The sequence below is a fragment of the Natronomonas gomsonensis genome, from assembly GCF_024300825.1.
GTDB lineage: Archaea > Halobacteriota > Halobacteria > Halobacteriales > Haloarculaceae > Natronomonas > Natronomonas gomsonensis.
In genome coordinates, this window is the sequence record NZ_CP101323.1 from 57672 (window position 1) to 114132 (window position 56461).

Consider the following 56461-nt stretch of genomic DNA (forward strand, 5'->3'; position numbering starts at 1 on the left):
GAGGAAGAGGTTGTGAATCGGCCCTTGATGGAGGTAGCCGCCGCGGTAGACGCGGCCCCCTTGGACGGCCTGCAGTTCACTCGCCACGTCGTGGTCCTTCATGTACGCGAGAACGGTGTCGCGGAACTCCGTGGCGGACTTCCGCTCGTGGCCGCGGACGAGGATGACCTCGGGGTCGATTTCGAGGAGGTTCTCGTAGTCGAGTTCGCCGCGGTCGGTCGTGCTGAGGTTGTCGATGTCGGTGCCGGCGAGGGCGTCGGTGACGCCGAGGTCGTTCCACTGCTTCTTGCTCGTGCCCTTGTCATTGAGGCGGTACGGCGAGAACGTCGCGGGTTCGTTCGTCCCCTCGAAAGTGAGGAAGACGTTCGGCCGCTCGTCGGCCGGCGGCAGGCGGCTCTGAATCGACGCGATGAACTCGTCGTGGAAGGCCGCAAACGCCTCGTATCGCTCCGTCTCGTCGAAGGCCCTCGCGACTTTCTCGAAGGCCTCGTACAGCGTGTAGTACCGGTAGTCGTGCCACTCGTCGGAGCGCCGGAAGATGAGGTTCCCGAGGAACGGGGCGACGTTCGTCCGGATTTCCTCGACGTCGGCGTCGCTCCAATCGAACCAGTTGCGCAACATCCCGGGGTCGTAGAGGTGGAGGTCGCTGTCGAGTTCGTAGAACTCCTCTTTCGTTCGGACCTCGGGATTGGCCTCGATGGTCTCGCGGTCGACCGAGACGCCTGGCAGTTCGTCGTAGACGTACGTGTAGTAACGGTCGGCGCCACCGACGCCGGTCAGGCCGTCGGCCTGCCCCAACGCGACGGCCATGTCGGCGTAGCCGCCGTCGTAGGCCGCCCACTGTTCGGGGACCGATTCGAAGCTTACCTCGCCCATCGGCGCCATCTCGACGGTGTAGGCGTCGGTGTCGTCGTCCCCCTCCGATTCCTCGGCGGGTTCGGTCTCACCAATACAGCCGGCGAGCAAGCCGCCGACTGCGACGGCACTGCCGTATTTGATGGTGTCTCTGCGCGTCGGTCCCCCGCGTATCGCGTCGTCTCTGGACATGGTTTTAGGCTAGCCTAAAATATTATAACTGCTTCGATTTTTAGGTTGGCCTAAAATGTTTGAACAGCGTGTTGGAGGGGTATCTTCGTCGGTCGTCGACTTGTCGGCTCGAACGTCTCCTCGGTCACCACCGTGCCTCCCCTTCGGTCGACTCCTTCGCCTCAACCGCGTCCGCGTCGTCTTCGTCCTCGTGTCGGGCGCGAAGCGGTGTGATTCGCGGTCCGCGGTCGGTCGGCACCACCTCGGCGTCGACGCGGAACACCTCCGCGAGCAGCTCCTCGGTGACGACGGCTTCGGGCGGTCCGCGGGCCTGAATTTCGCCGTCCTTGAGGGCGACTACGCGGTCGGCGAGTCGCGCCGCCTGCTCGATGTCGTGGAGCACGACGACGACCGTGATGTCGCTGTCCGCCCGCAGCGTCTCGATTATCTCCATCACTTCCAGTTGGTGATGGAGGTCGAGGAACGTCGTCGGCTCGTCGAGCAACAACACATCGGTGTCCTGGGCGAGCACCATCGCAATCCACGCCAGCTGCTTCTGGCCGCCGCTGAGGCTGCCGACCTCCCGGTTTCGGAGGTGTTCACAGCCGGCCAACTCGATGGCCCGGTCGACCGCTTGTTGGTCTTCCTCGGTGACGTGTTCGAAGAAGCCGCGGTGGGGATACCGGCCGTGATACACGAGGTCCTCGACGGTGATGGAGTCGGGTGAGGTGCTCTCTTGGGAGAGCAAACCGAGCTTTCGGGCGAGTTCCTTCGTCCCCATCGAGTGGACATCGCGGCCGTCGACCAACACCGAGCCGTCGTCGGGGTCGAGTTGCTTCGCCAACCCCTTCAGGAGCGTGCTCTTCCCGGACCCGTTGGGGCCGACCAGCGCCGTCACCGCTCCCGGTTCGGCGACGATACTCTCGCCGTCGACGACCGGGTCCTCCATCGTGGGGTACCCCAGCACCAACCCCTCGCCGGCGAGGTCGCTCGCTCCGCCTTCGGGGGCGTTCGATGTCGGGGTGTCGTCGACAGCGTCTTCGCTTCCGTCCGAGTGTCGTAGCGAACCGACGTTGAACACCATTTCAGATTTCACCCATGTTCTGCTTCTTCCGCATCAGATACAGGAAGTACGGCCCTCCGACCAGCCCGGTGACGATGCCGACCGGTATCTGGACGGGGTTCAACGCGAGACGGGCGCCCACGTCGGCGCCGACCATCAACGCCGGGCCGACGAACAGACAGCCGACGATGACTTTCTTGTAGTCGCTGCCGACCAGATTCCGCACAACGTGGGGGACGATGAGGCCGACGAAGCCGACGATGCCCGCCACCGCGATACTGGCGGCGGCGGCCAACACGGCCACGCCCGAGAGCGCGAAGCGGACCTTCTCGATGGACATCCCCAGCGACTTGGCGGTCCGCTCGCCCAGCAACATCACGTTACACTGCCGGGCGCCGACGACGGCCAACAGGATGGCGACGACCGACCACGGCAACACCAGTCGAACCTGCGCCCAGTCGGTGCCGGTGAGCGACCCGGTCGTCCACGCGATGGCCGACTGGACGATGCCGATGTCGTCGGCGAAGAAGAACAGCGCCGTCTGGAGACTGTTGAAGACGGTGCCGACGATGACGCCAGCCAAGACGAGTCTGACCGGCGAGGTGCCGTTCTTCCAGGCGATTGCGTAGACGATGAGAAACGCCGTCGCGCCGCCGGCTGCGGCGATGAGCGGCAGGAACGCCGACAGCCCACCGAACACCACGAGCGTCAACAGAATCATCAGTCCAGCCCCGGAGGAGACGCCGAGGATGAACGGACTCGCCAGTTCGTTGCGCGTGACGGCCTGAAAGATGGCGCCCGAGACGGCGAGGTTCATCCCGACGATGATGCCGACGAGCACGCGCGGTAGCCTGATGTTCCAGACGATGAGGCTCTCGGTGCTCATCTCCGGCAGTTCGCCACCGAGCAGGAAGGCGTTCCACGCCTGTGCGTTGAACAGTACTTGTGGGTCGAAGACCGCTCCCCATGCCTGTGCGAACGTCATCGAGTAGGCGCCGAAACTCACCTGTACGAGACCGCCGAGGACAACGACAACGAGGCTTCCGGCCGCGGTAGTCAGCAGTTTCGGGTCGAACAGCCACGCGAACCGACTGCTCCGGCGGCGCTCGCTCGGTCGTCCAGATTTGACGGATTCACTGCTCATTACGGACCCCCTCTGGCTGGTCGCTGTGGTAGGCACGAATTGTCTCGTCGTCGATTGCTTCCAAGAGCGCCTTTTCACCGATTCCGTCCACGACGGCGTCGGTGTCGAGTGCCGACGCGAGCGCCTCATGACCCGATGTCCCACGCGCGTCGATTTCCGCGTCGGTCAGATACGTTTCCCGCTGGGCGTCGATGTAGGCGTCCCTGACGCGCTCGAAGCGGTCTTCGCCGGGGTCGACTGGCGCGTCGTCGCCGTAATATTCCTCGAACCACTCGACCCACTGCTCTCGGTCGGTCCACTCGCCGTCGAGACTGGTCGCCCGCCGCATCCAGTCTTTGTGGTCTGCGGCCTCGGGCCACCAACCGTCGTCGAGTCTGCTGTCGGCGACGACGCGATGGGCGACCCGCGCGCCCCGACCGGCGGCCATGATGGCCTGTTTGTCGGCGACCGTCGCGGGGGAGGCGACGTACAGCCCCTCGATTGGCGTCGTTCCGTCTGCGTCGGCGTACTCGCGGTCGAAGCGCTCGGTCGTCTCCTCGCCGTGGTCAATAGTTTCGAACATCGCTTCGTCGTCGCCGAGGCCACGCAGGTACTCGCCGTCGTATCTGGTCGCCGCGACGACCCGTCTCGCGGTTACGGACCCACTCTCCTGTGGGACGACGACCAAGCCCTCGCCATCGGGTTCGACCGACTCGACGAGGTCCGAGCGGAGGTCACACCCCGCCGCTCGGATGTGGTCGTGCATCAACTCGTAGAACGTCTCGACATCGATGCCGTCGGGGAAGCCGAGGTAGTTCTCTAGGTAGGCACACTTCCGGATGGACGACCGGCCCCGGTCGAAGACGACGGTGTCGAGTTCCTCACGGGCGAGGAAGACGGCGGCCGAACACCCAGCGGGGCCACCGCCGACGACGGCCACATCGTAGTCGACGGTCGAACTCACCGCCGACACCTCCCTCGGGTGTGTCGGTGAGACGGTCGATTCGAGTCGGTCATCTACTCCTCACCGGTGACGATGGCCGCGAGTTCCCCACGGTCGAACAACTCCCCGGAGTACGCCTCGGGGAAGTACCCCGTCGCGTAGCGTTCGAGGAGGAACAGGTGATGCAGCGGCCCGGAGTAAATCGGCCCGCCGCGGAACACCATGTCGTTTTGGACGGCCGTCAACTCCGAGGCCGTCTCGTGGTCTTTCATGAACGCGAGGACGGTGTCTTCGAACTCCGCGCGGCTCTTGTTCTCGTGGCCGCGAATCAGGATGGAGTCGGGGTCGACCTCGAGCATCGTCTCGTAGTCGATTTGGCCCCGCTCGGTCGTCGAAAGCCCCTCGATTCCCGTGTCGGCGAGTGCGTCGGTGATGCCGAGGTCGCGGAACTGCTTTTTGTTCGTCCCTTGGTCGCTCACGCGGTAGGGGTAGAAGGCCTCGGGCTCGTTTGCGGCGGCGAAGGTCAACAGTGCGTTCGGCCGGTCGTCGGCCGACGGGAGGTCGGCCTGAACGTCGGCGAGAACGTCGTCGTGGAACTGCTTGAGTTGGGTAAACCGCTCCTGCTCTTGGTAAATCTTGGCGACCTTTTCGAAGGCCTCGTACAGCGTGTAATACCGGTAGTCGTGCCACTCGTCGGTCCGGCGGAAAATCGTGTTCCCGATGAACGGCGCGACGGTGTTGCCGACCTCCTCGATGTCGCTTTCTTCGAGTTTGAACGCGCTGTTGTTGATGAGCCACTCGGGGTCGATGAGATGGAGGTCCCCGTCCAGTTCGTAGAAGAGTTCTCTGTCGATGCCGTTGTCGCTCAGTCGCGTCAGCGACTCCGCGTCGACGCTGACACCGTTGAGTTCCTCGTAGTGGGTGGTGTGGTACCGCGAAGGCAGCCCCATCGAGAGAATCGAGTCGCCGTGGCCCAACGCGACGGCCATGTCGCCGTAGTCGGGGAAGTAGTGGACGACACGCTCCGGGGCTTCCTCGAATTCGACGGACCCCACCGGCGCCATCGTCACCGAGTACTTCCCCTCGGTGTCCGCACCGGAGTAGCCGACGTTGTCGGTACACCCCGCGAGAAGTCCACCGCCGAGTGCCGCCCCGCCGTACTTGATGGTGTCTCTCCGTGTCGGTGCCGCGTCGCGCCACGAATCGTTCGCCATGTGGTTTAGGCTTCCCTAAAGAACTAAAGCAGTTTCGAATCTTAGGTGGGCCTAAAACGACGCGGGTCAGCGTGGCGCACCGCAGTCGGGACACATCGGCGGGCCGCCCTCGGGAAGTTCGAGGCCACACTGCGGACACGCCGACTCGTCGCTTCTTCGCATCGCTCCGAGTACGTCGTCCGTGCGTTCACGAACCGCTGTCAGCGAACCGATGTCCTCGTCGAAATCCTCCGACCCCGCCTCCTCGACACCGGCGAGTGCGAACCGCACACGCTCGGTCGCGAACGCCTCGTCGTCGCCATCGCCATCGGCCTCGACCATGGCAACCAGTTTCGATTCGGGTATCGCTGCCGACGTGTCGGCCCGAGCCACGAGTCCCAACGCTTCGGCCGCCCGCCCGCGGACGTACGGGGAGTCGTCGTCCAACCGCGCGGAGAGTTCCTCGACTGCGTCGGCGACAGCCTCGGGCGCCGTACAGCCGACCGCGAGTAGTGCCGTCGCGAGGTGATAGCGGATTTCCTCGCTGTCGTCACCGAGGTGGGTCGCGAGCGTCGGAACGTGGTGTCGGAGTCGACTGGGACTCGCCACCGCCACGTGGGCCAACGCCTTCGCCAGTTTTTCGCGTACCTCGGGTTCGTCGAACTCCAGTCCGACTCGGAGGTCCGCGAGTACCCCGGGCGAGACGACTTCTTCGGGCACTTCGAGCGCGAGATAGCCGAGTGCCTCCGCCGAGCGCGCACGGACGTAGTAGAACTCCTCGTCGTCGGCGAGTCGTGCGGCGAGTGCGTCGGCGCCCCCGAGTGCCGCCTCCGGCGCCGTTCGGGCCACCGCCACGAACAGTTTGACCGTCGAGAGCCGAATCGAGCGCTGTTCGTCGGTCAGAAACGGGACCAGCGCCGAAGCAATCGGCTCGAACGCCTCCGGGGCCTCCTCGGCGAACCGCTGTAGCGACCGTATCGCCTCCATTCGCGCCTCGGCGTCGGCCGCCCGCAGTTCATCGAGCGACGCGGTGGCCGCTTCTACATCGCCGCGTTCCAGCCGGTCGACTACGTCGTCGCTCGGCGCTGGGTCGGATGCGTCACCCATGTTCTTCGACCCATGGATCGCCGACCAGCCTAAAAACACCCGGCGTTCGTCACCGAGCCTCCGGGGCCGAATCGGAGGTCGCGGCTGCTGGCGACTGACTCAGGTGAGCCGCGACAGCAGCCGCGACACCAGTCCGCCCTCGGGTGGCTGCTGGTTGGCGTCGCCGTACTCGCGATAGAGGTACGCGACGATGTCGTCGCTTTCGGCCATCCCCTCGATACCGTTCGAGTTGTCGACCAACACGGGCACGCCGTACTGGCCGCTGACTTCGTACACCTCGTCGCGATTCCGCCGTCGCCCGGCGACGGAGTGGGTCTCGTACGACAAATTCAGGTCATCTAGGGCTCGGCGTACCTTCGCACAGTAGGGACACCCGTTCAAATCGTACAGCTCGATGTCGGCCATGCTTGGAGATGTCGTTTGTGACTCCTGAATCCGCCGCGATGGGGTATCGCCTTCGCACAGCCGCCCAGTAGTTTCTGCCGATGACACAGCGTTTATGCGTCGTCTTCGAGTGGCCAAACCCGATGACTGCGACTGTTCGCGGGACGGTACGGGGGATGGCGAACCGAGCGAATCCGGCGTTTGCGGTCGGCGCTGTCGCGATACCCGTTCTCGCCTTGGTGTACGTCCTCCAGTGGGGGAATCGACCACAGCACATCTACGTCCACGTCATGGCTGGCGTACTGTGGACCGGCATCGACCTGTTCATGGCGATGGTCTTGGGGCCGGTGTTGGGTGGGCTGGCCGTCGAAGAGCGGGCGAACGTCTTCCAGCGATTCACGCCCAAGATGACGTTCCTGATGCCGACGCTGGCGCTCGTCACCATCGCCGGCGGCATCACGCTCGCACTGCGGTTGGAGGTGTTCTCGAACGCCCAGCCGTGGCTCGCGCTGTTCACCGCCGCCTCGCTTTTGCCCGCGATTATTCTCATCGGCTGGCAGTTCGACGCCTTCCGGGACTGGCGGTGGCTGGCCGTCTTCGCCGTCGTCCTCGTCGGCTCCGGCGGGTATCTCGCCGCGACGCTGCCGGCGTTTGCGATGACCGAACCCTCAATCGCCGTCGCACTCGGCATCGTCACCGTCCTCAGCGTCCTCGGCTTCGGTGTCCTCATGCCCGGTGAGGTGCGGATGTATCGGGAGATGGTCTCGGAAAACCCCGACACCGACGTCATCAGCAACATCGGGATGCGCAACGCGAAACTCAGCGGGATTCAGGGGCTGTTCCAACTCGCCGTCATCGTCGTGATGGTGTGGATTCGCTGGGGTAATCTCTGAGCGACCGACAGTTTTTGTCGCTGCGGCCCAACCGGCGACCGTGAAGGTTCACGGCCACGAGGTCCGCGGCGTCGGCGTCGACAGCGAGACGCGGTGTGCCCACTACGGCACCGAGCGCGACGTCGTGGCGATGAAATTCGGCTGCTGTGAGACGTACTACCCCTGTTTCCGCTGTCACGCCGAGACGACCGACCATGACGCCGAGCCGTGGCCGCTCGAACGCCGTGACGAACCGTCCGTGCTGTGTGGCGCCTGCGGCGCCGAACTCGCCGCCCAAGAGTACATGGGCGTCGACTCCTGTCCGGAGTGTGGCACGCGGTTCAACCCGGCCTGCGCCGACCACTACCACCTCTACTTCGAGGGCGTCGAGGAGACGCCCGACCGGCGGTAGTTTTGTCACCGGCGACGCAATCGGGGGTATGGCAGACGAAGACGACCTCGCGTGGGAGACGCTGGATTCCGAAACCGACTACACCTGCCCCGGCTTCGACGTGGTGCGCGACGAAGTCCGGCTCCCGGACGGCACCGACACCGAGTTTCACTACGTCTCGGAACCGCCGTCGGTCGTCGTGTTGCCGTTCACCGACGACGGCGACGTGGTCGTCATCGAGGAGTGGCGACAGGCCGTCAAACGCAGCAACTACGGCCTGCCAGCAGGCGGCCTTGAAGACGACGACACCGACCTCCTGGCGGCGGCCCACCGCGAACTGCAGGAGGAGACTGGCTACGAGGCCGACGCCATCGAGCGGCTGGCGACGTACGAACCGGCCAACGGCCTGTTCGATTCGGTGTTTCACTACGTCGTCGCCCGCGGGTGTACCCCGACCGCCGAACAGGACCTCGACGACAACGAGTCGATTCGTGTGACGACTACGACCTTCCCGGAACTGCAAGAGCGGGCCGTCACCGGCGACCTCAGAGACGGGCGGTCGGCGCTTGCGGTGTTGCAGTACGCGGTTCGGGTCGACTAGTTCATCGCCCCCTCGTCGATATCTGGGTTCTCGCGGACGAACTCGACGAGGTTCTCGGCGTAGGATTCGAACGAGGGGCACTCGATACCCGACCCTTCGAGGTCCTCGACGGCGTTGGTACAATCGAAGCTCGCTCCCCACGTCTGATACTCCAGCCCGCCACTTTTGAGTAGGTCGCTGTCGGGCGATAACGACGCGAGGAGTCCCTTGACGATGCCCTTCGGATACGGGACGACGATGGTTCGACTCTTGCCGGCGGCGTCGCCGAAGGTCTTGATGAGTTCGGTCGTCGTCGGCGGGTCGGGGTCCGCGAGATGATACACCTTCCCCTCGGATTCCTCGATGCCGCTGAGGTAGCCGATGGCATCGACGATGTAGTCGCGGGGAACGATGTTGAATTCGGCGTTGCCGGCCCCGCGGGGCGCCGGAATCACGGCGTTGTCGCCTTGGTCGAGCAGCATCTCGACGAAGGCGTAGGGGCCGTCGTACTTCTGTGTCTCGCCGGTTTCGCTGTCGCCGACGGCGACCGCCGGCCGATAGATGGTCGTCGGAACCTCGTCCATCCGCTGTTGGACGAGCACCTCGGCCATGTGTTTTGTCGTCTCGTAGTAGTTACAGAACTGCTGGCCCTCTTGTAGCATGTCCTCGGTGAACCGCCCTTCGTAGGTGCCCGAGACGACGACGGAACTGACGTAGTGCAGGCGGTCGACGTTCCCACCTTCGGCGAAATCGAGGACGTGCCGCGTCCCCTCGATGTTGACCAGCCGGCCGGGTTCGCGGTCCATCGTTAAGTCGTAGATGGCCGCGAGGTGATACACCTCGACGCTGTCGGCCTGGAGGTCGTCGTAGGCCTCGCCCAACCCGAGGTCGGCGTCCGTGATGTCGCCCTCGACCAACTCGATGCGCCCCTCGGCGTCGTGTTCGGCCTCGATTTCTTCGGCTTTCGTTTCGGCCTGCGAGCGGTACTTCGACTGAATGAGACAGGTGACGGTCGTCTCGGCGTCGTGCCGGTCAAGCAGTCGTTCGACGAGTGCGCTCCCGAGGAACCCGGGGAAGCCAGTGAGGAATACCGTCGTCATACCCACTACACCTGCGACTGCAACCTATACCTTGTGCCGGTCAAGACGAGGTGGGTTTAACAAGGCCTCAGCGGTTCCGGTGTCCGCTTCCGCCCAACGCCCGGCCATCAAATTCGACGGTTCCGATTCGCAAAATACCGCCTCGTCACCACGGGCCAAACGCCTTCCGTCCGGCCGCCGGGTTAGGACGTATGACCGACCGTGTTTCGACGACACCGGGTGATACGCCGGTCGAAACCGTTCCCGACGACTACGCTCGCGAGAAACGCTGGCTCCGCCTCGAAACGGGACGCGATGCGGGCAAGCGACTCTTCTTCCGCGACGAGGTTCACGGCGGTGAGAGTCCCGAACACACGGTCGTTTTCGTTCACGGCAACCCCGAGAACTCCTATACGTGGCGGCGAACGATTGCCGAACTCGACCGAACGGCGGACGTGCCGTACCGACTCGTCGCCCCCGACCACGTCGGCTTCGGGCTGTCCGATACAGCGGACTACGAAATGGTGTGTCAAGACCACGCCGACAACTTGGGGGAGCTCATCGAATTCCTCGACCTCGATGACGTGACGCTCGTCGTCCACGACTGGGGCGGTCCCATCGGCATCGGCGCATTCCTCCGAGAACCGGATCGGGTTTCGAACCTCGTCGTGACCAACTCGACGGTGTTCCCGTTGCCGTTCGTCGGTCGAACGTTCGACGACTATCCGATGCCGTATCTCAACTGGTACCGGCAACCCCTTTTGGTTCCAGACTCGCTGTGGGGCTCGCTGGCTTCCTATGCGATTTTCCGGACGCCGACGGGCCCGCCCCGACTGCTCGGTGGCCAACTCCTTCACACCGCGCGGACCCAACTGGGGGACTTCCCCGAACCGGCGGAGGCCCGCCGCGTCTTCTTCGAACAGTTCGAACATCGGGGAAACGTCCGCTCCTCGAAGCGTCTCGTCCGTCAGACCCGCCACTGGGGACACGGCAACACGTTCGAGGACCCCGAGTTGGGGACGCGCAACACGCGACCGTTCTACGAGTTCATCCACGAGCGCATCGGTGAGGCCTGGGGAGAGGAGGTCGATGCCCGAATGGTCATCGGTCGCTGGGACCCGACCGCGAAACCGGCGGTCGTCGACCAGTGGGTCGACGCCTTACCGCAACTCGAAGGGAACGTCGACGCGTATCCCGACCGCGGGCACTTCATCGAGGAGCGAGAACCCGAAGCCATCGCAAGCGCTATCGCGGATGTCGGCGGACTACGGAGGTAAGCGGACCGAGAAAACGGTGCGGCCCGGGAACTCGATGTTCTGGAGGGTGTCGCCGGCTTCGGCACGGCCGAGAACACCGTCATCGATGCCGACCACGGTCCCTTCTCACCGGAGGGCTTCGCCGACGCCGAGGATGAAGGCGACGACTTCGCGCACCACGAACCCGTCGATGCGGGCCACGTGTCACCCGGTATCGGCCCGAAAGAGCGGATGTTCGGACTGCTCGTGGACTTCCTCGACCGGCGGGTCGGTGGGCTCTGAAGAGGGCCGCTGTCGCCCGTTTCGAGGGCGAAGTATCGGCTGACATTGAAATACTGGCAACGAGTAGACTACGTATGCACAAGACGGGTGATACGATTCACATCCTGCACGTCGATGACGATACCCGTCTCACGGAACTCGTTTCACGATTTCTCCAGAAGGAAGACGACCGATTCGATGTCCAAACGGCAGCCAACGCGGCGGAGGGATTGGAACGGCTCGAGGACGGGGAGTTCGATTGTATCATCTCGGACTACGACATGCCCGGACAGAACGGTATCGACTTCCTCAGGACGGTTCGCGAGGAGTACTCGAACCTCCCGTTCGTTCTGTACACGGGGAAAGGCTCCGAGGAGGTCGCAAGCGAGGCGATTCGCGCCGGGGTGACCGATTACCTCCAGAAGGACACCGGCACCGACCAGTACACGTTGCTGTCGAATCGAGTCCGAAACGCGGTCGAAAGCTACCGGGCAAACCAGCAAGCAGAGGCAGTACAACGAGTCAATACGGTCGTTCGGAACATCGACGGCGTTCTCGTCCGTGCGACGACCCGAAGCGAGGTCGACGACAACGTCTGTGAGATTCTCAGCGATGCGGAGCCGTATCAGTTCGCCTGGATAGGCGAGTACGACCCCGAATCCCGAACCGTCGTGCCACGGAGTTCCGCCGGCATCGAGGCCGATTATCTCGAAGCGGTCGAGATAACTACCGACCGGAGTCCAACGGGGCGTGGCCCCACCGGACAGGCGGTCCAAACCGGCGAGATTGCGGTGATGCAGAACATCCCCGGCGACCCCGCATACGAGCCGTGGCGGGAGGCAGCCCTCGAACGTGGATACCGGTCCAGTGCCGCCGTCCCGCTCGTCCACGAGGGAACGATGTACGGAGTTTTGAACGTCTATGCAGACCGCACGTTCGCGTTCGACGAACGCGAACGGCAGTTGCTCTCGAGCGTCGGCGGAACGATAGCCCACGCCCTCCATCGAATCGAACTCCAGCAGGAGTACACCGACCAGTATCGGACGCTCTTCGAGGAGGCCCCGGTGATGGTGGTGTTCACGAGAGCCGTCGATGGAGAGCCGATTATCGAGGACTGCAACCGGGCGTTCGCAGAACGGCTCGGATACTCCCGTGAGGAACTCCGCGGGACGCCGCTGTCCGACCACTACACCGAAACGTCGACGGGAGAACTGCTCGAGCGCGACGGCTACGAGCGCGCGTTGACCGGCGAGTTCCTCCGCGAACAACGGACGTTGGTGACTCGTGAGGGACGAGAAATACTCACCGTTCTCCGAGCGACACCCCGGCGAGACCGGGACGGCGAAATTATCGGAACGCACGCGCTGTATCTCGATATCACGGACGAACAACAGGTGCGGGAGCTCCGACGACAGAACGACCGACTGGAGGAGTTCGCCAGCGTCCTGTCCCACGACCTCCGGAACCCACTCAGCGTCGCCAAGGGGCGGTTAGAACTCGCTGCAGAGGAGTGTGATAGCGAAGACCTCGAACACGTCCGGAAGGCACACGACCGAATGGAAGCGTTAATCGAAGACCTCCTCACGCTGGCCCGGGAGGGCGCGGCCGTGACGGACCGGGAACCTGTCGAGGTATCGTCGCTGGTCGAGCGGTGTTGGTCGAACGTCGAAACCGCAGACGCTACCCTACGCACGGAAGCCGACCGGACGGTGCTGGCCGACGAGAGTCGCCTCAAGCAGGTGTTCGAGAACCTCATCCACAACGCCGTGGAACACGGCGGCGAGGATGTGACGGTGACGTTCGGCGAACTGGACGACGGTATTTACGTCGAGGACGACGGGTCTGGCATCCCGGCCGACGACCACGACGACGTCTTCGAAACCGGCTACTCGACGAGAGAGGAGGGAACCGGCTTCGGGTTGAGTATCGTCGAAGGAATCGTCGAAGCCCACGACTGGGCCATTGAGGTGACCGACGGCGCCGACGGTGGGGCACGATTCGAAATCACCGGTATCGATTTCGCAGACAGATAGTGGTCGTATTCGGTGGCGGGTCCATTGCTGGACCGTATCGCCGTCCTAAAACACTCGGATAGCGGACGCCGCGACTACCGTTCGATGTCGACCGACTCGATTTCGACGTCGTCGTGGGGCTTGTCGTTGCGGCCCGTCGGGACGTTGCCGATTTCTTTGACCACGTCCATTCCGTCGACGACTTCGCCGAAGACGGCGTGTTTGTCGTCGAGATGCGGCTGGGCGTCCAGCGTGATGAAGAACTGACTGCCGTTGGTGTTGGGACCGGAGTTGGCCATCGAGAGGATACCGGCGCCGTCGTGGCGGAGTTCGGGGTGGAACTCGTCGTCGAACTCGTAGCCGGGGCCGCCGCGGCCGGTGCCCGTGGGGTCGCCGCCCTGAATCATGAAGTCCGCGATGATGCGGTGGAAGACGGTCCCTTCATACAGGGAGTCTCCGCGAATTTCGCCGGTCTCGGGGTCTTCCCACGTGGTCGTCTCGGGGGCCGGCTCGTCGTCGGCCGCGGGGTCGTGTTCCGCGAGGTTGAGGAAGTTCTCGACGGTTCGGGGTGCGCGCTCTTCGAACAGTTCGATGGTGATGTCGCCGTGGTTGGTTCCCAGGGTGACAGTCGGGTTGTCGCTCATACCCGATTCAGGCGCGGGCGTCGCAAAAGGCTGCCGACTGCTGTCGTCGCCGACACAGCCCGCGAGGGCGCCGCTCAGCAGCGCAGTCGCCGTCCCGAGAACCGCTCGACGAGTAGTTGACATGGGACTCCTCCGATTCCGAGGAGCATAACCGCCCCGGAACCGTGTTTCCCCGTCTTCGCAACCGTTTATAGTCGTGGCTTAATACCACCAGTATGGTTCGGGACCCGCTGTCGGACACCGACGACCCAGACCTCGAAATGGTCGTCGGGACGCTCGACGACGAGGACTGTCGAAACATCGTCCGACAACTCGACGAGCCTCGGACGGCGAGTGAGCTCGTCGAGCGGTGTGACATTCCGCGGTCGACCCTGTATCGGAAACTCGACCGGCTGACGGAGTCGACGCTGCTGCGGGAGGGAACCGAAATACGGCAGGACGGCAGCCACGCCGGTCGCTACGAGGTCGACTTCACCGAGGTTATCGTCGAGTGCGACGACGCCCGGGAGTTCGACATCGAAATCGAGCGGCCGGCCAGACGCGCCGACGAACGGCTGGCCGAACTGTGGTCGGAAGTCGGCAAGGAGGTTCGATAATGGTTCACACGCAATCTACGGCCGGAATTCAACTCGCCATCGCAGTCGTAAAGACCCTCATCCTCGTCGTCGGCGGCGTCGTGACGTATCTCGCCTGGAGTGCCTACCGCCGGACCGGCGACCGGTCGCTGAAGTTCCTCTCGGTCGGATTCGCCTTCGTCGGCGTCGGCGTCCTCATCGCGGGGTTTACGTTCGAAATACTCGGGACGGACATCGGCATCGGCGTGCTCATTGAGGGCCTGTTCATCCTCACCGGCCTGAGCATCATTGCCTACTCGTTGCGCGTGCAGTGAATCTCCGGGGGATTCTCAATTCTCACGCCGGATTCCCACCTCGGAGAACCGATTCTCAATCCCCGGGAATCAATCTACCGTGCTTTACGTATAGCCTTACTACGTCGAACTGTAATGACTGACAACATTGGCGCACCCGGAACGGATTTCTCGCGCCGAGATTTCGTGAAAGCGACTGGAACTATCGGCGTGGCGGGTCTCGCGGGCTGTTCGACTGGCTATCAGGGCCCGGCGCAGCAGTCGGCAGGAACCCAAGACGGTGAGCAACTGCCGCTCGCCGGTGCGCCGCAGGTCGTCGACGTGCACGAACAGAACAATCAGGTGACGCTCCGCTCTGTCACCTCGCGTCTCGCCGCCCACCCCGGCGATTCGATGGGCGGCCCCGTCGAATTGCCCGCCGTCTGGGCGTGGCAGGCCGACGACCGAATGCCGAGCGTCCCCGGTCCCGTCATCCGGACGGTCGAGGGCGAGGACATCGAGGTGACACTGGACAACACCGACGCGATACACCCCCACACCCTCCACTTCCACGGCGTCCGGAAGACCTGGGAGAACGACGGCGTTCCGACGACGACGGGCATCACCGTCGCGCCCGGCGAGAAACACACCTATGAGATTCCCGCGAACGTGCCCGGAACGCACCTGTATCACTGCCACTACCAGACCCACCGGCACATCGACATGGGGATGTACGGCGTCTTCCGTGTCGACCCAGAGGGCTACGAGCGGGCCGATCAGGAGCTGTTCATGACGCTGAAGGACTGGGACTCCCGGCTCAACCGCCAGATAGCCGGCGAGGACGTCTCCTATAGCCCGCGTGACCGCTCCCCGGACGTGTTCACCATCAACGGCCGGTCGGCGCCACGGACGCTGCACCCCGAGGATGGCTCGCCGGTCATCGTCTCGCAGGGTGACACCGTCCGACTGCACCTCGCCAACAACGGCTACATGAGCCACCCGATTCACACGCACAACCACCGGTTCCGGCTCGTCCAGAAGGACGGCTCCGACGTGCCCGAAGCCGCCCAGTACGAACAGGACATCGTCAACGTCGCTCCCGCAGAACGGAAGACAATCGAGTTCGAGGCCGACGCAGACCCCGGCATCTACCTCATCCACTGCCACAAGGTCAGCCACGCGATGAACGGTGACAGCTACCCAGGTGGGATGGTCGGCGCTATCGTCTACGAGGAGGCGATGGACACCGACCTCTTCGCCCAGTTGATGGACTACGCCGGCTACGAAGGCTGAGCGGATTCGGAGCCACGGTGTCGTTCGACCTCGTTTGACTGGTAGTAAATTTAACACCGCTTGGCCCGGACGGTCTGTCAGTGATTACCAGTGTCTGACGGGGACGTACGCGAAGCCGCGACCGAACGCGACAGCGAAACGACCGACTTCGACGCCGTCGTCGTCGGGGCGGGCTTTTCGGGACTGTACATGTTACACCGACTCCGAGAGTTGGGGCTGTCGGTGCGAGTCTACGAGAAGGGCGACGGCGTCGGCGGGACGTGGTACTGGAACCGCTATCCCGGCGCCCGCTGTGACAGCGAGAGCCACATCTACTGTTACTCCTTCGACGAGGACCTCTACGAGGTGTGGGAGTGGTCGGAACGCTACCCCGAACAGCCCGAAATCCTCGAGTATCTCAACTTCGCCGCCGACGAACTCGACCTCCGCCGGGACATCGCCTTCGAGACGGAGGTCACCTCGGCCAGCTACGACGACGAGGCGGCGACGTGGACCGTCGAGACGGCCGACGGCGATAGCGTCGAGACGCGCTTTTTCATCAGCGCCGTCGGCTGTCTCTCCGAACTGTTCAAACCCGACTTCGACGGCCTCGATACCTTCGACGGTGAGTGGTACCACACCGCCCGGTGGCCCCACGACGGCGTCGACCTCGACGGCAAGCACGTCGGCGTCGTCGGTACGGGGTCGACGGGCATCCAGTTCATCTCCGAGAATGCCTCGCGGGCGAGTCACCTGACGGTGTTCCAGCGGACGCCGAACTACGCCGTCCCCGCGCGGAACCGACCACTGGAAGCCGACGAGTACGAGGAGATACGCGACAACTACGACGCCATCTGGGAGCGGGCGCGCAACTCGCGGTTGGGGATGCCGTTCGAACCCGACGAAAACTCCGCACGCGGCCTCTCCGAAGACGAGATACGGGACATCTTAGAGGACCGCTGGCAACAGGGCGGTTTCCGCTTTTTGCACGCCTTCGAACCCGGCCACGTGTTGTCGAACGCCGAAACAAACGAAATCATCTCGGAGTTCATCCGCGAGAAGATTCGCGAACGGGTCGACGACCCCGAAACCGCTGAGAAGCTCGTCCCGACGGACCACCCCTACGCCTCCAAGCGGCCGCCGATGGATTACAACGACTACTACGGGACGTACAACCGTGATAATGTCTCGCTGGTCGACGTGGACGCCAATCCGATAACCGAACTCACGCCAGACGGCGTCCGGACGACGGCCGACGAGTACGACATCGACGTGTTGGTCTTCGCGACGGGATTCGACGCGATGACCGGCGCCATCTTGGCGATGGATATCTACGGACGGGACGGTCGCTCACTGGAAGAGAAGTGGGCCGACGGTCCCACCACGTATCTCGGACTCGGCATCCATGACTTCCCGAACTGCTTCACCATCACCGGCCCACAGAGTCCCTCCGTGCTGACGAACATGCCGATGTCCATCGAACAGCACGTCGAGTGGATAACCGACTGCATCGCCTACATGGACCGCGAGGGCTACGACCGCATCGAAGCGACCGCCGAATCCGAACAGCAGTGGGTCTCACAGACCAACATGCTGGCCGACAACATGCTGTTCTCGGAGGCCAAGTCGTGGTATCGCGGCGAGAACGTCCCCGGCAAGCCGGGCATCTTCACGCCATTCCCGGGTGGTCTCGAAATGTATCGCGGCATCTGTGAACGGGTTGCCGAAGACGACTACGACGGCTTCGAACTCCGGCGGGCACCCGACGCCCCGACGGTCGAGCAGTAGTCGGTCGTCTCAGAACGACCGAAGCGCTTCGAGTTTCTCTGCCGCCGCGCCCGATTCGAGTGCGTCGCGGGCCGCCTCAAGGCCACCGCGGATGTCGTCGGCGTCGCCGCCCGCGTAGATGCGCAGGGCGGCGTTGACGGCGATTGCGTCGGCAAAGTTGTCCTCGCGGTCCCCCGACAGCACTTCTTCGGTAATCGTTGCGGAGTCGGCGGCCACGTCGTCGACGCCGAGGTCCTCCTCCTCGAAGTCCATGCCGTACTCCGGCGTCTCGATGTCGAAGTCGTCCATCTCTTCGCCCTCGTTCCAGACAGCGACTTTCGTCGACCCCGGTCGCACGTCGTCGTAGCCCTCCATCCCCTGGAACATGACGACGCGGTCGACGGGTACGGTTTCGCTTTCCTGGAAGGTGTCGATGATGCGCTTGGCGTAGGGCAGGTGATAGAACGACCCGAGGTGCGTCGACGCCTCGGCGGGATTCGCCAGCGTCTCGATGGTGTTGACGAAGGTGCGGACGCCCATCATGTCGCGACGCTCTTCGAGGGCGGTAATCTCGGGTGCGAAGTTCGGCTGGTAGTAGAAGCCGAAGCCGACCTCGTCGGTCATCTCGGCCGACTCCTCGGGCGTGAGGTCGGTGCGGACGCCCAACTCGTCGAGGACGTGCTTGTAGGCGTCCTGTTTCTGCGTCGGGACGCGGTCCCCGGAGTGGACGACGACGGGCGTGCCCGCGGCCGCGGCGACGAGGCCGGCGGCGACGCCGAAGATGGCGCTCCGGCCCTTGCCGTCGTAGTTCGCTCCGCAGTCGACGGGGTCACACTGCGGCGCGTACGTCTCGGTTCCCTCCGCCATCACGTCGATGTAGGCGGCCAGCTCCTCGGGCGTGTTGCGCTTCCAGCGGTTCGCCAGCCAGAAGGCACCCAGTGTCGTGTCGTCCGGTTCGAAATCGAGGATGCGACGGAACGCCTCGGCGGCCTGCTCGCGCGTCATGTCGTCGGCGGACTTGTGTCCGGAGCCGACGACTTCGGTCATCAGACGCTTGAGGGGCCACTCGCCGTATTTCTCGGTCGCTTGGGCCATACCGAAGATTGGGGCAGGGGCACAAAAACGTCCACGGTTGTCGCCTGTCACGGAACGGCCCGCCGGAACCGACGGACCCTAATCCCCGCCTGCCGTACCACCGGCAATGAGCACGTCGGCGGCCGACGACGCGGACTGGCGTTCGGACCTCGATGCGGTCGACGAAGCCCTCATCGACGGCTATCAGTCGGACTTCCCCGTTGAGCGGCGACCGTTCCGTCGCGTCGGGGCGGAACTCGGCATCGAAGAGGATGAAGCGCTCGAACGCGTGCGGCGACTCCGCGAAGCAGGCGTCTTCCGGCGCTTCGGAGCGGTGTTGAACCCGCCCGTTATCGGCGCGTCGACGCTGGCGGCGGTTCGCGCACCAGAGGAGCGCTTCGACGACATCGCCGACATCATCAACGGCTACCGGCAGGTCAACCACAACTACCGCCGCGACCACGAGTGGAACATGTGGTTCGTCGTCACGGCGGGGTCCCTCGACCGTCGCGACGAAATCCTCGAAGACATCGAGGAACGCACTGGCTGTGAGGTACTGAACCTCCCGATGTTGACGGATTTCTACATCGACCTGGAGTTCCCGGTCGTCAATTCGGACCGGTTCGCCCGGGAGTCGGTCGAACGGACCGAGGTGACGGCGACGCGAATCTCGGAGACGGCCGCGGCGGACCTCTCGGACCTCGATAAGGCGTTACTGCTGGAGATTCAGGACGGCTTCCCGCTGTCGATGACGCCCTACGAAGACGTGGCCGACGCCGTCGACGCGCCAGTCGAAGACGTTCTCGACGCCATCGAAGCGCTTCGCGCGGACGGCTGCATCAAGCGCATCGGCTGTGTCGTCAACCACGTCGTCACCGGCTTCGACGCCAACTGCATGGTCGTCTGGAACGTCCCCGACGAGGAACTCGATGCCCGCGGCGAGACCGTCGGCGAGTTGCCCTACGTGACGCTGTGTTATCACCGCCCCCGCCGGCCCGAGCAGGGGTGGCCCTACAACCTCTTTACGATGATTCACGGCCGCGACCCCGAGGCCGTCGATGCGAAAATCGACGAACTCGCCGACGAGTACCTCCCCGTCGAACACGAGCGCCTGTACTCCACCGAGACGCTGAAACAGACCGGCGCGCGCTACGACGACATCGTCACCGAGTCGTGAGCCTCGGCACCACGGCACAATCAATTTCTTGACGCCGACTCACGACGCCCGGATATGGACGTTCGGGAGTTAACCGACGAGACGGAACGCCGCGAAGCGATTCCGATTCTCCGACAGTTGTGGACCGACGAGTCGCCCGCGGACGTACTCGCATGGACCGGCGAGGACGACTACCGCTGTTTCGGCGGGTTCGTCGACGGTGAGTTAGTCGCCGTCGCGGGTGTCCTCGTTGCGGGCGTTCTCCATCACGCCCGTCACGCGTGGCTCTACGACCTCGTCGTCGACGAACCACACCGCGGCGAGGGCTACGGCACCGAGTTGCTCCGCTTCGTCGAGTCGTGGGCGGACGCGGAGGACTGTGCGTTCCTCGCGTTGGCCTCGCCCGAATCGAAGACCGACACCCACGACTACTACCAGCGCCGCGGCTACGAGCGGTGGGGGTACGTCATCGAGAAGGAACTGTAGGGGCGGTCGCGTCAGTCGTTCGCCGAGATGGCGACGACCGGGCCGATGACGGCCAACCCGATGCCGAGGAAGAGGAACGGCGTCGTCATCGTCGACGTTGGGGTGATGATGAACAGGAGTCCGAACAGCGACAGTTGAATTCCGAGGACTTTCACCGACCGATTGATGGCGAACCCGCCGACGACCGCGAGGACGAACCCGACGAGGAGTGCGTGCCCGACGTGGTACTGCCGCAGGAAGTCGTCGACCAGTTGCAGCGGCATCTCGAACATCTTTGGTGAATATCGCGGTGTTTCGTTCTTAATGGTTCCGTTACCCCTCGGCGGGACCGGTCAACTCGATGTCGCTGAGCCACAGCACCCAGACGATGATCAACACGCCCGTGTAACACACCGCCCAGACGAAGATTCCGAGGTTCCGGTAGCCGGAGTTGGTCAACACGTAGTCGGTGACCCCGGCGACGGCGACGGTCGACGCCAACAGGAAGATGCCGAGGGCCCACCCCGGAACGTCTTTGCCTTCGAGCGGGTTGTTCATGCGCGAGGTTGGGTTCCAACGGATTCGAGTGTTCCGGTTCGTGACTACAGGTCGATTTCTTTCAGCGACTGCATCCGTTCGATGAGGCCGTCCAACCCCTCGTTTATCTCGGTGGCGTACGTTTCGAACCCCTCGGCGGTAACCGCGCCATCCGGCGTCGGCTCGACGAGGCCGTCCTCCTCCAGCATCCGGAGGGAGTACCGCGCTTTGTGCTCGTCGATGCCCGTCTCCGTGGCGACGCGGGTGATACCGATCGGCTGGTGTTCGATGACGGCCTCCAACACCCGGAGGTCGCGCTCCTCCTTTCCTAGCTGTCTCGCCAGCCGTTGTATCATTGCTCGGGAGTACCAACCCCATCGGCAAAACGCTACCGTTCGGCTATCGCTTCCCGGCGGCCGCGGCGTCGAGGATGGCTTCGAGCCACGCGGCGTCTCGACACTCCGAAAACGGCGTCGGGTCGGCCGGGTCGTCGCTTCGGTCGGCGAGGCCGCGCTCGAACCACGCCACGTCGTGCCACTCGCCGTGTTTGTATCCGGCTTCGGGCAGCAACGCGGCACGCTCGAAGCCGAAGGCTTCGTGGAAGCCGACGCTTTCGGGGTTCGGCAGCGTGACGACACCGTAGGCGCTGGCAAACCCCTGTTCGCTGAGCGTCTCCAACAGTGCCTCGTACAGCGCTGACCCGACTCCCACACTGCGGGCCGACCGCTGGACGTACACCGAGAGTTCGGTCACCCACCGGTAGGCCGAGCGCTTCCGCAGGCCCCCCGCGTAGGCATAGCCGACGACCGACCCGTCGGCTTCGGCGACGAACCACGGATACGTCTCGACGGTGTCGGCGATGCGGCGCTCGATTTCCTCGGCGTCGGGAGGCACCTCCTCGAAGGTGATGGCGGTTTCCTCGACGTAGTGGCGATAAATCGACGCGATGGCGTCGGCGTCGTCGACGGCGACGACACGGAGGTCGAGTGTCGTCACAGTCGCTCCTCCTGTAACAGCAACACGACCATCGACAGCCCCGAAACGGCGAGCAGAAGGAATGCGGGGACGACGGCGTACTGGTAGTAGGCGGCCTCTTGGGCGCGCCAAATCTGGGTGACGATGGTCTCGAAGCCGGTCGGTCGGAGGATGAGCGTCACGGGCAACTCCTTCATCGTCGTGAGGAAGACGAGTGCGGCCCCCGCGACCACGCCGGGCGCGATGAGCGGGAGGGTGGTTCGTCGGAACGCACCGAACGGTGATTCACCGAGGGTGCGGGCGGCCTCGACGAGCGTCGAGTCGACCTGCAGGGTCGTCGTGCGAATCGAACCGACGGCCTGCGGCATGAACCGGATGACGTAGGCGAACACGAGGAGGGGAATCGTCTGATACAGTCCGGGGGAGTAGGGGATGTCGAGGGCGTCGTAACCTGCGCCGAAGTACACCAACGCGAGCGCGAGAACGATGCCGGGGACGGCGAATCCGAGGTACGTCACGCGCTCGAACAGGGCCGCGAGACGGGAGTCGTGTTGCGCCGCGAAGTACGCGATGGGGAGGGCGGCGAGGGCGGCGACGATGGCCGCCACGAGCGAGATGCCAACGGAATTGAACGCGTAAATCCACTCGAAGGCCAGCGACGGCCGACGGCCGGCCTCCGAGTTGACGAGCAACAGACCGAGAATCCAGATGGGAACGGCCAGGGCGATGGTGGTGACGGCGACGGGCAGAAGCGTCGCGGGCCAGCGCCAGATGCCGAGGTTGACCGTCGAATCGCCGCTGGAATCCGACCCGCCCTCGACGGAGGTTTGCGGGCGCACCCATCGCTCCAAGACGAGGACGACGAGGACGATGGCGAGCAACTGCAACGACAACAGTGCCGCGAAGTCCTGGCCGAAGGCGTTGTACTCGACGTATATCTGGCGGGTGAACACCGGCAGTCGCATGATGCCGGGCGTCCCGAAGTCCGAAACCGCATACAGCGCCGTCAGGAGGCTCCCCGCGACGACGGCCGGTCGGATGTGCGGTATCGTGACCCGACGGAACGCAGTCAGGCGGTCCTGGTTGAGCGTTCGGGCGGCGTCGATGAGCGTCGTATCGAGCGACAGAAGCGACGCCCGCGTCGTCAGATACACGTACGGGTAGGTGTACAGCGTGATGACAAGTATCGTCCCGCCGAGGCCGTACACTTCGGGAATCTGTTCGATGCCGAGCGGCGCCAGCAGGTCGCTGAACTCCCCGCGGGGGCCGAACGCCGAAACGAAGGTGAAGGCGCCGACGTAACTCGGCACGACCAGCGGCAGGGCGACGACGATGGTCCAGAAGCGCCGGAACGGCAGGTCGGTGCGGACGGTGAGATACGCCAGTGGAACGCCGATGAGCACGGACAGTCCGGTGACGCCGGCCATCAGAAGCAAACTGTTGAGAATGATTTCGGCGGTCCCCCACCGGAACAGGAGATCGGTGGCGCGTTGGGTGTCGACGGTCACCGCCTCGATGAACAGCCACGACATCGGGAACACGAGCACCACGGCGATAAACCCACAGAGAAGCGCCAACCCGAGCGGGAACTCCCCGGCGTAGCGTTCCCGAAGTCCCGCGATATCCCTCATTGTCCGACCGTTCGTGTCCCGACGTACTTGAGCGAACCCATTCCAACGGATATATTTTAGGTCAGCCTAATTCAAACCCATGGAACTGACGCGGCGCGACGCCACCATCGCGTTGGCAGCCCTCGGCTCGGGCGGCGCTGCCGCAGTCGGTCTCAGGGCCACCCGAGAGGCCGACGAGGGAGAGCGGGGTCCCGACCGACTCGACGACGATGCGGTCGTCTCGGCGATGGTCGGGCTTGCCGAGGTTCTCTATCCCTCGGCCGTCTCCGGTGTCGAGCCGTTCGTCGAGACGTTCGTGACCGACCGACTCGAACGCGAGGGCCACGGCGAAGCGCTGCGAGCGACGGTGACCGACCTAAACGAGTTGGCCGTCGCTTGGCACGACACCGCTATCGCCGAACTATCTCCGTCGGACCGCGAGGAACTGCTCCGGGAGGCCGGTGCCGATGTCGCCGACGAGGTGCCCGACGGAACGACCGCCGAACGGGTCCGGTACTTCGTCGTCAACGAACTCCTCATGGCGCTGTACACCTCCCCGACCGGTGGGGAGTTGGTCGGCATCGAGAACCCCCAGGGACATCCGGGTGGCACCGACACCTACCAGCGGGGGCCGCCGTCGTGACTCGACGCCCCGTCGCGGGAGCAGACGTGTGTGTCGTCGGCGCCGGACCGGCCGGCACCATCGTCGCCGACCGCCTCGCCGCGTCGGGCCACGAGGTGGTCGTCCTCGACGCCGGCCCGCGGTTCGACCCCGACGACCGCATTCGAAGACAGGAGCGGGCGATACGACCTGCCTTCTCCCGGCCGGACGTGTGGGACGGCGACGCCGAACGGGACGCCTACACCTCCAGTGGCGAAAAGGGGTATCCGCTGAATCACGCCCGCGTGAAGGGCGTCGGCGGGTCGACGCTGCACTGGCAGGGAATGGTGATGCGGCTCCACGAGGACGATTTCAACTCCCGTAGCGAGCGCGGCGTGGGCGTCGACTGGCCAATCGACTACGCAGACCTCCGACCGCAGTACGACGAGGCCGAACGGGAGTTGGGCGTCTCGGGGGCCTCGGACAACCCCTTCGCGCCGCCGCGGGAGGAGCCACATCCGATGGCGGCGTTCCCACCCTCCTACAGCGACAGCCTGTTCGCCGAGGCCTGTGAGGAACTCGAAATCGCGATGCACTCGGTGCCGAACGCACGCAACTCCGAGTCCCGGAACGGCCGCAGCGCGTGTGTCGGCTACGGCACCTGCCAGCCGGTGTGTCCCTCCGGTGCGAAGTACGACGCGACGGTTCACGCCGAAGCCGCCAAGCGACGGGGAGCGACGGTCATCGACCGCGCGCCCGTCCAGCGGCTCGAACACGGCCCCGACTCGGTCGAGGCGGCCGTCTACGCGACGCCGGATGGCGAGGCACACAGACAGGAGGCCGACGCCTTCGTCGTCGCCTGTGGCGGCGTCGAGACGCCCCGGCTGCTGTTGCTGTCCGAGTCAGAACACTACCCTGTCGGCCTCGCCAACTCCAGCGGCCTCGTCGGCAAGTGCTTCATGGACCACCTCTTCGCCGGGATGGGCGGCCGACTCGGCGAACCGACTCGACAGAACCACGTCGGCTTTCTCACCAGCGAGAGCCACCAGTTCTACGACGACGCCGACGAGACGGTCGGCCCGTTCAAACTGGAGTTCTTCAACTACGCCGGCCCTTCGCCGGTGGAGATGGCGCTGACCGGCGACGACTGGGGCGACGAATTACTCGACCGCCTCCGGGCGAACTACGGCGACCACGTCGGGATAGGCGCACTCGTCGAACAGCTACCCAGCGAGGACAACTACGTCACGATCGACGAGAGCCGTACCGACGACCACGGCAACCCCGTCCCCGAGATACACTGGTCGCTCGACGACCGCACGCGCCGAACTATCGAGCGAGCAAACGAGAAACAGCGGGCGATTCTGGAGGAGTTGGGCGCGGAGATTACGTGGCAGGTCGGCCCCGAAAACACCGGCCCGGCGTATCACCACATGGGGACGACCCGGATGGGGACCGACCCCGACGACAGCGTCGTGACGCCCCAACTCCGCACCCACGACCTCGAGAACTGCTGGCTGGTCGGCAGCAGCGTCTTCCCCACCGGCGGTGCGATGAACCCCACGCTCACCATCGCTGCACTCGCGATTCGGGCTGCTGAAGCCATCGACTCGTCATTCTAACTTTGTTTTAGGCAAACCTAAAAGCCTAAGTCGATGGGAGAGAGACGACAGGACAATGAGTCAGTTACAGCACTCTAACGGCTCCGAATCCGCCGGCGATGCGGAGACAACGGACGACGACACGGCGGACGACTACACTTTCGAGGACCTCAGCGTCGTGATGGGTACCTACAACGAGGAAGCCGCCATCGCGACCGTTCTCGAGGATATCGAGCGCGTCACCGACGGGCAGGCGGAGGTCGTCTGCGTCGACGGCTCCGACGACCGCACGCCCGAAATCGCTCGCGAACACGGCGCTCGCGTCATCGAACAGGAGCCACAGGGGTACGGCGTCGCCGTCCGAGAGGCGATTCTCGCCCCCGACCGTCCCATCGTCGTCACGACCGACTGCGACGACACCTACCCGATGGAGCAACTGCCGGAGTTCCTCGAAGCCATCAACGAGGGCTACGACGTGGTCTCGGGGGACCGCCTGTATCACGGCGCCGACGCGATGCCGGCGTTCAACCGCTTCGGTAACCACGCCTTCGCCGCCGTCGCCAGCGTCCTGATGAACGAACGCGTCCACGACACCACGACCGGGATGCGCGCCTACCGTCGCGATGTGATCGAAGACATCGAGTGGACCGAAAACACCGGTCTATCGGCTGAGTTGCTCATCCGCCCGTTGATGCGCGGCTACGACATACAGGAGCAGCCCATCGAGTACGCCGAACGTGCCGGTGAGACGAAACTCGACCCCATCGAGGGCGGGGCCGCCATCGCGAAATCCATCGTGAAGGTGTGTCTCGAAGAGCGGTTCCGGTAACTCACGACGACGCTTCTACGTCAGTTTCGAAGGACACGCCGGCGAAGTGTTCTTCCGGATGGTCGGGGAGGTACGTACCCTCCCGGTCACAGTAGTCGACCAGCCGACAGACGGTTCGCTCGGGGGGCCAGACGACCTCGACGGTGTCACCGGTCGTCCGTACCGTCATCTCCTGTCGGTAGGTCAGCGTGCCGCCGTCCGGCTGGACGAGCCGAACGAGCAGGATGAGTTCGTCCGTGTCGGCGACGGAGACGGTGCCGTTGGCGCCGGCGAGGCTCGCTTCGTCGCCGTCGAGGCGCCATTCGGCGGTGTAGTCGTTCCCGACGCCACCGACGTTGCCGGCGTCGTATTCGACGTGGTCACCGGAGACGCTGAACAGCCTGACGGTCGCCCGGTCGACGCGGGCGGGGATGCCCACTGTCGTCTCACCGGTGAGGCGCTGGCCCTCCCGAACGTCGAGTTCGTCGAGTTTCGGCGTGACGTGGCGGTCGGGGTCGGCCGTCCACGCCCCGCGGTAGGTGTAGCGGTACTGCGTCCGGTTCGGGTAGGCGTCCATCACGGCGAAGTCGCCGGCGGGGTCGCGGTCTAAGGCGTAGACGACGGGGCCGTCGAAGCCGGGGTTGTTCCGGAGGTACTGGAAGGGATGATTCTGCCAGTCGCCGTACGGCGCCGGGATGAACACGACGGCGTCTTCGAAGTCGGCCGAATCGATTGGCTCGTAAGCGGTGTCGAATTTCTCGGTGTGGCCCGCGTTGCGCTCGACGGGCGGCGTGAGGACGGCGGCGTTGGCGACGCCGCCGACGAGGAGCACCGTCGCGAGTGCGACGACGCCCACGGCGCGGACGGCCCGCGGCGAGGCGGCAGCCGAGAGTCGTTCGGCGGTGACGCTGTTTCGAGCATGTCGCCAGCCGACGACGAGCGCGAACGCCGAAAACACCGACAGCGGAACAAGCAAATCGAAGTGATAGAACGGCCCGAACTGCGAGAGCAGGCCGTTGGTCGGGTCATCCATCGTCGCCAACACGTTGTAGTTGCCCCAGAAGGCGAGGTTGCCCAACGGGACGGTGACGAACAGGGCCGCGAGCAACCCGCCGACGCGGCGGCGCTCGCCGTCGAGACCGCCAACCCAGCGCCGGGCGGCGACCGCGATGCCGACGGCGGCGGCGGCCGTCCCGAGCAGTCCCGCCGTGAACCACCGAGTCGCGAGATACCAGAGCACGTAGCCGTTGGCTTCCAGCGCGAGGTCCAGCGTGTAGTCGACTTCGTGGCCGAGGATGCGGCGCTCGCCGAATCCCGGGCCGTCCATCGGCGCGAACGCCTCGTAGGGGAAGACCAGCGGCGACCCGGTCATCCGGGCGTTGTACGCCAACGCGAGGCCGACGCCGAGGAGGCCGAAGACTGCGGTCAGGGTGTTTCGGCGTGCGGCGTCGGAGAGGGGCCACACGCCATCCGCGCGGACGCTCCGAAGCACCGCCCACGCCGCGTGGACGATGAACGGCGCCGCAAAGAGGACCGCTGTGTACGGGCGGGCGAAGAAGGCGATGCCGACGACGGCACCAGCGAGACCGGCGCTCCGGAGGGAGCGCTCCCGGACCGCCCGGAGATACAGCACCGCGAAAGCGAGGTTTAGCATCGTCGTCGGCGCGTACGGCAGGAACACCGAGGTGGTCAGAAGCGCCATCGGCGAGACGGCGTAGACGACGCCGGCGACGAGACCCACGCGGCGGTCGAAAGCCAGCGACCCGAGACGATACACCAACGCCACGTTGGCGGCGGCGACGACCGCAAGCGTCACGCGCGGCTCGCCGAACAGTGCCATCGAAACCGCGTACATCGCGGCAGGAACCGGCGTGTACTTGGGGTAAAGTCGGCGTCCGTCCTCGATGAAGAACCACGGGTGAAACGCGTCGGCGAGGCCGCCGGCGTACAACTCCAGTTGCCCGGCGAGCAGCAACGACGCCTGCTGGAGATAGACGCCCTCGTCGTGGTTGCTGGAGTGGTAGGGAAACAGCGTCTCCGCGGTCGCGAACACCACGATGCCGACGAGGACGGCGAGGCCGGCCGCCAGAAGCGTCTCCGTGGGCGTCTCACGGAACCGACGGCGGAGGGCATGGAGCGGCCGAATCACGTCGAATCGTACAAATCAGTGGGGATACGTCGTGTGGTCAGACGTCGATGCCGACCTCACGCATGAGGTCGATGGTCGGTTCGAGGTCGGACAACTGCGTCAGGTCGATGTCCGGTACGTCGAGTTCGTCGATGGTCGGCAACTCGCCGATGGGTTCGACGTCGCTGACGAGGGGGTACTCGAAGGTCGAACGGGCGAAGTAGTCCTGTGCCTCCGCCGACAGCAGGTGCCGGACGAAGTTCGAGGCGAGCGTCGCGTCGCTTGCCGCGTCGGTGACAGTAGCGCCCGCGACGTTGAAGACGGCGCCGGCATCGCCCTCCGTGAACGCCGTCGCGATGGGTGCGTCGGGGGTCCCGTCGAGGACGCGCTGGATGTAGTAGTGGTTCGTGAACGCGGCGTCGATTTCGCCGTCGGCGATGGCCTGACACGTGACGAACTCGTCGGGGTAGGAGGTGATGCCCGATTCGACGACGCCTTCGAGCCACTGCCGGGTCGCGTCCTCGCCCTCGATGATGCGCATGGCCGTCACGAACGCCTGACACGAACCGTAGGACGGCGCCCACCCGAGGTCACCCTCGAAGTCGGGATAGGCCATGATGTCGTTCGGTAACTCGGAGGCCGAGTACGCCTCGGTGTTGTAGGGGATGCTCCGTGCGCGGCCGGAGGTGCCGACCCACTGGTCGGTCCGGAACTCCTCGCGGACCATGTTCAGCACTTCGTCCGGAAGCGCCTGCGTGCGGTCCGCGTCGGTGAGCGCGCCGAGAGAGCCGGCGTTGACAGAGTAGAACACGTCTGCCGGGGTCCCCTGGCCCTCGTTGATTATCTGGTTGACGAGGTCCGTCGAACCGGCGTAGCGTACCGTCAGCGAGAAATCGTCGTAGATGTCCTCGATGTAGCTGATGAGGTCGCCGACGAGGAACTCCCCGCGACCGGAGTACAGCGTCAACTCGCCTTCGAGGTCGGGCATCTCCGCCATCGGGGTGCCGCCGGGGGTGCCGCGCCCTTCACGGCCGGAGCCGATCTGTCCGATGGGGCTGTCGCCGTTGCCGTTGCCGTTCCCCTCGCCGTTGCCGAGGATGTCCGAACAACCCGCCAATCCGACGGTTCCCGCAGCCGCCGCCCCCGCGAGGAACGTCCGTCGGTCGGTTCCGTCGAAAAACGATTTCGGTGAATCCATGTGTTTTAGGCTTGCCTAAATTAACTTATAGTCGTCGGTTCAGTCGTCCGCGGCCGCCGGGACGCGCTGCAGCGATTCGAGGCTGTCCAGACAGTCGAGCCAATCGTACATGTACTCGCCGACGTGGTTGAAGAACGCACCGTTGTTGTACTCCGAGTAGTCCCCGTCGTGGAGTTCCTCGGCCATCGCCTCGAACACGCCCGCGTAGCTGTCCGCCTCGCTGCCGGCGTCGTCGATGATTTCCCAGAGGTGTTCGTTCAACTCCAGGCCGGCGACCTCGTTGGTGAGGTCGTCGAACGTCGACCGCGGCGCCTTGTTGTGTTCACACAGCGGGTAGCCGTTGTAAATCTGCTTGCCCAACACGTCGCAGGCGCGTTTGAGGAACACGCCGCTCCAGATGTCGTCGAACCGGCCCACGTCCCACTCGTTTTCGTCCATCGGCAGTTGATAGAACGCGGGGATGACCTCTCGCTTGAACGCGAGGTTCATCGAACAGACGGTGAGGTAATCGCCCTCGCTGGCGACGAAATCGCCCTCGAAGTCGCCCCGAGTCGTTCGGGTTTGGGCCTGTCCCTGCAGGTCGCCGTCCATCAGAATGCGGACGGCGTCGAGGTCCGGCACGTTCGTCCACAGTCCCTGTGAGGCGACCACGTCGTCGACGGACTCCGTATCCGTCTCGACGGTCTCGTCCATCGCCGCGTAGGGGTAGCCCCGCGGATACAGGCCGTGTTCGTCGGCGTTTTGGTACAGCACGTTGACCCACTGTTCGTCGGAGGACACCGACTCGATTTCGCCCTCGAACGCGAGGTTCTCCATGTGTCGTCCGAAGAAGTCGTCTTCCTCGTGGGGCAGAGTGTCGTCGTCGATGAAGAAGCCGTACTCGAAGCGCTCGTTGGCCCACATGTACAGCAGGCCGAAACTCGTCTCGGCGTGGCTGGCCGCCGGAACGACGTGGCTGTACTCCGCGATGTCGTTTGCCTCGTACCACTCCTGTCGGCGCGACCCGTCGAACACCTCCCCGCAGACGCCTTCGTCTTCGAGCATCGCTTCCATCTCGTCGGTGTCACAGAAGTCTTCGGTGACGAGGACGACGTGCAACCGCGAGAGGTCGAAGTCGTGGCGGCGAGCGTTGTCGAAGTACGCCCGCATGCATTCGTACTCCCGAATCGTCGGAACGACGACGCAGATGTCTTGATTCATCTTTCGCTTACTGGCTATGTTTTAGGCTGGCCTAAAGAGGTGTCGGTTCGTCGTCCATCGACGCCAAAGACGATATATGGGCTCACACCGAAGCATCTCCACTTCAAATGCGGTCCGTCACAGAACTTATCGACGCCATACACGACATTGAGGAAGGCGATACCGTCACCGTCGAAACCGAAGCCGAGCAGTACCGTGGTGTCGTCACCCGGTCGGAGTACGACGCTCCGGGAGAGAGCGAAACCGGCGTCGTTCGCGTCCGGATTCGCCTCAAGGACCGCACGTCCCCGGACCGGCTCGAACTCCGGACGTCTGCGTCCCCTTCCCGGAAATTCCCCCGGCCGAAACTACATGTCGGCGGCTTCGCGGGTGACGCCGAGGGAGAACCGCTCGGTTCGGTCGCCGACATCACTGTCGAAGCGTCCGACATTTGAGTTCCGGCCGGCTTCCGGAATCTCACTGACGCCACGTCGTCCCCGCGCTGTTCCCTGAGTTATAAACAGTTATTCGTCCGCTGTCGAACGATTCAGTACTGACGCTCGAAATGGGGTTTCTCGAATCTATCGGCGACGAGGCGGGGGAGCTGTGGGGCGACGGCAAGGGGCCGCTCCTCGTCACGATTGCGGGTGGTTGGGGGGTACTGCTCGGCACTCGAATGGTGTATCCCGTGCTGTTGCCGTACCTCCGGGAGTCGTTCGACCTCAGCCTCACGGTCGCGGGCCTGCTCGTGACCGTTCTGTGGCTCGGGTCGGCGCTCGGCCAGCTCCCAGGCGGCGTCCTCGCCGACCGATACAGCGAACGGGCGGTCATGACAGCGGGGACGGTCGTCGTCGCCCTGGCACTTGTAGCCGTCGTGACGGCACAGACGCCCCTCGTCTTATTCGCCGCGACGGCGCTCGTGGGTCTCGGCCAGTCGCTGTACCCCATCGCGCGCATCACGATACTCTCCGACATCTATCCCGGCCGAATCGGGAGCGCACTCGGGGTGACGATGGCCACCGGCGACCTCGGCCAGACGGTGCTGCCGCCGATTGCCGGTGCGCTCGCCGCCGCCGTCGCGTGGCAACTCGGCCTGGGATTCATCATTCCACTGCTCTTGGCAGTCGGGGCCGTTCTCTGGGTAGTCCTGCCGGCACAAACGCCGACGTCCAGTGCGGTCGATTCGCTCTCGGCCGACAGCGCACGCTACGTTATCGCCGAATTACGCCGGTCGAACTTGCTTTTCGTGGCGTTCATCCTCTTTCTGTACATCCTCATCTGGCAGTCGTTCACCGGGTTCTATCCGACGTATCTGGTCGAAGTGAAGGGGCTGCCGTCGTCGGTAGCCGGGGTGCTGTTCAGCGTGTTCTTCGCCTTCGGCGTCGTCGTCAAGCCGCTGGCCGGCGCGGCCTACGACCGAATCGGCATGCGTCGCGCCCTCGTCGCCGTTCTCGTCGGCCCCGTCGTCGGGTTGGCCTCTCTGCCCTTCATCGAGGGGCGGTGGCCGCTCGTCGCCGTCACCGCCCTCGTGAGTACGATGCTCGGCTCTGGGGCGATTACCCAGTCGTTCCTCTCCGATGCGATTCCCGACGAGATTCAGGGGACCGGCCTCGGTGCGATTCGAACGGCGTCGGCGACGCTCGGTGCTGCCGGCCCGGTGCTTTTCGGCAGCATCGCCGACCGTGGATACTTCGACGAAGGGTACCTGTTGTTGGCCGCGATACTGGTCGTGGTCATTGTTCTCACCCTCCGACTCCCCGAACGCGCTTCGAAGGGCTGACCGGTATCCTCGCTCGTTTCGGGAGTGCTGAGTAACAGTTGGGACGGAAGAGACACAGGAGCCGACGAATTACCGTCGGTGGGGTGGGGGATGTGCGGTTGTGCCTCTCGGGTTCCGTCCACTTGCCTCTACGGTCGAACCACGCTTCAGCGACGTGGCCATTATGATACCCCCTCCGTCAATACGTCTAGACTCACTCGACGGCTGTTCGCTCGCAAGTTCGACAGAGAGCCGCTATCGGGTCGTCGATGGATGGAATCGTCACCGACTCCCGGATATACCGACGGTGGCCACAGTGTGACGAGTCGTGCGGCACCTCCGGTTTCGGCTATGCAAACCGCCCGAGGTGAGCGAACGAACTCATACGAGAACTGCCGCTCTTCGAGAAGTGGTATCGTCGGAAATTGGGCGCCTACGGGAGTTTGGCCACCGATTTCCGTCGGCCAAAGGCCGGTTGGAAACCGAGTGGGCCAACTCGGATTTGAACCGAGGACCTCCCGGTTATCAGCCGAGCGCTCATACCTAGCTGAGCTATTGGCCCTAGGTAGGCGCATTTCATCGTAGCGCGGTTGGTTGTTTAAACGTTTCTTTTCGGCGGCCCTTCGGTGGGTGATGTCATGCCCGGCGGTCGGTCGAGCCGTCGTCGTCGCCGTCGTCGTCAGTTTGACCGTCCGGGTCGGTGAACTCGTAGGCCTCCTCGTCGATATCGACCGGTTCCGAGCCGGGCCGGCCTTCGTCCATGCCCTGACGGAAGAACTCCTCGCCGGGGTCGCCGCCTTCGTCGGCGTTCGGGAACCCGCCGATGTAGACGTTTCCGGAGGCGAAGCCGCCGGTCTGGGCGTCGACGTACGGCTTGACGACGTACCGCTTGGTGAAGACCCTGATGGGGTACCGCGTCGGCGGCAACACCAACAGCAGCCCGAGGAGGTCGGTCACGAGACCGGGCGTGAGCATCAAGACGCCGGCGACCAACAGGAGAGCCGCGTCGAGCAGTTCGTCCGTCGGCGGTTCGCCTTGCGCCAGTTTTCGCTGGAGGCGCTGGAGTGTGTGACGCCCCTCTGCGCGGGCGAGCAACAGACCGATGAGCGCCGTCAACACGACGAGTGCGACCGTCACGACCCCGCCCAACTGCGTCGCCAAGACGACGAGCAGCATGATGTCGAGCAGGGGGACGAGCAGCAGGACGCCGATGACCCGCAAGTCCATACCACGGTGTCCGGTTGGGTGCGGGAAAACCCTTCCGAGAGGCGAGCCGACGAACACCGACACGGCCTTACGCCGCCGACGGCTTCCACCGGGTAATGAGAGCAGCGCTGGTCATCCTCGACGGCTGGGGACTCGGCGACGGTGACGAATCCGACGCTGTCGCCGCCGCCGACACGCCGACGTTCGACCGCCTCCGCGAGACGGGCGCCTTCGGAACGCTGGAGACACACGGCCGACGCGTCGGCCTTCCGGAGGGACAGATGGGAAACAGCGAAGTCGGCCACCTCAACATCGGTGCCGGCCGCGTGGTCAAACAGGACTCGACGCGCATCACCGACGACATCGACGCCGACGTCTTCGCCGACAACGAGACCATCACCGACGCCTTCACGCACGCACGTGACAACGACGGCCGCGTCCACTTCATGGGACTGGTCAGCGACGGCGGCGTCCACTCCCACCAAGCACATCTCCACGCACTGGTCGAACTCGCGGGCGAACGCGGCGTCGACGCCGTCACCCACGCCTTCACCGATGGCCGCGACACGGCCCCGAAGAGCGGCGCGGGCTTTCTCGCGGACCTCGAAGCCGTCGCCGAGGAGGCCGGTACCGGCGACGTGGCGAGTGTCTGCGGCCGCTACTACGCGATGGACCGCGACGAGAACTGGGAGCGGACGAAACGCGCCTACGACGCCATCGTAAACCGGGAGGCGCCCTACACGGCTGATTCGGTGGTCGATGCCGTCGAGCAGTCGTACGCGCGCGGCGACACCGACGAGTACGTCGAACCGACGCTCGTTTCCGGCGGCCCCGCACTCGCCGACGGCGATTCGGTCGTCTTCTTCAACTTCCGGTCGGACCGCGCCCGCCAACTCGTCCGGATGCTCGCCGACATCCGCCCCGAGTGGGACTTCCAGACCGACCCACCCGACACCCACCTCGTCACGATGACCGAGTACGACGAGACGTTCGAGTTGCCGGTCGCCTACCCGCCGCTGGAACCCGAGGAGACGCTCGGCGAGACGGTTTCGAAGGCCGGCCTCACGCAACTCAGGATGGCTGAATCCGAGAAGTACGCCCACGTCACCTACTTCCTCAACGGCGGCCGCGAGGTGGAGTTCGGGGGGGAACACCGCGAAATCATCCCGAGTCCGGATGTGCCGACCTACGACGAGCAACCCGAGATGAGCGCCCGCGAGGTGACCGACACCGCCGTCGACTACATCGACCGCGAGGACCCCGACGTGCTGGTGTTGAACTACGCCAACCCCGACATGGTCGGCCACACGGGCGACTTCGAGGCTGCCGTCGCCGCCGTCGAAGCCGTCGACGCACAACTGAACCGACTCGTCGAAGCGGTTCGGAACGCAGGCGGACACGTCCTCGTCACCGCCGACCACGGCAACGCCGACGACATGGGCACGCCCGAGGACCCCCACACCGCACACACGACGAATCCGGTCCCGTTCGTCTACGTCGCCCCCGACGGAACCGACGGCGGGCGGCAGGTCAGAGACGGTGGGACGCTCGCGGACATCGCACCGACGCTGCTTTCGCTCATCGATGTCGACAAGCCCGAAGCGATGACCGGCGAGAACCTCTTGGAGTAATCAGACCGCGCCCGCACGCTGTTTTTCGATTCGCGTCGTCAGCGACAGATACACCGCGATGATGAGCAAGACGACCGCACCGGCGGCCGCGACGCCGAGGGCGTCGGCACCCAAAAAGACGGGTGCGTCACGTTCCAGCGGAATCAGCGTGTGATGGAGGTCCCCGCGAACGGGAACGAAGTAGTCGACGACGGTGTCGACGGTGTACCACAGCGTCGCGACGCCGACCGCTCGCGGGTCGAAGTCACCGATTCGGTGCAACAGGAACGCCTGGACCACCATCGCGGCGTGACTCCAGATGAGGAACTGTCGCATCGCCGGGTGGAGATAGCTGAAGGCGTCCCAGTAGGCGAGGTGGACGTACACCGTCCACCCGCCCAAGATGATGTTGCCGAAGAAGGCAAGCGCCGTCAGCCACGCCTGGGGTCGGTCGAGTTTCCACGCCGCCAACGCGAGGGCGATGAGCAGCGTCGCCGCCGGACTGTCGGGGACGAACGGCCACATCTCGACGGGCGTAATCTGGAACTGGAAGCGGTAGTAGTAGAAGCCGAAGGCGGTGCCGGCGAGGTTGACGAGGACGACCAGCCACGCGAGGTTGAGGCCGAGGTTCTCGATGGCCTCCGGCAGCGGCGCGACGTACCGCGGGAGGTCCGCGCGGGGCACGTCGGATTCGAACAACCCTCGGATGTCCATGTGGCCTCCACCGAGCGATGGCACAAAAACACCTCGGCACCGGCCACCACCCCTCGAAAGACACGCGTTAAGTGGGTCCGACTCCAACACGGGCGTATGACCGAAACGGACCTCGAAGAGCTCCGTCGCGGGACGGACCTCGTCAAGCGCGGCTTCGCGAAGATGCAGAAAGGCGGCGTCATCATGGACGTCGTCACCCGCGAACAGGCCCGAATCGCCGAGGACACCGGCGCAGTCGCCGTCATGTCGCTGGAGGCAGTCCCCGCCGACATCCGCAAGCGCGGCGGCGTCGCCCGAATGGCCGACCCCGCGGCCCTCGAAGAGATTATCGACGAAGTGTCCATCCCCGTGATGGGCAAGTGCCGCATCGGCCACACCGCCGAGGCACAGATTCTCGAAGCCACGGGCGCCGACATGCTCGACGAGAGCGAGGTCCTGACGACCGCCGACGAGCGATACCACATCGACAAACGTGATTTCACCGCGCCGTTCGTCTGTGGCGCCCGCAACCTCGGCGAGGCGCTGCGCCGCATCGACGAGGGCGCCGCCATGATTCGAACCAAAGGCGAGGCCGGCACCGGCGACGTGAACCAGGCGGTCACCCACCAGCGCAACATCCAGCGGTCGATTCGGAAACTCTCCGGAATGAACTACGAGGAGCGCGACGAGTGGGCGCGCAACCACGAGGCTCCGCGTGAATTGGTCCACGAGACCGCCGAGATGGGCCGGTTGCCCGTCGTCAACTTCGCCGCCGGCGGCATCGCCACGCCCGCCGACGCCGCGCTCATGATGCAGTTGGGCTGTGACGGCATCTTCGTCGGTTCGGGCATCTTCGGCGCCGAGGACCCCACCGCGATGGGCACCGCCATCGTCGAGGCCGTCAACAACTACGACGACCCCGAGAAACTGCGGGACATCGCTAAGGGCATCGGCAAGGGCATGAAGGGCCAAGCCAACGAGACGATGCCCGAAGAGGAGAAACTGCAGGGTCGCGGCGTCTGAACGCACGGTAACCCGACTACTGCATTCGACTTCCGGACGATATTCTTACGGTCACGCCGACTCGACTCCCGAGTCATGGCACCGCTCGATATCGGTATCGTCACCGGCGAGAAAGCACCTTCCCTCACCGACGACGGCGAGGCACTCGCCGCCGAGTTGTCGACACGGGGCATGGAGGCGGAGCCAGTCGTCTGGAGCGACGACGAGGCCGACCCTACCGTCTTCGATGCGGTGTTGTTTCGGTCCTGCTGGCACTACTACCGCCAGCCGGAGGCGTTCCGACGCTGGCTGGAGCACCTCGATTCGGCCGGCGTTCCCGCCGTCAACCCCACGTCGGTCGTCCGCTGGAACATGCACAAGTTCTACCTCCGTGACCTCGCCGATGCTGGCGTCGATATCGTCCCTACAGCGACGATTCCGGCAGCGAGCGACCGAGACCTGACGTCGATACTGGCCCGTCGCGACTGGGCGGAAGCCGTGGTCAAACCTGCCATCGGAACCAGTTCTGCGGGCGTCTGGCGCGTCTCGGGTGAGGGTCTCGACGACGCCCGAGAGCGGTTCGTCGAGGCTCGTGCCGACGGTGACCTCCTCGTCCAGAGGTATCTCCCCGAAATCTTCGACGGCGAGCGCTCGCTCGTCTTCTTCGGTGGCGAGTACAGCCACGCCTCACTCCGGATGCCAGCCGACGACGACTTCGCTGCAAACGACGCCGTCGAACCGTACGAACCACGGGAAGCGACGATAGCGACCGCTGAATCGGTCCTCGGTGCGGCACGGGACCGCTTCGACCTCAACCCCGAGGAACTGCCGTACGCCCGCGTCGACGGCATCGTTCGAGAGGGCGAGTTCCTGCTGTCGGAGTTGGAACTCATCGAACCGTTCTTGGGGCTTGAGCGCTCTCCGGGTGCCGTCGAGCGCTTCGCCGACGCTATCGAGGCGGCTATCGAAGCGGATACCGGGGCATGAGGAGGTGCTCTCGTCGCGGAGAAGGGTCGACGACCCTCCGTCAGCGAGTCGCGTTCAGACGTAGCCTTCGTCTTCGAGGCCGTCCATCAGGGCGTCGACGAGTTCGTCGACGCTGTCGTAGGGGTAGTCGGCCTGTCCCGACGCTTCCTGATTCAGTTCCATCGCCGTGATGGTCTCGTCGCCGATGTCAAACGTCGTACCGGGGCCCTGCGGGAGGGCGGGCACGAGGTCCATCGGGCTGTTCACGGGGTAGTCGGCGCCGCCGAAGGCGTTCTCGAACTGCTCTCGAACTGCGTCTCTGTCTGCCATGGTGCACCACGACAGTTCTCGGGATTCGAGTTGGGCGTGATGCCTCTCAATGCTGGCCGTTTAAAACGAAACGAGACCGTGCCGGTCAGTAGGTGTACTCCGTGTCGATGCGCTGGCCTGTCTCGCTCATCGCGACGGCGGCCTCGCTGTACTGCAGGACTTTCTGCATGTCGCCCTCGATGTCGAAGACGCCGGACATCATCCCGTCTATCGGGCCGATGTCGCCTTGATTGAGCGCCACCCAGTCGCCGTAGTCGCCCCGATAGACGAAGCCGGCGTCGACCTCGTCGGGAGAATCGATTTCCCGTGCTTCGGTGCAGGTGCCGTCGTCGAGGGCGATGAAGAAGTATCGGTCCTCGGGGAGGCGGTCGTCGGCACGGATGTGGAACACGAAGTCCCCGTTGAAGCCGACGCCCCACCCCTGTCCCTTCTCGGCGTACTCGTCGTTGTCGTTCAGTTGCTCGCGCCACTCTACAATCCACTCTTCGGATGGAAACGGGATGGACATGTGTGAATACCTGTGGTGTGTGTCGACAACCCACCATCGGTCGTGTCGGAAATAAAAGGTTCGGCAGGGTGACCACGGTTGCTACTCCCGGTTACGACCCGGCTTAAATGACCGTGTACACCCCCCGCAACGCTTTATTACATAGGAAAAACACACCTGTGTAGATACTCGTGACTACCCGCAACGCACAGAGTCAACCCGAGGCGTCCGAGGAGGCGGCCTCGCTGGACGACGGGGTTTTGGGGGCGGCCCTAGTGGGGTCGATACTCGGCGGCCTCGCCGGTCTTGCGGCCTTCAACAGCCTCGCGCCGATTCATCTCGCCTTCATCGGCAGCGTCGTCGGTGTCGGCGGCACCGCGAGTTACGGTGCGTGGCTCGGCTTGGCCCTCGTTCTCGGGCTGGTGTTCGCCGCGTTCGCGGCGCCGGCCATCACCGCCTACACCGCCGCGACCACGTGGTTGACCGCACGAATCGCACTGTTCCGCAAACTCGTCCAACCGCTCGTCATGCGCTCGCCGCTGGGAACGACCGCCGCCGGCGTCGGCCTCATCTACGGCGCCCTCGCTGGCGTCGTCGTCGGGTTGGTCGTCGTCCCCTCGTTCATTCCGGCGGCCGAGGTCCCGCTGACGAACACGAACATCGTCGTCGGCTACGCTGTCTTCGGGTTCGTCTTCGGCCTCGGTTACGGCCTCACGCTTGAGGGTACCATTCCGCTACCCTCCTTTTCGTTCATCAGTTCCCGGGTCCGGGCGACCGTCCTCGCGCCGGTTCTCGCCAGCACACTCTCGGGCGCTATCGTCTACTCCCAACAGCCGCTGTATCTCCGCTATCTCGGGGCGATAGCCGGCGACGGCGTCCCGACCACCGGACTCGGTATCTGGGTCGGACTCACCGCCGTGTTGGGACTGCTGTTCGCGCTCGTCGCCGGCGGCCACGCCGCCCGCGGGAACGGCACCACCGGCTACGGCTTCGTCTACGGCATCGTCTTGGCGGTCTTCGTCGGTCTCCTCGCGGTGCCGGCGGTCGCCTCCGCGGCGACGCCGTTCGACCTCGGCTTCGGCAACGTCGCAGTGAGCACACTCGGCGCGTTCGTCGCTTACGGCGTCGTCCTCGGGTCGACGTTCGGGAAGGTCGTCAACCAACGGCCGCTCCGGCCCGCGTTCCTCGTCGGCCGAAGCCGTGCCGTGGTGTTCTCGGCGCTGCTCGCTGGCGCCGCCTCCGGCGGACTGCTGTACGCCAGTTCCCCGGTCTATCTCCGACTGCTCGGCGCCATCGTCGGTTACGGCGGCTCTGCAGGCATCGGGTTCGGCATGTGGCTGGGCCTCACGTTCCTGTTCGCGATGGTCTTCGCCGCGTTGGGCGCCCGTCGTGTCGAACGGACCGACGTGCCCGCCCAGTCCGGCCTGAAGGTCGGTACGGTCTACGGCGTCTTACTCGTCTTCGTCGGGATGCTCGCCATGCCGTCGGTCATCACCTCGGCGACGCCGTTCGCCCTTCCGACGCCGCACATCGCCGGCACGGTCCTCGCAGCGTACCTCCTCTTCGGCATCGCCTTGGGTGCCGTCTACGAGGGCACTCGCGGTGCCGGTCTCTCCCCCGCGTTCCTCCACGGCCGCGGCGTGCCCGTCCTCGGCGGCGCTATCGTCGGTGGCACCGCCGGCATCGGCCTCATCTACGGCGCCCTCCCGCCGAACCCCTATCTCTACGTCCTCGGGAACATCGTCGGGATGCCCTCGCTCACCGCCGGCATCGCCGTCTGGTTCGTCCTATCGCTCCTCGCCGGTCTGCTGTTCGTGCCGCTTGCGGCCGGGACGCTCGAACGCCGTCTCGGCTTCGTCCGGGGACTCGGTGTCGGATTGGTCTACGGCGCTATACTCACCGCCGCCATCGGCGTCGTGGGCGTTCCGGCGGCCACCGCCATCGACCTACCGCACACCGCCCCGCCGGTCGCCGGCTACTTCGTCTTCGGTGTCGTCTTCTCCCTCGTCTACACGCAACTCCGGAAGCGAACCATCGTCCGCGAGGAACTCCCCACTTCGACGGCCATCGGGACGAGCGGCCAACGCGCCATCGTCTTCGGGTCGCTGTTCGGCGGTTCCGTCGGCGGCCTCATCGTCCACCATATGGTCGGCGGCGGTGCCATGCGGTTCCTCGGTGCCATCGTCGGCTACGGGGGCAGCGTCACCATCGGCTGGGTCGTCTGGCTCGCTATCTCGCTGATTCTCGGATTGACGTTCGCCGTCGCTGTCGGCCCGCGACTCAGTCAGTACGCCCGCTCGATGGACGAGTTCGTCGAGAACGACGCCGACCTCGACGCCGTCTTCGGTGACTTCCTCGACCGCGCGCCGGTCACCACCGCGGCCGCCGTCGCCGGCTTCGTCTACGGCATCGTCGCCGCCATCGCCGTCGGTGCCATCGCAGTTCCTCTCGCGGTCAACACCGTCACCCCATTCGGCCTGTTCGTCCCCACGCTCCAGCCGTGGTTCCTGCTGGCGTTCGTCCTCTACGGACTGGTGATGGGCGTCGGTTACGGCGTGATTAAGGAGTTTTAGACGCTCACTCTTTACGCAAGGGGGTTCCCGCAGCGACCGAAGGGAGCGAGGAACCCCCTCCCGCAAAACTTGGGGGACCCCCCGACAGCTCACTTCGGGCGCTCGCGGATGCTCATACAATAACGAGGTCCAAAACGGGAATGGGCTCCTGAACCCCGCGCTCTGTGACCCCACGATTCTCGAAAATAGGTGTACAGTCGATATTTATATTGTTCGAGGCGTACAATACGGCGTGAGTAATTCGTCACTTGGTCAACGGCGCGATTTTCAGTCACTGTTCGACCAATTGGACGGAGTCGCACTCTGGACCGCCACAGAACCCGACACGTTCGACTACATTAGCGATGGCTTCGAAGGGATATGGGGCATCCCGCCCGAGGAAGTTCAGGATGACATCAACAGGCTGCTTGAGACGATACACCCAGAAGACCGCGACCGGGTTCGGGCTAACATCGAGGGGTCCGACCGAGGGCTCCACAACGAATCGTACGAGGGTCGGGTTGTCCAACCCGACGGGTCGATTCGGTGGGTACTGACTCGGCAAGTCATCATCCGGAATAACCAAGGAGAGGTGACTGAAGTCGTCGGCATCTCCACCGATATCACGGAGCAAAAGCGCCGGGAACAGGAACTCGAAATGCTAAATCGGGTTGTTCGTCACGACATTCGAAACGATTTGGCGGTCATGCTCGGGTGGGCGGAGATGCTCGACGAGCACGTCGATGAGGAAGGCCGAACGTATCTCGAAAAAATCCTCAACAGTGGCGAGCACGTCGTCGAGTTGACCGAAATTGCTCGCAACTACGCCGAGACGGTCGTCTCTGACGAAGAACTCACCATTGAGCCAACTTCGATTTGCTCTATCCTCGAAACCGAACTCTCGCTTCGTGAGGAATCCTTCCCGGATGCGGAGTTCGTCGTTCCCGATTCGCTCCCCGACGTCGAGGTGGCTGCCAACAGTATGCTTAGCTCGGTGTTTCGGAACCTGCTGAACAACGCCATCCAGCACAACGATGCGGAGAACCCAGTAGTCGAAGTTTCCTGTGCGGTGCGAGACGAGGACGTAGAGGTCCGAATCGCCGACAACGGCCCCGGAATCCCCGATGAACAAAAGGATGTGGTCTTCGGGAAAGGCGAAAAAAGCCTTGGCAGCCCCGGGACCGGGATTGGCCTCTATCTCGTCCAGACGCTGGTCGACCAGTACGGCGGTGATGTGTGGGCCGAGGACAACGCGCCGACGGGGACCGTCTTCGTTGTACGGTTGCCGAAAGCGACCGAGTAACACCAGTGGTTACCAAGGCGGTGTTCCGTGTCCAAGCAGGACGGAAAAACGCGTGCTGCTCGGTCCGCCGGCTCAATAGATCGTCGCGCCTTTCCCGATTTCCGTCTGGTAGGCCCGTGCCTCGACGCCCGCGTCCTCGAAGGTATCTATCATCGTTCCAGCGATGTCGCGACGGTCCCGTTCGTGGCAGGCGGCGATGACCGCCGGACCTGCCCCCGAGATGGTGACGCCGGTCGCGCCGGCCTCGAAGGCCGCCTCCCGGACTTCGCTGTATCCAGTGATGAGTTTCGCACGCGCGGGCGTGACGATGCTGTCGTTCATGCCGCGGCCGACGAGGTCGGGGTCGTTTCGGGCCATCCCGACCGATAGCGTCGCGGCGTTGCCGACCAACTCGACGACCTGCTCCATGCGTGCGCCGTCGGGGACGACCTCGCGAGCGTCCCGCGTCGAGACGACGATTTCCGGCAGACAGGTGACCAGTGGAATCGAGGCGTCGAGTTGCGTGACGCCGTCCTCGCGGGCGATGGTGAACCCGCCCATAATCGAGGGGGCGACGTTGTCGGCGTGGGCGGCCCCGGAGACGACCGCCTCGCCTTCCGCGGCGATGGGAACCAACTCCTCGCGAGTGAGGCCGCGGTCGTACAGTTCGTTGAGGCCGACGGCGGCGGCGGCCGCGGAGGCGGCCGATGAGCCAAGCCCCGAGGCCGGTCGGACGCCCTTGTCGATGCTGATGTGGGCCGGGGCGTCCAGCGCCTCTGCGACCGCCCCGACGGTGTTCTTCTCGGGGTCTTCGGGGATGTACTGGCTGCCGACGCCGGTTACATCGATAGTGGTGCGGTCGGCCTTCTCGACGCGAACCACGTCGGCGGGCCGCTCTAAGGCGGCACCGAAGACGTCGAAGCCACTGCCCAGATTCGCACTCGTCGCCGGGGCCCGCACCGTGACCATGCCCGCAGTACCGGTCGGCCTCGGATAAATGTACCCGAACTGCCCGCCCAGTCAAAAGAGCCAACACCGCCGAGGGCGCAGGCCCGAACATGATTGGTATCGTCGGCGGCGGGCTCGCGGGCCTCGCTGCCGCCTATCGCCTCCAGCAGGCGGGCCGGGAGGTGCAGGTGTTCGAAGCCGCCGACGCCGTCGGCGGACTCGCCGCCACCTACGAAACGAGCGGCGACCGCATCGAGGCGTTCTATCACCACCTCTCGAAATCCGAGGAGACCATCGTCGAACTCGCCGCGGAGTTGGGTGTCGACGACCGACTGGAATGGCGCTACGGCTCCGACGCCTACTACGTCGACGGCGTCGTCCACCCGATGAACAAGCCGTGGGAAATCCTCGCCTACCCGCATCTCTCGCTGTACGACAAGTTCCGCCTCGGTATGCTCGTGTTGGACATCGACGTCCGCGGCGGCGTCCCCTCCTTCGACAGCTACGAACGACTCGAGGACTTCGAGGACGTGCCGGTGAAGCAGTTCATCCTCGAACACACCTCTCGGGGCTGTTTCGAGCACTTCTTCCTGCCGTTGCTTCGAGCGAAGTTCGGCGACCGCTGGGAAGAGGTCAGCGCCGCGTGGCTGCTCGGCCGCATCAAGTTCCGCGGCGAACGCGACATCCTGAAAGGGGAGGTACTGGGCTATTTCGACGGCGGGTTCGGCGTGTTGCTCGACGCGCTCATCGAGGCGGTCGGCCACGGGAACATCACGACGGGCGCACGCGTGACCGACCTCGAAGTTGCGGACGACGTTTCCACGATGACCGTCGAGACGGCCGACGACGAGACGACACACACAGTCGACGACGCCGTCGTCGCGGCGATGCCGAACGTCTTGGAGGACCTCACCGGCTACGCCTGCGACATCGACTTCCAGGGGACGGTGTGTTCGGTCATCAGCGTCGAGGAATCGCTGACCGACACCTACTGGCTGAACATCGCCGAGGAGGTCCCCTTCGGTGCGCTCATCGAGCACACGAACTTCGTGCCGCCGGAACGCTACGGCGGCGAACACCTGCTGTACGCGGTCAGCTACATCCAGAGTCCCGAGGAAGAACTGTGGCAGATGGACGATGCGGGCGTCGAAGAAGCGTGGCTCGACGGCATCGAATCGCTGTTTCCCGACTTCGACCGCGAGTCGGTCAACTGGATACAAACGGCGCGCAACCCCCGAACGGCACCCATCTACGAACGAGGGTATCTCGATATGGTCGTCCCCTACGACCTCGGTGACTCCGTGCCGGGCGTCTACTACGCGGGGATGGCCTCGCGGGCACAGTACCCCGAACGAAGCCTCGACGGCGCGATAGAAGCGGGGTATGCCGCGGCTGACGCGATAGTTGAAACGTAGTCGGCGTCGATTCAGTCGGCCTTCGCGTCCTCGTCGGAGACGCCGGGAGCGTCGGTGACGCTCACGTCCGGCTTTTCCGTGTCGCCGCCGACCACGGTCTCGCCGTCGGCGGTCTCGACGTACACGTCGTCGTCGAACCCGGCGACCGCGTTCTCGTACTCCGGCTCTTCGAGGTTTTCGAGCGTCGTCGGCGCCTCGGCGACGCCATCGACGGGCGCGAACTCCCCGAGGGGGTCGTCGATGGTGATGTCGTGGGCGACGAAGAACGCCTCGTAGCGACGGTAGTGTGTCTGCAGTTCGTCACCGGGAATCTCCATCATCTCCGTCCAGCCGTGGTTGAAGAAGTCGAAGTTCGCCTGAATGTGCGTGATTTCGCGGGCTTCGGCCTCGCTGTAGCCCTCCTGTAGCGCGGCGACGTAGGCGTCCATCGTCGCATCGAAGAAATCATCGAGGTGGTCGCGGCGCTCTTCGCGGCGCTCTTCGTCGGCCTTTCCGAGGAAGATTTTCGTGTGCATCTTCACGAGCGCGTAGTTGGCGACGTTGCGAACCCCCGGCGTCGTCAGCGCCTTCATCGACGCCCAGTGTCGCGGGTTCTGATACAGTTTCATACCCCTCGATTGGTGTTCGTCGTTCTTCAACCCCCCGACCGCGGCAGCCGTCGGCTTCGAGCGGTAACGATTCCCGTTCGCTCGCGTACAGCGATAACCCCGGGTTCTCGTTCCGTTTACAGCGTTCCGGACCAAACCCAAGCGACCGACGTTTCCCCGGCGAGACGTGAAGGACCGCTACATAGCAATTCACATTAAGCCCGGCCCTCTACCCGGTGGTATGTGTGCGTCGCACGTCATTATCGGTGACGGCATTGCCGGCTCGTCCGCCGCGGAGACGATTCGCGAGGCCGACCCGGATGCCGATGTCACCGTCATCACGGAGGAAGGGGAAGCTCTCTACAATCGGATTCTGATAAAGGAGTTCGCGAAGGGCAAACTGCCCGCCGCGCCCGTCTCCATTCACGACCCCGATTGGTACGAAGAGCGGGACATCGACCTCGAGTTGAACACCGTCGTCACGACCGTCGACACCGACGGCAAGGAGGTACACACCCATGAGGGAGACATCTACGAGTACGACAAACTGCTCGTCGCTACCGGCGGGACGCCGACACAGCTCCCCGTCGACAACAGCGACGCCGAGGGCGTCCACCACTTCTGGACGTTCGAGGACGCCCGTGCAATCAAGGAGAACGCCGAGCGCTCCGAGAAGGGCGTCGTCGTCGGCGCCGGACTCCTCGGCATCGACCTCGCGGCCATCTGCGGCGCACAGGGCATCGACGCACACTACCTGATGCGCGGTAACGCGTGGTGGCGCTACGCGCTGAGCGAGGAGGGCGCCGAAATCATCCACGAGGCGCTTCGCGATGTCGGCGTCACGCCCGTCTTCGATTCCGGCGTCGACCACTTCGAGACCGACGAGGAGGGCCACGTCACCGCTGCGGTCGACCCCAACGGCGACCGCTTCGAGGCGGAGTTCGCCGGCGTCGCCATCGGCTTGAATTTCAACACAGAGTTCCTCCGCGGCAGCGGCATCGAGACGGACAACGGCATCGTCGTCGACGAACACATGCAGACCAACGTCGAAGACGTCTACGCCGCCGGCGACATCACCCAGTTCCACGACGTGATTCTGGGCGACCAAGCACAGAACGGCGCGTGGGGGTCGGCCAAAGAGCAAGGCTCTATCGCCGGCGCCAACATGGCCGCCGACGGTCCCGAAGAGACCTTCGAGTGGGTGTCCTCGTACTCCATCACGCACTTCGATTTCCCCTTCCTCTCCTTCGGCCACCCGACGCTCGGCGACGATTCCGTCGAAAAGAAGTACGACGAGGGAACGTGGCGCCGCGTCGCGCTCAAAGACGGCCGCGTCATCGGCGGCGTCCTCATCGGCGACCTCGCACCGCAGTCCGGCCTGAAGCGACTGGCGCGCGAACAGGTCGATGTCTCCGGCAAAGAAGACCTCCTGCTCGAAGAGCAAATCGACGTCGAGGCCTTCGAGGAACCCGCCGCGGCCGAGTAACTCCCGACGAAGGCTCCGAGTAAAATCCGACCTCGAATCGGCGTGAGAGCGGCGTTCAAACGCCGTACAGCCAGACGATTCCTAGCGTTGTCACAGCGGTGAGAAGCAACTGCAGCGGCGCGCCGACGCGCGCGAAGTCGGTGAACTTGTAGCCGCCGGGGCCGTACACCATCAGATTCGTCTGGTAGCCGATGGGCGTCAGCATCGCCGTCGAGGCGGCGAAGGTGACCGCCAGCACGAACGCGAAGGGGTCGGCACCCAACTGGATGGCGGCGTCGTAGGCGACCGGCACCATCAACACGACGCTGGCGTTGTTGCTGATGACGTTCGTGACGAGTGCGGTGAACAGATAGAACACGGCGAGTAAGGCGACCATTCCCAACCCGGCGCTGCTGCCGACGACGAGGTCTGCGAGCCATGCGGCCGCGCCAGATTCCTCCATCGCCACGCCGAGCGGGATGAGGCCCGCCAACAGGAAGATGACGTTCCAGTCGACGGCGTCGTACACTTCGTTGGGCTTGACACAACCGGTGACGACCATTCCGAGGATGCCGCCCAGTGCCGATATCATGATAGGAACGACGTTGAAGGCTGCGAGGGCGACAACTGCGGCGACGATACCGACGGCGACAGGAATCCGCTCCGACCGGAAGTACGGCCGGGTGAGTTCCTGGGCGACGACGAAGTTCCGGTCGCGGCCGAACCGGTTGACCGTGTCCTCGGTGGCCTGTATCAACAGCGTGTCACCGGCACGGAGGCGGCGTTTGTCCATCCGCTGGTGGATGATTTCGCCGCCGCGGCGAATCGCGAGGACGCTCGCGTCGTAGCGCTGTCGGAAGTTCAGCGTCTCCAGGGTTTCCCCGAGGAGGTTCGTATCGGGGGTGAGAACGATTTCGACGAGGCGCTGTTCGCCCTCCTCGCGAACGTCGCTGTCCTCCCCTTCGAGGAGTTCGTCGGTCGCGTCCACGTCGGGGGCGAAATCCAGCCCCTCGGCGTCCATCAGGCCGACGAGACTCTCGCGGTCGACGCGCAACACGAGGATGTCACCCTCTTGGACCACCTTCCGGGAGAGCGGTTCGTTGAACGACTTCCGGTCGCGGATGAGTTGGACGATGTCGGCGTCGACGTCGATGTCCGACAGCGAGTCGTCGACCGACCGGCCGACCATCGGCGAGTCCTCTCGGACGACGACTTCGGTGAGATACTGCTTCATCTCGAACTCGTCGGTGAGTTCGGTCCGGGCCTTGATGCGCTCGGGGAGGAGTCGCGGCCCGAACGCCAGCAGATACAGCGTCCCCGAGACGAGGACCAAAAGCCCCAGCGCCGTGAACTCGAACATCGAGAACGGCTCTGTTGCGGCGCCGCCGATGCGGTCGTAGACGTCGGAGGCGAGGATGTTCGTCGACGTACCGATGAGCGTCAGCATACCGCCCATCATCGACGCGAAGGAGACTGGGATGAGCAACTTCGACGGCGAGATGCCGGTTCGGTCCGACAGTTCGGTCACCATCGGAATCATCACCGCGACGACCGGCGTGTTGTTGATGAAGCCGGCGCTGCCGCCGGCGAGACCCAACACCGCCGCCAGTTGCCCGAAGGGGCTCTCGCCGAACCGCTCGGCGATTTCCCGACCGATGATGTTGACGACGCCGGTTCGTCGGATACCCTCCGAGAGAACGAACATCGCGAGTACCGTCACCGTCGCCGAGGAAGCGAACCCGGAGACGCCGTCTGCGGGCGTGACGCCGGTCCACGGCTCCAGTACGACAAGCGAGACGAGGACGCCGATGGCCGTGATGTCGATTGGAACAGGTTCGGCGACGAAGAGGACCAACGCGACGAGGATGACTGCGAAGACGACGAGCATCTCCGTCGTCAGCCCGGTGCCGGCGACGAGGGGAAACACGCTCTCGGATTCACCGGACCGCCGCCTAAAGGTTCTGGTCAGGTGCGAGCCGCGAGGACAACTCGTCCGCACCGAGGCCGATAACGGCGCCAAACAGCATCGACACCACGGCGGCCAGCGTCTCACCGGGGAGGCCGGCGACGCCGAAGGCCGTCGCTTCGGCGGCCTCGACGCTGAACATCGTCGCGTACCCGAAGAACGCACCCGGAGTAAACGACAACAGCGGGATGGTTTCGTGGAGACTAGCCAGAAACATGAACCCGCCGACGACGAGGCTGAACGCGAGGACGCCGCCCCCGAAGAGGCCGTCGACGATAGCGAGTGTGGCGGCTGCGTAGAGAATGCCGGCGAGATTGCTGGCGTACCCGCGGACGAGCGCGTCGATGCCGCTCCCCGCTGCGAAGAACGTTGCCGACGCGATGAACGACGGCCACAGCGGTATTTCGAGCCCTGCGACGAAGCCGTATGTCCACGGCACCGAGGCGATGCCGAAGACGACGGCGAGTGCGGGAACTCGGTTCCACTCCGCGAGCGGACCCGGAACGACGGAACCCATGTCCGCTCCGTCGACGTGGCCGCCGATAACTCTCCGGGTCGAACGTGGGGCCGTCTCCCCGTATCCAAAGTGTTTTCTCCGGTGGCCTCCCCCACTCGCGTATGGATGGCGGCGGCTCTACGGACATGACACTCGCGTTCGAGTTGGAGGCGCTCAAGCGGCTTGCACGGCCCGAAGAGGTGTTCTCCGACGCTCGCACGTGGAGTGAGTACGTCGGTGTCGTCTCCGATAAGCCGACGTACGTCGTGACGAACTTCACGCGGAAGAACCGCATCAGACAGGACTTCTTCTCCGGACCGCGGGGCCGCGAGGAGAGCCTCGAAAACGTCAAGAAACAGTTCGACACCGATCGACACGTCTTTATCGGCGTCGACGACGACGATGTCGCCCTCGCCGAATCGGTCGACTGGGAGTTCCTCCCGGTCGAACAGGCCGCCGAGGCCGCCGAGTGGGACCTCGGCGACCCCGAGGCCGAATCCGGCGACGACGACGGTGAGGAACGCGACGACTGGCCCTGACGGTTTCGGCCACGCTTAAGAGGCCCGCGGGCGCGCAATCGTCTATGAGTCTCGACATCGGCGAGGCGTTCAGCGACGGTACCTCCAGAACGTTCGCCAAGAACGGGCTGCTTTTGGCGGCGGCCTTCGCGGTAGTCACCCTCCTCTTCGGCGTTTTCGCACAGACGCTTTCGGTCGGCTTGCTCGAAGCGATGCTCGAATCGTTTCAGGGGCTGTCGCCGGAGGAACTCAACGTCAGCCAGCAGGAATACGAGACGCTGATTTCGGACCTCCGGACGCAACTCGAGATGGCTCGGGAGTCCTCACCGCTCGCGTTGGGGCTCCCCGCGGGCGTCGCGGCAGGCGCCCTCATCGCGCTCTCGCTGGTCTCGGAAGCGGTCTCCATCGTCGCCGTGCGAACGTTCGCAGCCGCCGACTCCGAGGCAGTGACCAGCGACAGTCTCACCGACAACATCCTGATCGCGACGCTCAACGGTTTCGTCGGGAGTATCGTCGTCTGGGGACTCATCATCGTCGGGTCGGTGTTCCTCCTGTTGCCGGGGATATTCTTCGCGGTGGTGTTCCTCTTCATGCGCCAGCGAATCGCCATCGAGAACGAGAACTTCGTCGAGGCGATGGCCGAATCGTGGCGGCTGACGAAGGGCCACCGCATTGAGGTGTTCGCTCTCGGATTGCTCGTCGTCGTCGTCTCGCTGGTCGACGAACTCGTCGGGTCGGTTCTGAGCCTCGTTTCGCCCATCGCGAGTGCGGTCGTCACCGCCGCCGTCGGCGGGGTCATCTTGGCTTTCGGCGCCGCGGTCGTCACGCGCGGGTACGTCCAACTCGAAGCGGACGAGACCGTGGCTGACAGCGAGGATGACGACCCCTACAACGCAGCGCTCGGTCCCGACGACATCCCCGAGTAACGGCAACTGGATTATTTTTCGCTGTGGGTCGTATTCCGCCCCATGAGCGACCCGAACATCGAAGTCGAGGTCGAAGTCGAGCGGCACGCAGTCGATGAGAGCGACGAGGACGGGGCGGCCGAGGACACCGACGACGGCGAGCCGTGAGTCCGACCGTCGCGGAACGCTGTTTTTAACCCCGCAGGCGACCCAGAGAGACCAATGGCAGAACCGCGCGTTCCGGGCGACGACCCGGGCACACTCGAGTTGCCGTGTGGTGAGACGGTTCACGCTCGGGACATCGACATGGGGATGCGCGACGTTCGCTGTGACTGCGGCGACGAACACGCCGTCGTCGTCGACGTCCACCCCGTCTCCCGGTTCGTCCCCGAATCCATCGCCGACGTGTTGCGCGAGACCATCGAGACCGCCGACGAGTTCCCCGAGTTCGGCATCGCCCACGTGATGGGCATCGTCTTAGAGGAGTTTCCCGACGAGGTTGCCGTCGCCGACGTGAGCGAAGACGGCTCCGTCGGCTACGCCCTCCTGTGGGTCACCGACTTCGACTCCCGACGGCTCCACGAGACCGTCGTCGAGTTACTCGTGGAGTTGATGGAACACGCCGCCAGCCACGGCGACAGCGACACCGCTTCGGCGTTCGAAGAACAGATGCTGGAGTTCGATGTCGAGGCGTTCGTCGAACAGTACCGCGAACAGCGGGACTTCGAGTCGGAAGTCGACACGCCGGTGTGACACTTCGTCACACGAGCTCGGCATTCGGTGTCTGACGACCGTCGGCGATTCCATCCCCGCTCCGTCCTTCGGTTTTCGTCGTCTGCCTGTCCGACGTTTGTCTGACGGGGTGTTATGGTATGTGGGCACATACGTAAGAACATGCGCATACGCCGGGGTGAGTTCGAGCGCATCCGAACCGTGCTGTCGAAGGCCGACCCCGAGGAGCCGCTGACGGCCCGAGAGATACTCGACCTCCTAGAGGAGCACGGCGAGGAGTTCGACAGCGCTCACCAGGTCGCGACCGTTCTCGGCCGGGAAGCACAGGTCGGTGAAGTCGAGGTCATCGACGGCCAACCCTATCGCTACCGACTCGGCGAAGTGAACTGACGTTTTCCCGTTGTTGCTGTTTCGTCCCGAGCGGCAGCGCTGGCGTCGCCTGCGGCAAACCTCTTTCGATTCGAAATTCGTACTCGCGTTACGATATCCGCATTCTTTCGCCGGGCTTATTACGATGTACGGATTGGAGTCGAGTAATGCCAGACGAGGACCGCACTATCCTGCTCATCGGCAGCGGACCCATTCAAATCGGACAGGCGGCCGAGTTCGACTACTCCGGCGCACAGGCGTGTCGGGCGCTCCAGGAGGAAGGCGCCCGGGTCGTCCTCGTCAACTCCAATCCGGCGACCATTATGACGGACCCGGAGATGGCCGACAAGGTGTACGTCGAACCCATCACCACCGAGGCCATCGCCGAGGTCATCCGCGAGGAGAAACCCGACGGCGTCATCGCCGGCCTCGGCGGCCAGACCGGCCTCAACGTCACCGCCGAACTCGCCGAAGAGGGCGTCCTCGAGGAACACGACGTCGAAATCATGGGGACGCCGCTGGACACCATCTACGCGACGGAAGACCGCCAACTGTTCCGCGAACGGATGCGCAAAATCGGCGAACCCGTGTGTAGCTCAGCGACCATCGAGTCGATGGACGAAATCGAAGACGCCGTCGAGGAAGTCGGCGGCCTGCCGGTCATCGCCCGTACGGCCTACACCCTCGGCGGGTCGGGCTCGGGCGTCGTCGACGACATGGACGAACTGCGAGAAATAGCCCGCAAAGGATTCCAGCTCTCCCGGAACCACGAAGTCCAGATTACCGAGTCCATCGCCGGCTGGGTCGAACTCGAATACGAGGTGATGCGGGACGCCGACGACTCCTGTATCATCATCTGCAACATGGAGAACATCGACCCGATGGGCATCCACACCGGCGAGTCGACGGTCGTCACGCCCAGTCAGGTCATCCCCGACGAGGCCCACCAGGAGATGCGCGACTCGGCGCTGAAAGTCATCCGTGAACTCGGTATCGAGGGCGGCTGTAACATCCAACACGCCTGGCGCGACGACGGCACGCCCTCCGGGGAGTACCGCGTCGTCGAGGTCAACCCCCGCGTCTCGCGGTCCTCGGCGCTGGCCTCGAAGGCGACCGGCTACCCCATCGCCCGGGTCACGGCGAAGGTCGCGATGGGCAAGCGCCTCCACGAAATCGACAACGAAATCACCGGCGAGACGACGGCGGCGTTCGAACCCGCAATCGACTACGTCGTCACGAAGGTCCCCCGATGGCCGAAGGACAAGTTCTCCGACGTGGAGTTCGAACTCGGCCCGGCGATGAAATCGACGGGCGAGGCGATGTCCATCGGCCGAACGTTCGAGGAGTCGCTGCTGAAGGCGCTCCGCTCCTCCGAGTACGACCCCGCAGTCGACTGGGCCGACGTAGGCGACGAGGAACTCGAAGAACAGTACCTCGTCAGGCCGACGCCGGACCGCCCCTACGCCATCTTCGAGGCCTTCGAGCGTGGCTACACCGTCGACGACATCGTCGAGTTCACGGGCATCTACGAGTGGTACGTCGAGCGGTTCAAGCGCATCGCCGACGCCGCCGCCGCCGCACAGGACGGCGACTTCCAGATTGCCGCCGACGCCGGCTTCACGAATCAGGAGGTCACCGCCATCGCCGGCGGCGAGTTCAACGACACTCACGCTTCCTGGATTCCCTCCGACGTACAGGACACGGAGGACGACGGCGACGGCCGGCCGGTCGAAACCGACGGCGCCGGAGTCACGGTCGACGACGTGGAAAGCGAAACCTCCAGTCGCACCTACAAGCAGGTCGACACCTGTGCCGGCGAGTTCCGTGCGTCGACGCCGTACTACTACTCCGCGCGTGAACCACCCACGGGACAGGGCGCAAGCGAGGTACAGGTCGACCGCGACGTCGAGTCGGTCGTGGTCGTCGGCGGCGGCCCAATCCGCATCGGACAGGGCGTGGAGTTCGACTACTGTGCGGTCCACGCCGTGCGTGCACTTCGGGAGGAGGGCATCGACGCCCACGTCGTCAACAACAACCCCGAGACGGTGTCGACGGACTACGACACCTCAGACGGGCTGTTCTTCGAGCCAATCACGGCCGAGGAAGTCGCCGACATCGTCGAGGAGACCAACGCTGACGGCGTGATGGTCCAGTTCGGCGGCCAGACCTCCGTCAACGTGGGTGACCCACTCGAGAAGGAACTCGAACGCCGCGACCTCGACTGTGAAATCATGGGCACGTCCGTCGAGGCGATGGACCTCGCGGAGGACCGCGACCGGTTCAACGTCCTGATGGACGAACTCGGAATCAGCCAGCCGAAGGGCGGTACGGCGACCAGCGAACAAGAGGCACTCGAATTGGCCCACGATATCGGCTATCCTGTCCTCGTCCGCCCCTCCTACGTGCTGGGCGGCCGCGCGATGGACGTGGTGTACTCCGACGAGGAACTGAAGGAGTACATCGAGGAGGCGGTTCGCGTCGCCCCCGACAAGCCCATCCTCGTCGACGAGTTCCTCGCCGACGCCGTCGAACTGGACGTCGACGCGGTTGCGGACGGCGACGACGTACTCATCGGCGGCATCATGGAACACGTCGAGGCCGCCGGCGTCCACTCCGGTGACTCCGCCTGTATGATTCCGCCGCGGTCGCTGTCCCAGGAGACGCTCGAACGCGTCCGCGAGGTGGCACTGGACATCGCCCGCGCGCTCGATACCGTCGGCCTGCTGAACGTCCAACTCGCCGTCCGCGACGGCGAGGTGTACGTCTTGGAGGCCAACCCACGCTCGTCCCGTACCGTTCCGTTCGTCTCGAAGGCCACGGGCGTCCCCATCGCCAAACTCGCGGCGAAGGTGATGGCCGGCCAGTCGCTGGACGAACTCCAAGCCCACGAGCAGATTCCCGAACACGTCTCCGTGAAGGAGGTCGTCCTGCCGTTCGACCGCCTGCCGGGAAGCGACCCCCGTCTCGGCCCCGAGATGAAATCCACCGGCGAGGTCATGGGGACGGCACGCTCCTTCGGCAAGGCGTACCTGAAGGCCCAGTCATCGACAGGCAAACCCATCCCGACTGAGGGGACCGCCATCGTCGACCTCGAAACCCTACGCGGGATGTCCCAGAAGAACGAGGACATCTCCGACGTGCGTGAGGGTGCCGAGCGCAACTTCGAGGTCCACGAGAAAGCCGACTTCGAGGACCTCGAACAGGCCATCCGCGACGGCGAAATCGACGTCATCTTCTCGCGGGACCGCGACGTTCTGGAGGTCGCCGTCGAGGAGACGGTCACTTACTTCTCGACGGTGCCGAGCGCCCGCGCGGCGCTCGAGGCCATCGAGACGCAAGACGAACCGCTGGACGTGATGGCGCTGTCGGAACGGCCGACAGAGCGCCGCAACTGGGGCGAGTGACGCCTCGGTTCCGACACAGTAACTGAACTCCGCGTTCGTCTTCTCCGTTGGGTTGCGCTTCCACGCGATTCCGACGCAGCGACACGCCGCTCGTCGGTATCGAAATCGGTGACTTCTGTGGCTACTGCAACAGCGGTTCGATTCGCTCGTCGGTTCGGAGCGCCGACCGCACCGCCTCGGGGTCGCTCGTCAGCGAATATTCGAGTCGGCCCTTGCCCACGGGCGAGCGGTCGTCGGGTGAGGACTCCTCGACGAAGTCGGATTCGACCAACGCGTTCAGCGCGCGCATCACGTCGGCTTCGGCGAGGCGGCCGGTCGCATCCGCGTCCGTTTTCTCGAGTCGTTCCGTTGCCAACTCCCGTATCTCCGCGGAGTTCGCCGGCGTCTCATCGTCGGACGAGAGGTCGGCCAAACAACAGAGGATGATTCGCTGGGAGAGTGTCGTCCCTTCGATGTCGTCGACCATACAGGGTAATTCGGCACGCACCGCATAAGTCCTGCCCACGACTGGTGTCGGACGGGTTCCACAGCGTTTAGCCGCCTGCCCGTCGTCGTAGTGGTATGGACATCGAGGACGTGTTCCCCGAAATCGAGAGTATCGACGACGACACCTTGCG

General features: G+C 64.6%; 56 protein-coding genes and 1 tRNA gene (2 of these 57 only partly in view). 29 read left to right on the forward strand and 28 right to left on the reverse strand.

The window, feature by feature from the left end; genetic code table 11:
• From NMP98_RS00280 to NMP98_RS00310, 7 genes are all read right to left on the reverse strand, one after another.
• A protein-coding gene (locus tag NMP98_RS00280) for an ABC transporter substrate-binding protein (protein ID WP_254859430.1) crosses the window boundary here: on the reverse strand, positions 1 to 1047 show its 5' portion. It extends 111 nt beyond the left edge of the window; 1047 of the gene's 1158 nt are visible here — the first part of the coding sequence; the start codon lies at positions 1045 to 1047; its stop codon lies beyond the left edge, outside the window.
• A 124-nt stretch (positions 1048 to 1171) separates the two neighbouring features.
• Positions 1172 to 2110 (reverse strand): ABC transporter ATP-binding protein, encoded by a 939-nt coding sequence (locus NMP98_RS00285; protein WP_254861344.1) that lies wholly within the window; start codon positions 2108 to 2110, stop codon positions 1172 to 1174.
• A gap of 1 nt (position 2111) precedes the next feature.
• A complete protein-coding gene (locus tag NMP98_RS00290; RefSeq protein ID WP_254859431.1) occupies positions 2112 to 3233 on the reverse strand; it encodes a FecCD family ABC transporter permease in 1122 nt (373 codons plus the stop codon).
• Positions 3223 to 4176 carry an NAD(P)/FAD-dependent oxidoreductase gene (locus NMP98_RS00295; protein ID WP_367997247.1) on the reverse strand — a complete coding sequence of 318 codons (954 nt, stop codon included), beginning with the start codon at positions 4174 to 4176 and terminating at the stop codon, positions 3223 to 3225. The genes NMP98_RS00290 and NMP98_RS00295 overlap by 11 nt, the downstream gene beginning before the upstream one ends.
• Positions 4177 to 4229: 53 nt before the next feature.
• Complete coding sequence (locus tag NMP98_RS00300) at positions 4230 to 5369, reverse strand: ABC transporter substrate-binding protein (RefSeq protein WP_254859433.1); 1140 nt, start codon at positions 5367 to 5369, stop codon at positions 4230 to 4232.
• 66 nt (positions 5370 to 5435) lie between these two features.
• Positions 5436 to 6455 (reverse strand): HEAT repeat domain-containing protein, encoded by a 1020-nt coding sequence (locus NMP98_RS00305; RefSeq protein ID WP_254859434.1) that lies wholly within the window; start codon positions 6453 to 6455, stop codon positions 5436 to 5438.
• Positions 6456 to 6554: 99 nt separating this feature from the next.
• Positions 6555 to 6860 carry a glutathione S-transferase N-terminal domain-containing protein gene (locus NMP98_RS00310; RefSeq protein ID WP_254859435.1) on the reverse strand — a complete coding sequence of 102 codons (306 nt, stop codon included), beginning with the start codon at positions 6858 to 6860 and terminating at the stop codon, positions 6555 to 6557.
• 155 nt (positions 6861 to 7015) lie between these two features.
• Here NMP98_RS00310 and NMP98_RS00315 point away from each other — a divergent pair, with 155 nt between their 5' ends.
• From NMP98_RS00315 to NMP98_RS00325, 3 genes are read left to right on the forward strand one after another with little or no spacing between them, the layout of a single operon-like run.
• Positions 7016 to 7732 carry a hypothetical protein gene (locus tag NMP98_RS00315; RefSeq protein WP_367997277.1) on the forward strand — a complete coding sequence of 239 codons (717 nt, stop codon included), beginning with the start codon at positions 7016 to 7018 and terminating at the stop codon, positions 7730 to 7732.
• A 40-nt stretch (positions 7733 to 7772) separates the two neighbouring features.
• Positions 7773 to 8123 (forward strand): CHY zinc finger protein, encoded by a 351-nt coding sequence (locus tag NMP98_RS00320; protein ID WP_254859437.1) that lies wholly within the window; start codon positions 7773 to 7775, stop codon positions 8121 to 8123.
• Positions 8124 to 8151: 28 nt separating this feature from the next.
• Positions 8152 to 8703: an NUDIX hydrolase gene (locus tag NMP98_RS00325; RefSeq protein ID WP_254859438.1), complete on the forward strand. Its 552-nt coding sequence runs from the start codon at positions 8152 to 8154 to the stop codon at positions 8701 to 8703.
• Here NMP98_RS00325 and NMP98_RS00330 read toward each other — a convergent pair.
• Positions 8700 to 9782, reverse strand: a complete 1083-nt coding sequence (locus tag NMP98_RS00330) for an SDR family oxidoreductase (RefSeq protein WP_254859439.1) — start codon at positions 9780 to 9782, stop codon at positions 8700 to 8702. The genes NMP98_RS00325 and NMP98_RS00330 overlap by 4 nt on opposite strands.
• 191 nt (positions 9783 to 9973) lie before the next feature.
• Here NMP98_RS00330 and NMP98_RS00335 point away from each other — a divergent pair, with 191 nt between their 5' ends.
• Together NMP98_RS00335 and NMP98_RS00340 are read left to right on the forward strand one after the other, a co-directional pair.
• Positions 9974 to 11038, forward strand: coding sequence for an alpha/beta fold hydrolase (locus NMP98_RS00335; RefSeq protein WP_254859440.1), 1065 nt, complete (start codon positions 9974 to 9976; stop codon positions 11036 to 11038).
• Between the two features lie 335 nt (positions 11039 to 11373).
• A complete protein-coding gene (locus NMP98_RS00340; protein WP_254859441.1) occupies positions 11374 to 13311 on the forward strand; it encodes a GAF domain-containing protein in 1938 nt (645 codons plus the stop codon).
• 74 nt (positions 13312 to 13385) lie between these two features.
• Here the strand turns inward: NMP98_RS00340 and NMP98_RS00345 are convergent, their stop codons facing one another.
• Positions 13386 to 13934, reverse strand: a complete 549-nt coding sequence (locus tag NMP98_RS00345) for a peptidylprolyl isomerase (RefSeq protein WP_254861345.1) — start codon at positions 13932 to 13934, stop codon at positions 13386 to 13388.
• 215 nt (positions 13935 to 14149) lie between these two features.
• Between NMP98_RS00345 and NMP98_RS00350 the strand changes: the two genes are divergently transcribed.
• The 4 genes from NMP98_RS00350 (at position 14150) to NMP98_RS00365 (ending at position 17841) form a co-directional block, all read left to right on the forward strand.
• Complete coding sequence (locus tag NMP98_RS00350; RefSeq protein ID WP_254859442.1) at positions 14150 to 14530, forward strand: transcriptional regulator; 381 nt, start codon at positions 14150 to 14152, stop codon at positions 14528 to 14530.
• A complete protein-coding gene (locus NMP98_RS00355) occupies positions 14530 to 14823 on the forward strand; it encodes a DUF7521 family protein (RefSeq protein ID WP_156707218.1) in 294 nt (97 codons plus the stop codon). The genes NMP98_RS00350 and NMP98_RS00355 overlap by 1 nt, the downstream gene beginning before the upstream one ends.
• Positions 14824 to 14937: 114 nt before the next feature.
• On the forward strand, positions 14938 to 16074 hold the full coding sequence (locus tag NMP98_RS00360) for a multicopper oxidase domain-containing protein (RefSeq protein ID WP_254859443.1): 1137 nt from the start codon (positions 14938 to 14940) through the stop codon (positions 16072 to 16074).
• A 90-nt stretch (positions 16075 to 16164) separates the two neighbouring features.
• A complete protein-coding gene (locus NMP98_RS00365; RefSeq protein ID WP_254859444.1) occupies positions 16165 to 17841 on the forward strand; it encodes a flavin-containing monooxygenase in 1677 nt (558 codons plus the stop codon).
• 9 nt (positions 17842 to 17850) lie between these two features.
• Here the strand turns inward: NMP98_RS00365 and NMP98_RS00370 are convergent, their stop codons facing one another.
• On the reverse strand, positions 17851 to 18915 hold the full coding sequence (locus NMP98_RS00370) for an anthranilate phosphoribosyltransferase (protein WP_254859445.1): 1065 nt from the start codon (positions 18913 to 18915) through the stop codon (positions 17851 to 17853).
• Between the two features lie 106 nt (positions 18916 to 19021).
• On the opposite strand from NMP98_RS00370, the gene ahbB reads away from it, so the two are divergent.
• Both ahbB and NMP98_RS00380 read left to right on the forward strand, forming a co-directional pair.
• The gene (ahbB, locus tag NMP98_RS00375; RefSeq protein WP_254859446.1) at positions 19022 to 20071 is read left to right on the forward strand and encodes a siroheme decarboxylase subunit beta; all 1050 of its coding nucleotides are present in this window, start codon (positions 19022 to 19024) and stop codon (positions 20069 to 20071) included.
• Positions 20072 to 20125: 54 nt separating this feature from the next.
• Positions 20126 to 20536, forward strand: coding sequence for a GNAT family N-acetyltransferase (locus NMP98_RS00380; RefSeq protein ID WP_254859447.1), 411 nt, complete (start codon positions 20126 to 20128; stop codon positions 20534 to 20536).
• 11 nt (positions 20537 to 20547) lie between these two features.
• Here NMP98_RS00380 and NMP98_RS00385 read toward each other — a convergent pair whose 3' ends face one another.
• Genes NMP98_RS00385 through NMP98_RS00405 form a run of 5 tightly spaced genes read right to left on the reverse strand, consistent with a single transcriptional unit; the run spans position 20548 to position 23658 of the window.
• Positions 20548 to 20808, reverse strand: a complete 261-nt coding sequence (locus NMP98_RS00385; RefSeq protein ID WP_254859448.1) for a DUF8006 family protein — start codon at positions 20806 to 20808, stop codon at positions 20548 to 20550.
• Positions 20809 to 20848: 40 nt separating this feature from the next.
• Positions 20849 to 21073, reverse strand: a complete 225-nt coding sequence (locus tag NMP98_RS00390; RefSeq protein WP_254859449.1) for a DUF7996 family protein — start codon at positions 21071 to 21073, stop codon at positions 20849 to 20851.
• A 44-nt stretch (positions 21074 to 21117) separates the two neighbouring features.
• On the reverse strand, positions 21118 to 21408 hold the full coding sequence (locus NMP98_RS00395) for a winged helix-turn-helix transcriptional regulator (RefSeq protein ID WP_254859450.1): 291 nt from the start codon (positions 21406 to 21408) through the stop codon (positions 21118 to 21120).
• Positions 21409 to 21451: 43 nt separating this feature from the next.
• Positions 21452 to 22048, reverse strand: a complete 597-nt coding sequence (locus NMP98_RS00400) for a GNAT family N-acetyltransferase (protein WP_254859451.1) — start codon at positions 22046 to 22048, stop codon at positions 21452 to 21454.
• Complete coding sequence (locus tag NMP98_RS00405) at positions 22045 to 23658, reverse strand: ABC transporter permease (RefSeq protein WP_254859452.1); 1614 nt, start codon at positions 23656 to 23658, stop codon at positions 22045 to 22047. Before NMP98_RS00405 ends, NMP98_RS00400 begins: the two co-directional genes overlap by 4 nt.
• A gap of 79 nt (positions 23659 to 23737) precedes the next feature.
• Here NMP98_RS00405 and NMP98_RS00410 point away from each other — a divergent pair, with 79 nt between their 5' ends.
• The 3 genes from NMP98_RS00410 to NMP98_RS00420 are packed head-to-tail and all read left to right on the forward strand — an operon-like array spanning position 23738 to position 26668.
• Positions 23738 to 24280, forward strand: a complete 543-nt coding sequence (locus NMP98_RS00410) for a gluconate 2-dehydrogenase subunit 3 family protein (RefSeq protein WP_254859453.1) — start codon at positions 23738 to 23740, stop codon at positions 24278 to 24280.
• Entirely contained in the window at positions 24277 to 25860 is a 1584-nt protein-coding gene (locus NMP98_RS00415) for a GMC family oxidoreductase (RefSeq protein ID WP_254859454.1), read from the forward strand. The genes NMP98_RS00410 and NMP98_RS00415 overlap by 4 nt, the downstream gene beginning before the upstream one ends.
• A 55-nt stretch (positions 25861 to 25915) precedes the next feature.
• Positions 25916 to 26668, forward strand: coding sequence for a dolichyl-phosphate hexose transferase (locus tag NMP98_RS00420; protein ID WP_268105560.1), 753 nt, complete (start codon positions 25916 to 25918; stop codon positions 26666 to 26668).
• Between the two features lies 1 nt (position 26669).
• Here the strand turns inward: NMP98_RS00420 and NMP98_RS00425 are convergent, their stop codons facing one another.
• Genes NMP98_RS00425 through NMP98_RS00435 form a run of 3 tightly spaced genes read right to left on the reverse strand, consistent with a single transcriptional unit; the run spans position 26670 to position 31173 of the window.
• Complete coding sequence (locus tag NMP98_RS00425; RefSeq protein WP_254859455.1) at positions 26670 to 28796, reverse strand: DUF7846 domain-containing protein; 2127 nt, start codon at positions 28794 to 28796, stop codon at positions 26670 to 26672.
• A 37-nt stretch (positions 28797 to 28833) separates the two neighbouring features.
• Positions 28834 to 29973 carry an extracellular solute-binding protein gene (locus NMP98_RS00430; RefSeq protein ID WP_254859456.1) on the reverse strand — a complete coding sequence of 380 codons (1140 nt, stop codon included), beginning with the start codon at positions 29971 to 29973 and terminating at the stop codon, positions 28834 to 28836.
• Positions 29974 to 30012: 39 nt separating this feature from the next.
• Positions 30013 to 31173, reverse strand: a complete 1161-nt coding sequence (locus NMP98_RS00435; protein ID WP_254859457.1) for an alpha-1 4-glucan-protein synthase — start codon at positions 31171 to 31173, stop codon at positions 30013 to 30015.
• Between the two features lie 107 nt (positions 31174 to 31280).
• Between NMP98_RS00435 and NMP98_RS00440 the strand changes: the two genes are divergently transcribed.
• Together NMP98_RS00440 and NMP98_RS00445 are read left to right on the forward strand one after the other, a co-directional pair.
• Complete coding sequence (locus NMP98_RS00440; RefSeq protein WP_254859458.1) at positions 31281 to 31607, forward strand: hypothetical protein; 327 nt, start codon at positions 31281 to 31283, stop codon at positions 31605 to 31607.
• 110 nt (positions 31608 to 31717) lie between these two features.
• Positions 31718 to 32932 (forward strand): MFS transporter, encoded by a 1215-nt coding sequence (locus NMP98_RS00445; protein ID WP_254859459.1) that lies wholly within the window; start codon positions 31718 to 31720, stop codon positions 32930 to 32932.
• A 466-nt stretch (positions 32933 to 33398) separates the two neighbouring features.
• On the opposite strand, the gene NMP98_RS00450 is transcribed toward NMP98_RS00445, so the two are convergent.
• A tRNA-Ile gene (locus tag NMP98_RS00450) sits at positions 33399 to 33473 on the reverse strand.
• 74 nt (positions 33474 to 33547) lie between these two features.
• Entirely contained in the window at positions 33548 to 34138 is a 591-nt protein-coding gene (locus NMP98_RS00455; RefSeq protein WP_254859460.1) for an FxsA family protein, read from the reverse strand.
• A gap of 95 nt (positions 34139 to 34233) precedes the next feature.
• Here NMP98_RS00455 and gpmI point away from each other — a divergent pair, with 95 nt between their 5' ends.
• Positions 34234 to 35748 (forward strand): 2,3-bisphosphoglycerate-independent phosphoglycerate mutase, encoded by a 1515-nt coding sequence (gene gpmI / locus NMP98_RS00460; protein WP_254859461.1) that lies wholly within the window; start codon positions 34234 to 34236, stop codon positions 35746 to 35748.
• On the opposite strand, the gene NMP98_RS00465 is transcribed toward gpmI, so the two are convergent.
• Entirely contained in the window at positions 35749 to 36441 is a 693-nt protein-coding gene (locus NMP98_RS00465; RefSeq protein WP_254859462.1) for a DUF1405 domain-containing protein, read from the reverse strand.
• 96 nt (positions 36442 to 36537) lie between these two features.
• Here NMP98_RS00465 and pdxS point away from each other — a divergent pair, with 96 nt between their 5' ends.
• On the forward strand, positions 36538 to 37443 hold the full coding sequence (pdxS, locus tag NMP98_RS00470; protein WP_254859463.1) for a pyridoxal 5'-phosphate synthase lyase subunit PdxS: 906 nt from the start codon (positions 36538 to 36540) through the stop codon (positions 37441 to 37443).
• A 75-nt stretch (positions 37444 to 37518) separates the two neighbouring features.
• The gene (locus NMP98_RS00475) at positions 37519 to 38409 is read left to right on the forward strand and encodes an ATP-grasp domain-containing protein (RefSeq protein WP_254859464.1); all 891 of its coding nucleotides are present in this window, start codon (positions 37519 to 37521) and stop codon (positions 38407 to 38409) included.
• A gap of 54 nt (positions 38410 to 38463) precedes the next feature.
• Here NMP98_RS00475 and NMP98_RS00480 read toward each other — a convergent pair whose 3' ends face one another.
• The gene (locus NMP98_RS00480) at positions 38464 to 38718 is read right to left on the reverse strand and encodes an MTH865 family protein (RefSeq protein ID WP_254859465.1); all 255 of its coding nucleotides are present in this window, start codon (positions 38716 to 38718) and stop codon (positions 38464 to 38466) included.
• 85 nt (positions 38719 to 38803) lie between these two features.
• Positions 38804 to 39226, reverse strand: coding sequence for an SCP2 sterol-binding domain-containing protein (locus NMP98_RS00485; protein ID WP_254859466.1), 423 nt, complete (start codon positions 39224 to 39226; stop codon positions 38804 to 38806).
• A gap of 170 nt (positions 39227 to 39396) precedes the next feature.
• Between NMP98_RS00485 and NMP98_RS00490 the strand changes: the two genes are divergently transcribed.
• Positions 39397 to 41778: a hypothetical protein gene (locus NMP98_RS00490; RefSeq protein ID WP_254859467.1), complete on the forward strand. Its 2382-nt coding sequence runs from the start codon at positions 39397 to 39399 to the stop codon at positions 41776 to 41778.
• A gap of 232 nt (positions 41779 to 42010) precedes the next feature.
• On the forward strand, positions 42011 to 43060 hold the full coding sequence (locus tag NMP98_RS00495; RefSeq protein ID WP_254859468.1) for a PAS domain-containing sensor histidine kinase: 1050 nt from the start codon (positions 42011 to 42013) through the stop codon (positions 43058 to 43060).
• Between the two features lie 72 nt (positions 43061 to 43132).
• Here the strand turns inward: NMP98_RS00495 and NMP98_RS00500 are convergent, their stop codons facing one another.
• Positions 43133 to 44008, reverse strand: a complete 876-nt coding sequence (locus tag NMP98_RS00500; protein ID WP_254859469.1) for a homoserine kinase — start codon at positions 44006 to 44008, stop codon at positions 43133 to 43135.
• An 89-nt stretch (positions 44009 to 44097) separates the two neighbouring features.
• Here NMP98_RS00500 and NMP98_RS00505 point away from each other — a divergent pair, with 89 nt between their 5' ends.
• A complete protein-coding gene (locus NMP98_RS00505) occupies positions 44098 to 45402 on the forward strand; it encodes an NAD(P)/FAD-dependent oxidoreductase (protein WP_254859470.1) in 1305 nt (434 codons plus the stop codon).
• Between the two features lie 11 nt (positions 45403 to 45413).
• On the opposite strand, the gene NMP98_RS00510 is transcribed toward NMP98_RS00505, so the two are convergent.
• Complete coding sequence (locus NMP98_RS00510; RefSeq protein ID WP_254859471.1) at positions 45414 to 46010, reverse strand: DUF6149 family protein; 597 nt, start codon at positions 46008 to 46010, stop codon at positions 45414 to 45416.
• A gap of 220 nt (positions 46011 to 46230) precedes the next feature.
• Here NMP98_RS00510 and NMP98_RS00515 point away from each other — a divergent pair, with 220 nt between their 5' ends.
• Entirely contained in the window at positions 46231 to 47475 is a 1245-nt protein-coding gene (locus NMP98_RS00515; protein WP_254859472.1) for an NAD(P)/FAD-dependent oxidoreductase, read from the forward strand.
• A 55-nt stretch (positions 47476 to 47530) separates the two neighbouring features.
• Here NMP98_RS00515 and NMP98_RS00520 read toward each other — a convergent pair whose 3' ends face one another.
• A complete protein-coding gene (locus NMP98_RS00520) occupies positions 47531 to 49342 on the reverse strand; it encodes an SLC13 family permease (protein WP_254861347.1) in 1812 nt (603 codons plus the stop codon).
• A gap of 64 nt (positions 49343 to 49406) precedes the next feature.
• Positions 49407 to 49937, reverse strand: coding sequence for a DUF1097 domain-containing protein (locus NMP98_RS00525; RefSeq protein WP_254859473.1), 531 nt, complete (start codon positions 49935 to 49937; stop codon positions 49407 to 49409).
• 101 nt (positions 49938 to 50038) lie between these two features.
• Between NMP98_RS00525 and NMP98_RS00530 the strand changes: the two genes are divergently transcribed.
• The 5 genes from NMP98_RS00530 to carB all read left to right on the forward strand — a co-directional run bounded on the left by NMP98_RS00530 (position 50039) and on the right by carB (position 55844).
• Complete coding sequence (locus NMP98_RS00530) at positions 50039 to 50455, forward strand: DUF7124 domain-containing protein (protein WP_254859474.1); 417 nt, start codon at positions 50039 to 50041, stop codon at positions 50453 to 50455.
• 44 nt (positions 50456 to 50499) lie between these two features.
• The gene (locus NMP98_RS00535) at positions 50500 to 51360 is read left to right on the forward strand and encodes a DUF7847 domain-containing protein (protein WP_254859475.1); all 861 of its coding nucleotides are present in this window, start codon (positions 50500 to 50502) and stop codon (positions 51358 to 51360) included.
• Positions 51361 to 51561: 201 nt separating this feature from the next.
• Entirely contained in the window at positions 51562 to 52092 is a 531-nt protein-coding gene (locus tag NMP98_RS00540; protein ID WP_254859476.1) for a DUF5815 family protein, read from the forward strand.
• A 141-nt stretch (positions 52093 to 52233) separates the two neighbouring features.
• A complete protein-coding gene (locus tag NMP98_RS00545; protein ID WP_156707186.1) occupies positions 52234 to 52461 on the forward strand; it encodes a hypothetical protein in 228 nt (75 codons plus the stop codon).
• A gap of 146 nt (positions 52462 to 52607) precedes the next feature.
• Positions 52608 to 55844 carry a carbamoyl-phosphate synthase large subunit gene (carB, locus tag NMP98_RS00550; RefSeq protein WP_254859477.1) on the forward strand — a complete coding sequence of 1079 codons (3237 nt, stop codon included), beginning with the start codon at positions 52608 to 52610 and terminating at the stop codon, positions 55842 to 55844.
• Positions 55845 to 55965: 121 nt separating this feature from the next.
• Here the strand turns inward: carB and NMP98_RS00555 are convergent, their stop codons facing one another.
• Complete coding sequence (locus NMP98_RS00555) at positions 55966 to 56310, reverse strand: Cdc6/Cdc18 family protein (RefSeq protein ID WP_254859478.1); 345 nt, start codon at positions 56308 to 56310, stop codon at positions 55966 to 55968.
• Positions 56311 to 56405: 95 nt separating this feature from the next.
• On the opposite strand from NMP98_RS00555, the gene NMP98_RS00560 reads away from it, so the two are divergent.
• Positions 56406 to 56461, forward strand: the 5' portion of a protein-coding gene (locus tag NMP98_RS00560) for an HD domain-containing protein (protein ID WP_254859479.1). 502 nt of this gene lie beyond the right edge of the window; 56 of the gene's 558 nt are visible here — the first part of the coding sequence; the start codon lies at positions 56406 to 56408; its stop codon lies off the right edge, out of view.

Coding starts and splice junctions, on each gene's coding strand:
- NMP98_RS00285 (WP_254861344.1), bottom strand. CDS start 2,110: ATGGTGTTCAACGTCGGTTCGCTACGACACTCGGACGGAAGCGAAGAC.
- NMP98_RS00290 (WP_254859431.1), bottom strand. CDS start 3,233: ATGAGCAGTGAATCCGTCAAATCTGGACGACCGAGCGAGCGCCGCCGG.
- NMP98_RS00300 (WP_254859433.1), bottom strand. CDS start 5,369: ATGGCGAACGATTCGTGGCGCGACGCGGCACCGACACGGAGAGACACC.
- NMP98_RS00305 (WP_254859434.1), bottom strand. CDS start 6,455: ATGGGTGACGCATCCGACCCAGCGCCGAGCGACGACGTAGTCGACCGG.
- NMP98_RS00310 (WP_254859435.1), bottom strand. CDS start 6,860: ATGGCCGACATCGAGCTGTACGATTTGAACGGGTGTCCCTACTGTGCG.
- NMP98_RS00315 (WP_367997277.1), top strand. CDS start 7,016: ATGGCGAACCGAGCGAATCCGGCGTTTGCGGTCGGCGCTGTCGCGATA.
- NMP98_RS00325 (WP_254859438.1), top strand. CDS start 8,152: ATGGCAGACGAAGACGACCTCGCGTGGGAGACGCTGGATTCCGAAACC.
- NMP98_RS00330 (WP_254859439.1), bottom strand. CDS start 9,782: ATGACGACGGTATTCCTCACTGGCTTCCCCGGGTTCCTCGGGAGCGCA.
- NMP98_RS00335 (WP_254859440.1), top strand. CDS start 9,974: ATGACCGACCGTGTTTCGACGACACCGGGTGATACGCCGGTCGAAACC.
- NMP98_RS00340 (WP_254859441.1), top strand. CDS start 11,374: ATGCACAAGACGGGTGATACGATTCACATCCTGCACGTCGATGACGAT.
- NMP98_RS00345 (WP_254861345.1), bottom strand. CDS start 13,934: ATGAGCGACAACCCGACTGTCACCCTGGGAACCAACCACGGCGACATC.
- NMP98_RS00350 (WP_254859442.1), top strand. CDS start 14,150: ATGGTTCGGGACCCGCTGTCGGACACCGACGACCCAGACCTCGAAATG.
- NMP98_RS00355 (WP_156707218.1), top strand. CDS start 14,530: ATGGTTCACACGCAATCTACGGCCGGAATTCAACTCGCCATCGCAGTC.
- NMP98_RS00360 (WP_254859443.1), top strand. CDS start 14,938: ATGACTGACAACATTGGCGCACCCGGAACGGATTTCTCGCGCCGAGAT.
- NMP98_RS00370 (WP_254859445.1), bottom strand. CDS start 18,915: ATGGCCCAAGCGACCGAGAAATACGGCGAGTGGCCCCTCAAGCGTCTG.
- ahbB (WP_254859446.1), top strand. CDS start 19,022: ATGAGCACGTCGGCGGCCGACGACGCGGACTGGCGTTCGGACCTCGAT.
- NMP98_RS00380 (WP_254859447.1), top strand. CDS start 20,126: ATGGACGTTCGGGAGTTAACCGACGAGACGGAACGCCGCGAAGCGATT.
- NMP98_RS00385 (WP_254859448.1), bottom strand. CDS start 20,808: ATGTTCGAGATGCCGCTGCAACTGGTCGACGACTTCCTGCGGCAGTAC.
- NMP98_RS00390 (WP_254859449.1), bottom strand. CDS start 21,073: ATGAACAACCCGCTCGAAGGCAAAGACGTTCCGGGGTGGGCCCTCGGC.
- NMP98_RS00395 (WP_254859450.1), bottom strand. CDS start 21,408: ATGATACAACGGCTGGCGAGACAGCTAGGAAAGGAGGAGCGCGACCTC.
- NMP98_RS00405 (WP_254859452.1), bottom strand. CDS start 23,658: ATGAGGGATATCGCGGGACTTCGGGAACGCTACGCCGGGGAGTTCCCG.
- NMP98_RS00410 (WP_254859453.1), top strand. CDS start 23,738: ATGGAACTGACGCGGCGCGACGCCACCATCGCGTTGGCAGCCCTCGGC.
- NMP98_RS00420 (WP_268105560.1), top strand. CDS start 25,916: ATGAGTCAGTTACAGCACTCTAACGGCTCCGAATCCGCCGGCGATGCG.
- NMP98_RS00430 (WP_254859456.1), bottom strand. CDS start 29,973: ATGGATTCACCGAAATCGTTTTTCGACGGAACCGACCGACGGACGTTC.
- NMP98_RS00435 (WP_254859457.1), bottom strand. CDS start 31,173: ATGAATCAAGACATCTGCGTCGTCGTTCCGACGATTCGGGAGTACGAA.
- NMP98_RS00440 (WP_254859458.1), top strand. CDS start 31,281: ATGCGGTCCGTCACAGAACTTATCGACGCCATACACGACATTGAGGAA.
- NMP98_RS00445 (WP_254859459.1), top strand. CDS start 31,718: ATGGGGTTTCTCGAATCTATCGGCGACGAGGCGGGGGAGCTGTGGGGC.
- NMP98_RS00455 (WP_254859460.1), bottom strand. CDS start 34,138: ATGGACTTGCGGGTCATCGGCGTCCTGCTGCTCGTCCCCCTGCTCGAC.
- gpmI (WP_254859461.1), top strand. CDS start 34,234: ATGAGAGCAGCGCTGGTCATCCTCGACGGCTGGGGACTCGGCGACGGT.
- NMP98_RS00465 (WP_254859462.1), bottom strand. CDS start 36,441: ATGGACATCCGAGGGTTGTTCGAATCCGACGTGCCCCGCGCGGACCTC.
- pdxS (WP_254859463.1), top strand. CDS start 36,538: ATGACCGAAACGGACCTCGAAGAGCTCCGTCGCGGGACGGACCTCGTC.
- NMP98_RS00475 (WP_254859464.1), top strand. CDS start 37,519: ATGGCACCGCTCGATATCGGTATCGTCACCGGCGAGAAAGCACCTTCC.
- NMP98_RS00480 (WP_254859465.1), bottom strand. CDS start 38,718: ATGGCAGACAGAGACGCAGTTCGAGAGCAGTTCGAGAACGCCTTCGGC.
- NMP98_RS00485 (WP_254859466.1), bottom strand. CDS start 39,226: ATGTCCATCCCGTTTCCATCCGAAGAGTGGATTGTAGAGTGGCGCGAG.
- NMP98_RS00500 (WP_254859469.1), bottom strand. CDS start 44,008: ATGGTCACGGTGCGGGCCCCGGCGACGAGTGCGAATCTGGGCAGTGGC.
- NMP98_RS00505 (WP_254859470.1), top strand. CDS start 44,098: ATGATTGGTATCGTCGGCGGCGGGCTCGCGGGCCTCGCTGCCGCCTAT.
- NMP98_RS00510 (WP_254859471.1), bottom strand. CDS start 46,010: ATGAAACTGTATCAGAACCCGCGACACTGGGCGTCGATGAAGGCGCTG.
- NMP98_RS00515 (WP_254859472.1), top strand. CDS start 46,231: ATGTGTGCGTCGCACGTCATTATCGGTGACGGCATTGCCGGCTCGTCC.
- NMP98_RS00520 (WP_254861347.1), bottom strand. CDS start 49,342: ATGCTCGTCGTCTTCGCAGTCATCCTCGTCGCGTTGGTCCTCTTCGTC.
- NMP98_RS00525 (WP_254859473.1), bottom strand. CDS start 49,937: ATGGGTTCCGTCGTTCCGGGTCCGCTCGCGGAGTGGAACCGAGTTCCC.
- NMP98_RS00530 (WP_254859474.1), top strand. CDS start 50,039: ATGGATGGCGGCGGCTCTACGGACATGACACTCGCGTTCGAGTTGGAG.
- NMP98_RS00535 (WP_254859475.1), top strand. CDS start 50,500: ATGAGTCTCGACATCGGCGAGGCGTTCAGCGACGGTACCTCCAGAACG.
- NMP98_RS00540 (WP_254859476.1), top strand. CDS start 51,562: ATGGCAGAACCGCGCGTTCCGGGCGACGACCCGGGCACACTCGAGTTG.
- NMP98_RS00545 (WP_156707186.1), top strand. CDS start 52,234: ATGCGCATACGCCGGGGTGAGTTCGAGCGCATCCGAACCGTGCTGTCG.
- carB (WP_254859477.1), top strand. CDS start 52,608: ATGCCAGACGAGGACCGCACTATCCTGCTCATCGGCAGCGGACCCATT.
- NMP98_RS00555 (WP_254859478.1), bottom strand. CDS start 56,310: ATGGTCGACGACATCGAAGGGACGACACTCTCCCAGCGAATCATCCTC.